General features: G+C 68.3%; 42 protein-coding genes (2 of these 42 cut by a window edge). 23 read left to right on the top strand and 19 right to left on the bottom strand.

The genetic code is table 11. From position 1 onward, the window contains the following. The 11 genes from I4U41_RS01410 to I4U41_RS01360 all read left to right on the top strand — a co-directional run. Window positions 1–245 carry the 3' portion of a YciI family protein gene (locus tag I4U41_RS01410; protein WP_206859055.1) on the top strand. 55 nt of this gene lie to the left of the window's left edge, so 245 of the gene's 300 nt are visible here — the last part of the coding sequence; the start codon falls outside the window, past its left edge; it ends in the stop codon at window positions 243–245. Between the two features lie 2 nt (window positions 246–247). Beyond that, window positions 248–532 (top strand): BolA family protein, encoded by a 285-nt coding sequence (locus I4U41_RS01405; protein WP_242524957.1) that lies wholly within the window; start codon window positions 248–250, stop codon window positions 530–532. Window positions 533–685: 153 nt separating this feature from the next. Next, a complete protein-coding gene (locus I4U41_RS01400; protein ID WP_320415124.1) occupies window positions 686–1,723 on the top strand; it encodes a LacI family DNA-binding transcriptional regulator in 1,038 nt (345 codons plus the stop codon). A 91-nt stretch (window positions 1,724–1,814) separates the two neighbouring features. Further along, window positions 1,815–4,787 (top strand): TonB-dependent receptor, encoded by a 2,973-nt coding sequence (locus I4U41_RS01395; protein WP_206859047.1) that lies wholly within the window; start codon window positions 1,815–1,817, stop codon window positions 4,785–4,787. Window positions 4,788–4,893: 106 nt separating this feature from the next. After that, window positions 4,894–6,531, top strand: a complete 1,638-nt coding sequence (locus tag I4U41_RS01390; RefSeq protein WP_206859045.1) for a glucoamylase family protein — start codon at window positions 4,894–4,896, stop codon at window positions 6,529–6,531. A gap of 107 nt (window positions 6,532–6,638) precedes the next feature. Next, entirely contained in the window at window positions 6,639–7,913 is a 1,275-nt protein-coding gene (locus tag I4U41_RS01385) for a sugar ABC transporter substrate-binding protein (protein ID WP_206859042.1), read from the top strand. Next, window positions 7,910–8,806 (top strand): carbohydrate ABC transporter permease, encoded by an 897-nt coding sequence (locus tag I4U41_RS01380; RefSeq protein WP_206859041.1) that lies wholly within the window; start codon window positions 7,910–7,912, stop codon window positions 8,804–8,806. Before I4U41_RS01385 ends, I4U41_RS01380 begins: the two co-directional genes overlap by 4 nt. Next, window positions 8,806–9,627: a carbohydrate ABC transporter permease gene (locus I4U41_RS01375; protein WP_206859039.1), complete on the top strand. Its 822-nt coding sequence runs from the start codon at window positions 8,806–8,808 to the stop codon at window positions 9,625–9,627. Before I4U41_RS01380 ends, I4U41_RS01375 begins: the two co-directional genes overlap by 1 nt. A gap of 32 nt (window positions 9,628–9,659) precedes the next feature. Continuing rightward, window positions 9,660–12,800, top strand: a complete 3,141-nt coding sequence (locus I4U41_RS01370) for a discoidin domain-containing protein (protein WP_425492452.1) — start codon at window positions 9,660–9,662, stop codon at window positions 12,798–12,800. A 223-nt stretch (window positions 12,801–13,023) separates the two neighbouring features. After that, window positions 13,024–13,986 carry a GAF domain-containing protein gene (locus I4U41_RS01365; protein WP_242524940.1) on the top strand — a complete coding sequence of 321 codons (963 nt, stop codon included), beginning with the start codon at window positions 13,024–13,026 and terminating at the stop codon, window positions 13,984–13,986. Window positions 13,987–14,065: 79 nt separating this feature from the next. Continuing rightward, window positions 14,066–14,470 (top strand): hypothetical protein, encoded by a 405-nt coding sequence (locus I4U41_RS01360; protein WP_206859035.1) that lies wholly within the window; start codon window positions 14,066–14,068, stop codon window positions 14,468–14,470. Window positions 14,471–14,573: 103 nt separating this feature from the next. Here the strand turns inward: I4U41_RS01360 and pgl are convergent, their stop codons facing one another. The 3 genes from pgl to I4U41_RS01345 all read right to left on the bottom strand — a co-directional run bounded on the left by pgl (window position 14,574) and on the right by I4U41_RS01345 (window position 18,152). Then, window positions 14,574–15,314, bottom strand: a complete 741-nt coding sequence (gene pgl / locus I4U41_RS01355) for a 6-phosphogluconolactonase (protein WP_206859033.1) — start codon at window positions 15,312–15,314, stop codon at window positions 14,574–14,576. Window positions 15,315–15,363: 49 nt separating this feature from the next. Then, window positions 15,364–16,353: a glucokinase gene (gene glk, locus I4U41_RS01350; RefSeq protein WP_206859031.1), complete on the bottom strand. Its 990-nt coding sequence runs from the start codon at window positions 16,351–16,353 to the stop codon at window positions 15,364–15,366. 413 nt (window positions 16,354–16,766) lie between these two features. Beyond that, window positions 16,767–18,152, bottom strand: coding sequence for a GH1 family beta-glucosidase (locus I4U41_RS01345; RefSeq protein WP_206859029.1), 1,386 nt, complete (start codon window positions 18,150–18,152; stop codon window positions 16,767–16,769). Between the two features lie 142 nt (window positions 18,153–18,294). On the opposite strand from I4U41_RS01345, the gene I4U41_RS01340 reads away from it, so the two are divergent. Next, the gene (locus I4U41_RS01340) at window positions 18,295–19,395 is read left to right on the top strand and encodes an ABC transporter ATP-binding protein (RefSeq protein WP_206859028.1); all 1,101 of its coding nucleotides are present in this window, start codon (window positions 18,295–18,297) and stop codon (window positions 19,393–19,395) included. A 3-nt stretch (window positions 19,396–19,398) separates the two neighbouring features. Here the strand turns inward: I4U41_RS01340 and I4U41_RS01335 are convergent, their stop codons facing one another. Continuing rightward, window positions 19,399–20,565, bottom strand: a complete 1,167-nt coding sequence (locus I4U41_RS01335; protein ID WP_206859025.1) for a mechanosensitive ion channel family protein — start codon at window positions 20,563–20,565, stop codon at window positions 19,399–19,401. Between the two features lie 253 nt (window positions 20,566–20,818). Here I4U41_RS01335 and smc point away from each other — a divergent pair, with 253 nt between their 5' ends. The 8 genes from smc to gyrA all read left to right on the top strand — a co-directional run bounded on the left by smc (window position 20,819) and on the right by gyrA (window position 34,653). Beyond that, entirely contained in the window at window positions 20,819–24,322 is a 3,504-nt protein-coding gene (gene smc / locus I4U41_RS01330; protein WP_206859022.1) for a chromosome segregation protein SMC, read from the top strand. Between the two features lie 117 nt (window positions 24,323–24,439). Then, window positions 24,440–25,180, top strand: coding sequence for a cell division protein ZipA (gene zipA / locus I4U41_RS01325; protein WP_206859015.1), 741 nt, complete (start codon window positions 24,440–24,442; stop codon window positions 25,178–25,180). A gap of 289 nt (window positions 25,181–25,469) precedes the next feature. Then, window positions 25,470–27,821: an NAD-dependent DNA ligase LigA gene (gene ligA, locus I4U41_RS01320; protein ID WP_320415123.1), complete on the top strand. Its 2,352-nt coding sequence runs from the start codon at window positions 25,470–25,472 to the stop codon at window positions 27,819–27,821. A 4-nt stretch (window positions 27,822–27,825) separates the two neighbouring features. Further along, window positions 27,826–28,797 carry an EF-P lysine aminoacylase EpmA gene (epmA, locus tag I4U41_RS01315; RefSeq protein WP_242524939.1) on the top strand — a complete coding sequence of 324 codons (972 nt, stop codon included), beginning with the start codon at window positions 27,826–27,828 and terminating at the stop codon, window positions 28,795–28,797. 86 nt (window positions 28,798–28,883) lie between these two features. Then, a complete protein-coding gene (locus tag I4U41_RS01310) occupies window positions 28,884–29,606 on the top strand; it encodes a DUF3011 domain-containing protein (protein WP_206859013.1) in 723 nt (240 codons plus the stop codon). Window positions 29,607–29,696: 90 nt separating this feature from the next. Next, on the top strand, window positions 29,697–30,461 hold the full coding sequence (locus I4U41_RS01305) for a DUF3011 domain-containing protein (RefSeq protein WP_206859012.1): 765 nt from the start codon (window positions 29,697–29,699) through the stop codon (window positions 30,459–30,461). A 116-nt stretch (window positions 30,462–30,577) separates the two neighbouring features. Further along, a complete protein-coding gene (gene mtnA, locus I4U41_RS01300; protein ID WP_206859009.1) occupies window positions 30,578–31,636 on the top strand; it encodes an S-methyl-5-thioribose-1-phosphate isomerase in 1,059 nt (352 codons plus the stop codon). Between the two features lie 338 nt (window positions 31,637–31,974). Then, window positions 31,975–34,653 (top strand): DNA gyrase subunit A, encoded by a 2,679-nt coding sequence (gene gyrA, locus I4U41_RS01295; RefSeq protein ID WP_206859008.1) that lies wholly within the window; start codon window positions 31,975–31,977, stop codon window positions 34,651–34,653. 75 nt (window positions 34,654–34,728) lie between these two features. On the opposite strand, the gene I4U41_RS01290 is transcribed toward gyrA, so the two are convergent. Then, window positions 34,729–35,523 carry an MOSC domain-containing protein gene (locus I4U41_RS01290; RefSeq protein WP_206859007.1) on the bottom strand — a complete coding sequence of 265 codons (795 nt, stop codon included), beginning with the start codon at window positions 35,521–35,523 and terminating at the stop codon, window positions 34,729–34,731. Window positions 35,524–35,750: 227 nt separating this feature from the next. Between I4U41_RS01290 and I4U41_RS01285 the strand changes: the two genes are divergently transcribed. Together I4U41_RS01285 and pbpC are read left to right on the top strand one after the other, a co-directional pair. Then, window positions 35,751–40,643 (top strand): alpha-2-macroglobulin family protein, encoded by a 4,893-nt coding sequence (locus I4U41_RS01285; RefSeq protein WP_242524956.1) that lies wholly within the window; start codon window positions 35,751–35,753, stop codon window positions 40,641–40,643. Between the two features lie 192 nt (window positions 40,644–40,835). Then, window positions 40,836–43,247, top strand: a complete 2,412-nt coding sequence (gene pbpC / locus I4U41_RS01280) for a penicillin-binding protein 1C (RefSeq protein ID WP_206859005.1) — start codon at window positions 40,836–40,838, stop codon at window positions 43,245–43,247. 137 nt (window positions 43,248–43,384) lie between these two features. Here pbpC and I4U41_RS01275 read toward each other — a convergent pair whose 3' ends face one another. Next, on the bottom strand, window positions 43,385–43,870 hold the full coding sequence (locus I4U41_RS01275; protein WP_206859002.1) for a peroxiredoxin: 486 nt from the start codon (window positions 43,868–43,870) through the stop codon (window positions 43,385–43,387). Between the two features lie 182 nt (window positions 43,871–44,052). Here I4U41_RS01275 and I4U41_RS01270 point away from each other — a divergent pair, with 182 nt between their 5' ends. Beyond that, complete coding sequence (locus I4U41_RS01270) at window positions 44,053–44,952, top strand: DnaJ C-terminal domain-containing protein (RefSeq protein WP_206859000.1); 900 nt, start codon at window positions 44,053–44,055, stop codon at window positions 44,950–44,952. Between the two features lie 501 nt (window positions 44,953–45,453). Here the strand turns inward: I4U41_RS01270 and pilH are convergent. From pilH to purB, 13 genes are all read right to left on the bottom strand, one after another. After that, complete coding sequence (pilH, locus tag I4U41_RS01265; protein ID WP_206858995.1) at window positions 45,454–45,819, bottom strand: twitching motility response regulator PilH; 366 nt, start codon at window positions 45,817–45,819, stop codon at window positions 45,454–45,456. A 90-nt stretch (window positions 45,820–45,909) separates the two neighbouring features. Then, complete coding sequence (locus I4U41_RS01260) at window positions 45,910–46,902, bottom strand: oxidoreductase (RefSeq protein WP_206858991.1); 993 nt, start codon at window positions 46,900–46,902, stop codon at window positions 45,910–45,912. A 23-nt stretch (window positions 46,903–46,925) separates the two neighbouring features. After that, window positions 46,926–47,237 carry a GIY-YIG nuclease family protein gene (locus I4U41_RS01255; RefSeq protein ID WP_206858990.1) on the bottom strand — a complete coding sequence of 104 codons (312 nt, stop codon included), beginning with the start codon at window positions 47,235–47,237 and terminating at the stop codon, window positions 46,926–46,928. 135 nt (window positions 47,238–47,372) lie between these two features. After that, on the bottom strand, window positions 47,373–47,966 hold the full coding sequence (locus I4U41_RS01250; protein ID WP_206858989.1) for an LOG family protein: 594 nt from the start codon (window positions 47,964–47,966) through the stop codon (window positions 47,373–47,375). 149 nt (window positions 47,967–48,115) lie between these two features. After that, window positions 48,116–49,558: a dihydrolipoyl dehydrogenase gene (lpdA, locus tag I4U41_RS01245; RefSeq protein WP_206858988.1), complete on the bottom strand. Its 1,443-nt coding sequence runs from the start codon at window positions 49,556–49,558 to the stop codon at window positions 48,116–48,118. A gap of 110 nt (window positions 49,559–49,668) precedes the next feature. Next, window positions 49,669–50,901 (bottom strand): dihydrolipoyllysine-residue succinyltransferase, encoded by a 1,233-nt coding sequence (gene sucB / locus I4U41_RS01240; protein ID WP_206858987.1) that lies wholly within the window; start codon window positions 50,899–50,901, stop codon window positions 49,669–49,671. Window positions 50,902–51,004: 103 nt separating this feature from the next. Further along, on the bottom strand, window positions 51,005–53,836 hold the full coding sequence (locus I4U41_RS01235) for a 2-oxoglutarate dehydrogenase E1 component (RefSeq protein ID WP_206858985.1): 2,832 nt from the start codon (window positions 53,834–53,836) through the stop codon (window positions 51,005–51,007). A 267-nt stretch (window positions 53,837–54,103) separates the two neighbouring features. Next, on the bottom strand, window positions 54,104–55,012 hold the full coding sequence (locus I4U41_RS01230) for a GNAT family N-acetyltransferase (RefSeq protein WP_206858983.1): 909 nt from the start codon (window positions 55,010–55,012) through the stop codon (window positions 54,104–54,106). Continuing rightward, window positions 55,009–56,286 (bottom strand): ribosomal protein uL16 3-hydroxylase, encoded by a 1,278-nt coding sequence (locus tag I4U41_RS01225; RefSeq protein WP_206858982.1) that lies wholly within the window; start codon window positions 56,284–56,286, stop codon window positions 55,009–55,011. The genes I4U41_RS01230 and I4U41_RS01225 overlap by 4 nt, the downstream gene beginning before the upstream one ends. Next, window positions 56,283–56,684 (bottom strand): VOC family protein, encoded by a 402-nt coding sequence (locus I4U41_RS01220; protein WP_206858981.1) that lies wholly within the window; start codon window positions 56,682–56,684, stop codon window positions 56,283–56,285. The genes I4U41_RS01225 and I4U41_RS01220 overlap by 4 nt, the downstream gene beginning before the upstream one ends. Next, the gene (locus I4U41_RS01215; protein WP_206858980.1) at window positions 56,681–57,082 is read right to left on the bottom strand and encodes a VOC family protein; all 402 of its coding nucleotides are present in this window, start codon (window positions 57,080–57,082) and stop codon (window positions 56,681–56,683) included. The genes I4U41_RS01220 and I4U41_RS01215 overlap by 4 nt, the downstream gene beginning before the upstream one ends. A 24-nt stretch (window positions 57,083–57,106) precedes the next feature. Beyond that, entirely contained in the window at window positions 57,107–57,478 is a 372-nt protein-coding gene (locus I4U41_RS01210; RefSeq protein WP_206858978.1) for a nuclear transport factor 2 family protein, read from the bottom strand. Window positions 57,479–57,566: 88 nt separating this feature from the next. Next, window positions 57,567–57,671, bottom strand: the 3' end of a protein-coding gene (purB, locus tag I4U41_RS01205) for an adenylosuccinate lyase (RefSeq protein WP_206858977.1). It continues 1,266 nt past the right edge of the window; 105 of the gene's 1,371 nt are visible here — the last part of the coding sequence; its start codon lies off the right edge, out of view; its stop codon occupies window positions 57,567–57,569.

The following is a 57,671-nucleotide window of genomic DNA, read 5'->3' as shown; positions in this document are numbered from 1 at the left end:
CGGCGCGGCCCGAACACCTCGCCCGGCTGACCGCGCTGCGCGACGCCGGACGGCTGCTGCTCGCCGGACCGTGCCCGGCGGTCGACGCCGAGGACCCCGGTCCGGCCGGTTTCAGCGGCAGCGTCGTGATCGCGGAATTCGAATCGCTGGAGGCCGCCCTTGCCTGGGCCGACGCCGATCCCTACGTGGCCGCGGGCGTCTACCAGCGCGTGGAGGTCCGGCCGTTCCGCAAGGTGCTGCCGTGAGCCTGCCGCGCGAGGCGCGCCTCGCGGCGATCCGGGCCGCGATCGGGTCCGCCCTCGCGCCGGTGTCGCTGGAGATCGAGGACGAAAGCCACCGTCACGCGGGCCACGCCGGCGCCGCCGACGGGCGAGGGCACTTCCGCGTCGACGTGGTGAGCGAGGCGTTCGCCGGGCTCGGGCCGATCGCGCGGCATCGGGCGATCTACGCGGCGCTGGGCGAGCTCATGGCGACCGACATCCATGCGCTCTCGATCCGGGCGCGCACGCCGTCGGAAGTCGCCGGAGAGTGATCGAATCGTGCCGCGCTGCAACATCCGCGCGGCGATTTGGCGGCGAGAACGCCGAAGAAGCGGGCGTTTGCGGCGTTCGGATAACGTTGCCTTTACACTCGAATTTGAAAACGTTTACAGTCCGCGCGCATTGTCCGCGGAGGCCCGGTTAGCGTGGCGAGCGTAACCATCAAAGACGTCGCGCGCGTTGCGCAGGTATCGGTCGCCACCGTATCGCGCGCGCTCAACGGCCACGGCAACGTCGCCGAAGACGTGCGCAACCGCGTCTTCGCCGCCGCGCAGGAACTGCGCTACACCCCGCACGCCGCCGCGCGCAGCCTCAGCAGCCGCCGCACCCAGACGCTCGGCGTGGTGCTGCCGGACCTGCATGGCGAATTCTTCTCCGAACTGATGCGCGGCATCGACCAGGTCGCCCGCGCGCAGCGGCTGCACCTGCTGGTGTCCAGCTATCACGGCAATCCGCAGGAGCAGGGCGCGGCCCTTCGCGCGATGCGCGGGCGCGTGGACGGCCTGCTGGTGCTGTCGCCGTTCGCCGAAATGCCGCCGCTGCTCGGCGAGCACCTGGATTCGTCGCTGCCGACGGTGCTGATCAACAGCCAGTCCGGGCTCGATGGCACCGCCGTGCTGCGGGTGGACAACCATGGCGGCGCGGTCGCGATGGTCGAGCACCTCGTTTCGTGCGGGCATCGCAAGATCGCCTTCATCGCCGGCCCGGCCGACAACTTCGATGCGCACGAGCGCCTGCGCGGCTACCGCGATGCGCTCGCCCGGCTGCTGCCCGGCGCGCCCGAGTGGGTGGTGCAGGGCGACTTCGACGAAGCATCCGGCCATCGCGCCGGGCACGAGCTGCTCGCCGCGCCGCAGCGCCCGGACGCGGTGTTCGCCGCCAACGACATGATGGCGCTGGGCTGCCTGTTCGCCTTCGCCCAGGCCGGCGTGCGCGTGCCGGGCGACATCGCCCTGGCCGGCTTCGACGACATTCCGCTGGCGCGCTACGTCCACCCCGCGCTCACGACCATCCGCGTCAACATCGCCGAACTCGGCGCACGCGCGGCGCGATTGCTCATCGCGCAGATCACGCCGGACGCGGGTGGCGAATCGCCCACCACGCCCTCCGACGGCGTGCTGGCGACCGAGCTGATCGTGCGCGAATCCAGCGGTTCGCCCCCGTCCACCCCGCGTTCCCCGTGATGCACGCGTCTGCCGGGCGTCACGGTTCCTTGTGTCTGTTCGCTGTAAACGATTCCACGTGGTTCGACATGCTTTTGGAGAGAGGAAGCATATGAATTCGAGGTTCCCCCGATACCCGACACGCCGGCTGCTCGCCTGCGCCCTGGCCAGCTGCCTGGCCGTCGCCGCCCCCGCGGCGATGGCGCAGAGCACCTCGGCCACCGTCCGTGGCCAGATCACGGTCGATTCGGCGCCCGCCGCCGACGCCCAGATCACCGCGACCAACACCGCCACCGGCCTGACCCGCAAGGTCCAGGCGGCCAACGGCACCTACAACGTCGGCGGCCTGCCGCCGGGCACGTACCGCATCGACGCGGTCGCTGGCGGGCAGACCACCACGCGCACGGTGACGTTGCAGGTGGGGCAGACGGCGACGATCAACCTGTCCGCCGGCGGCCTGCCGGAGACGGCGCCGGCGGGCGAGGCGACCACGGTCGATGCGGTCACCGTCACCAGCGAGGTCGTGGCCGAAACCAAGACCTCGGAAATCGCCACCTACGTCACCAACAAGCAGATCGAGTCGCTGCCGCAGGGCACGCGCAACTTCCTCGCCTTCGCCGACCTCGCGCCGGGCGTGGCGTTCGAAACCGGCAACGAGGGCTCCACGCGCATCAAGTCCGGCGCGCAGAACGCCAACGGCATCAACGTCTACATCGACGGCGTCGGCCAGAAGGATTACGTGCTGCGTGGCGGCATCAGCGGCCAGGATTCCAGCCGCGGCAATCCGTTCCCGCAGTCGGCGATCGGCGAGTACAAGGTCATCACGCAGAACTACAAGGCCGAGTACGACCAGCTCAGCAGCGCGGCGATCGTCGCCACCACGCGCTCGGGCACCAACAATTTCGAAGGCAGCTTCTTCTGGGATTACACCTCCACCGACTGGCGCACGCCGACGGTGTTCGAGGAGCGCGCCGACGACAAGGTGCAGACCAAGGAAGAGCAGTACGGCGCGACCTTCGGTGGTCCGATCCTGCGCGATCGGGCGCACTTCTTCCTGTCGTACGAAGCGAAGGAATACGAGTCGCCGCGCACGCTGACGCCGGGTCGCGGCTTCACCATCGACCAGCTTCCGGATTTCCTTCAGGCGGAAGCGGGCACCGGCCTGTTCAACGCGCCGTTCAAGGAAAACCTGTACTTCGGCAAGGTCGACTGGCTGATCGGCGAGAACCATTACTTCGAATTCAGCGGCAAATACCGCGACGAAGAGGAACTCACCAACACCGGCGGCCAGAACCTGCCCAGCTACGCGACCAACAAGCTCAACGAGGAAACGCGCGCGGACCTGCGCTACCAGTACACCAACGGTCCGTGGCTCAACGATTTCCACCTGACCTACGAGGACTCGAAGTTCAACCCGAGCCCGTACACCAGCGGGATCGCGTACATCCTGAGCAATCGCAGCGACAACGGCGATGCCGATTTCAACAACGTCATCGTGCGCAGCGGCGGCGGTTCGGACTTCCAGGACAAGGGCCAGAAGGGCTGGGGCATCCAGAACGACCTGACCTTTACCGGTTTCCAGGACCACACCCTGAAGATGGGTATCAAGTACAAGGATGTGGACGTCGATGCGACCGAGCGCCAGCCGTACTACCCGCAGTTCACCTACGACCTGCTGAGCAGCCTGACCCAGCCGATCCACGTGAAGTTCGGCACCGCGCTGCCCGGCGTCGGCGACGGTTCGGCATCGTCGGCGAACAAGCAGTACGGCATCTATTTCCAGGACGACTGGGAGGTCAACGACAAGCTGATCCTCAACCTCGGCCTGCGCTACGACTATGAGAAGAGCCCGACGTACCTGGATTACGTCACGCCGGCCGACGTCGCCGCCGCGCTGCGCAATTCGACCGCGATCAACAACCCGAACTCGGGCATCAACGTCGAGCGTTACATCAGCAACGGCAGCAACCGCAAGTCGTTCAAGGACGGCTGGCAGCCGCGCCTGGGCTTCTCCTACGACCTGTTCGCCGACCAGGCGCACGTGATCTACGGCGGCGCCGGCCGCGCGTACGACCGCAACCTGTTCGACTGGCTGCAGCTGGAAATCACCAAGTCGACCTTCCCGACGACCGACATCGATTTCCTCCGCGCCGACGGCACCTGCCCGCGTGCGGTGGCCGGTACGCCGTGCCAGCCGTGGGATCCGTCGTACTTCGATCCGGATGTGCTGGCGACGCTGGCCTCGCAGACCGGGTTGGGTCGCGAAGTCTTCATGCTCGACAACAACCTGCAGACGCCGTACTCCGACCAGTTCAGCCTGGGCATGCGCAACGCCGTCGGCGACTGGCTGACCGACGTGACGATCTCGCGCGTGGAGAGCCACGACGGCTTCGTGTTCCTGCTCGGCAACCGCCTGCCGGATGGCTCGTTCTTCGCGCCGGGGCTGAGCTGGGGCCCGCCGTGGGGCCAGGGCTTCGCGCCGTTCGGCAATCTCATCCTGGGAACCAACGGGCTTGAGACCAAGACCAACGCGCTGTATCTGAAGGCCGAAAAGCCCTACACGGCCGAATCGGGCTGGAGCGTCACCGTCGCCTACACCTATCTGGACGCGCGCGAGCAGCGCGAATCGCCGGAAGTGTTCTCGCTCGACTATCCGACCGTCCAGGCGCTGGGCTGGCACGACGCCGAAGTGCCGGAGCATCGCCTCGTGGCGACCGGCATCTACGACGGCCCGTGGGGCACGACGCTGTCGGCCAAGCTGACGCTGACCTCGCAGCCGCCGCGCTATTTCGTGAACTGTCGCGACGTGGACGTGGTCAACAACTGCTTCATCGACCAGTACAAGCCGGACGGAACGTATGGGTACAAGCAGTTCGACATCGCCGCGATGAAGGAATTCGACACCGGCGCGGGCTTCAAGATGTGGGCGCGCGCCGACATCCTGAACGTCTTCGACTGGGCGAACTACAACAGCTACCAGGATTATCCGGGTGGCTTCCAGTCGCCCAACCCCGAATTCGGCATCCCGCTCGCACAGGCCCTGCCGACCCGTACCTTCAAGCTTTCGCTGGGCTTCAACTTCTGACCCGCGCCGCCGGCCGCTTACCTCGTCGGAGCGGCCGGCGGTTTCGCGGTCCGGCTTTCGCGCGTGCGGGAGCCGCAAACACATTCATTCGACAGATGGCGTGGTGATGTTCGATTCGATACGACGCAGTGTGGGGACTGCATCGCTGGTGGCGGTGCTCGTGTTCATCTCGGGGTGCCGACAGGAAGGGCCTGCGTCCACGACGTACCCGATCGCCTCGGCGCCGCCGGTGCAGGTGGAGCCGCTCAAGCAGACCAAGCTGGAGCTTCCGCCGGTGTTCCGCGACATCGAGAAGCGCACGTTCCAGTTCTTCTGGGACACCACCAACGAAGTGAACGGGCTCACGCCGGACCGCTATCCGTCGCGTCCGTTCGCGTCGATCGCGTCCGTCGGTTTCGCGCTGACGGCCTATCCGATCGGCATCGAGAACGGCTGGGTCAGCCGCCGGCAGGCGGTGGATCGCACGCTCACCACGCTCAGGTTCTTCCGCGACATTCCGTCCGGCCCGCAGGCCGAAGGGAAGGGCGCCTACAACGGCTTCTACTACCACTTCCTCGACATGGACACCGGCGCGCGCTTCCAGAGCTGGGTCGAACTGTCGAGCGTGGACACCGCGCTTCTGATGATGGGCGTGCTGTTCGCACAGAGTTATTACGACCGCGACGATCCGCGCGAGAAGGAAATCCGCGAGCTCGCCGACACGCTGTACAAGCGCGTCGACTGGCCGTGGCTGCAGCGCAACGCGCCGCTGGTCTCTATGGGCTGGTTCCCCGAGAGCGGCTTCATCCAGCACGACTGGACCGGCTACAACGAAGCGATGATGTTGTACATCCTCGCGCTGGCCTCGCCGACGCATCCGATCGAACCGGAGTCCTGGCAGGTCTGGACGCGCACGTACAACGATTCCTGGGGTGTCTACCAGGGCGAGGAATACCTGTCGTTCGGCCCGCTGTTCGGGCATCAGTACAGCCACGTCTGGATCGACTTCCGCGGCATCCAGGACGACTACATGCGCGAGCGCGGCATCGACTACTTCGAGAACAGTCGCCGCGCCGCGTACGCGCACCGTGCGTACGCGATCGCCAATCCGATGAAGTGGAAGGAGTACGGCCCGGAGGTGTGGGGCCTCACCGCGAGCGACGGCCCGCAGCAGACGCTGCAGGAATTCCGCGGCGAACAGCGCCAGTTCCGCCACTACTCCGCGCGCGGCGCCGGCCTGCGCGACACGTTCGATGACGGCACCATCGCGCCGACGGCGGCGATCGCGTCGCTGCCGTTCGCGCCTGAAATCGTCATCCCGACCACCGTCGCGATGCATGAACGCTACGGCGAATTCCTGTATTCCAGCTACGGCTTCCTGGATTCGTTCAACCCGAGCTTCGACTTCGACATTCCGCTGAAGACCGGCCGCCTAGTGCCGGGCGAGGGCTGGGTCGCGAGCGACTACATCGGCATCGACCAGGGACCGATCCTGACGATGATCGCCAACTACCGGAACGACTTCGTCTGGAACGTCATGAAGCGGAACAAGTACATCCGCGACGGCCTGCAGAAGGCGGGCTTCAAGGGCGGCTGGCTCGAGCCGGTGAAGGAAGGCGAGGCCGCGCCGACGCAGCCCAGGCCGCAGACGAAGGCGGAGAAGGACGCGGCGACGGCGCGCGCGCTGGGCGAGGCGGAGTCGCGCGTGAACCGCGCCTCGCAGACGCCGCAGCCGGCACCGGCACAGGATCAGAAGAACAAGTGATGAGGCCGCGCGCATACGCTGCGCACGTCAACCGTCCCCTGTTCAGGGGGGAGGGTTGCGGAGAGGGACGAAGCCGCCAAGCGGCGAGGAAGGGCATCCGCACATACATGGCACTGCTGTTGCTCTGCCTCGTCGCGCTACTCACTTCCTGCTCCACCGACCGCGACACCCGCACCGTCGTCCGCTTCTGGGCCATGGGCTTCGAGGGCGAGATGGTCCGCCAGCTCATCCCCGATTTCGAACGCGCCAACCCCGACATCCGCGTCGAAGTGCAGCAGCTGCCGGTCACCGCCGCGCACGAGAAACTGCTGACCGCCTTCGCCGGCGACGGCCTGCCGGACGTGTGCGGCCTGGGCAACACGTGGCTGGCGGAGTTCGTCGAACTGCGCGCGGTCGCGCCGCTGGAGCCGTTCCTCGCGCGCACGCCGTCGATGCCGGCGAACGATTACTTCCAGGGTTCGTGGGACACCGGCGTCATCGACGGCCACGTCTACGCCGTGCCGTGGTACGTCGAAACGCGCCTGCCGTTCTATCGCAAGGACATCCTCGAAGACGCGGGCGTGAAGCAGGTGCCGCGCACGTGGCAGGAGTGGAACGACGCGATGGCCGCGGTGAAGCGCCACGTCGGTCCGGACCGTTTCGCCATCCACCTGCCGCTCAACGAGTACGAACCGCTGCTCAACCTCGCCATCCAGCAGCCCGATCCGCTGCTGCGCGACGACGGCCGCTACGGTAATTTCCGCAGCCCGGGCTTCAAGCGCACGCTCGCGTTCTACAACGACATCTTCCAGCGCAAGTGGGCGCCGGCCTTCGCGAACACGCAGATCGCCAACGTCTGGAACGAATTCGGCCGCGGCTTCTTCACCTTCTACGTCAACGGCCCCTGGAACATCGCCGAGTTCCGCAAGCGCCTGCCGCCGGAACTGGAAGGCAAGTGGGGCACGATGCCGCTGCCCGGTCCCGACGGTCCCGGCGCGTCGGTCGCCGGTGGCGCCAGCTTCGTCGTGTTCGAACAGGCGAAGAACAAGGACGCGGCGTGGAAGCTCGTCGCGTACCTGTCCGATCCGCAGGTGCAGGTGCGCTTCCACGCGCTCACCGGCAACCTGCCGCCGCGCCGCAGCGCGTGGGCGGGCAGCCAGGCGCTGGCGACCGATCCGTACACGCTGCCGTTCCGCGAACAGCTGGAGCGCGCCAGGCCCGCGCCGAAGGTGCCGGAGTGGGAACGCATCGCACAGGAGCTGCGCATCGTCGGCGAGCAGATGGTCGCCGGCCGCTACACCGTCGATGAAGCGGCGGCGGAACTCGACCGCCGCGCCGACGCGATCCTCGAAAAACGCCGCTGGATGATGGACCAGCACGCCGCCGCCGGAGGTGCGCGATGAACGCCACGCCACGCGTCGGCGCCTCGACCGCCGGCTGGATGTTCGCCGCGCCGGCGCTCACGGTGATCGGCGTGTTCTTCGGCCTGCCGGTGCTGGCCGCGTTCGCGCTGAGCCTCACCGACTTCGACATCTACGCGCTGGCGGACATGTCGAACCTGCGCTTCGTCGGCCTGCACAACTACTGGACGCTGCTGCAGGACCCGCTGTTCTGGAACGCGCTGGGCAACACGATGTACTTCGTGGTGGTGGGCGTGCCGCTGTCGATCGCCGTCTCGCTCGGCGCGGCGCTGCTGCTGCATTCCAGGACCGCGCGGTTCAAGCCGTTGTTCCGCACCGCGTACTTCGCGCCGGTGGTGACGACGGTGGTCGCCGTCGCGGTGATCTGGCGCTATCTCTTCCACACGCGCTACGGCCTGGTGAACTGGGGCCTGACCTCGATCGGCCTTCCTTCCATCGACTGGCTCGGCGATCCGGCCTGGGCCATGCCGACGATCATCCTGTTCGCCGTGTGGAAGAACTTCGGCTACAACATGATCATCTTCCTCGCCGGCTTGCAGTCGATTCCGGAAGACCTCTACGAAGCCGCGCGGATCGACGGCGCCACGCCCGCGCAGCAGTTCTGGAACGTCACGCTGCCGCAGCTGGGGCCGGTGCTGCTGATGGTCGGCATCCTCACGCTCTCGGGCTATTTCCAGCTGTTCGCCGAGCCGTACGTGATCACGCAGGGCGGTCCGTTGCAGAGCACGGTGAGCGTGCTGTATCTGATGTACGACGAAGGCTTCAAATGGTGGAACCTCGGCAACGCATCGGCTGTCGCGTTCCTGCTGTTCGCGCTGATGACCGTCGCCACCAGCGGCCTGCTGTGGTTCGCCCGACGTAAAGGAGCGGAGTGATGAATCCGCGTCTGGCCAAGGCCATCGTCAACGGTCTGCTGATCGCGCTCGCGGCGATCAGCCTCGCGCCGCTGCTGTGGATGCTGTCGGTGTCGTTCATGCAGCCGGGCGAGGCGAGCCATTTCCCGCCGCCGCTGCTGCCCGACGCGCCGACGCTGCACAACTACCACGAGCTGTTCGCGCGTGCCGGCATGGGGCGTTATCTGCTCAACAGCGCGATGATCGCCACCGCCGCCACGCTCATCGCGCTGCTGCTCAACACGATGGCCGGCTATGCGTTCGCCAAGCTGAAGTTCGCCGGACGCGAGCGCGTGTTCCGCCTGCTGCTGGGCGCGCTGGTGATTCCGGCGCAGGTGACGATGATGCCGCTGTTCCTGATGCTCAAGCAGATGGGGCTGGTGAACACCTATGCCGGCGCGGTGGTGCCGCTGATGGCGAGCGTGTTCGGCATCTTCCTCGTGCGCCAGTACGCGCGCTCGATTCCTGACGAACTGCTGGAAGCGGCGCGTATCGACGGCGCGAGCGAGATGCGCATCTTCTTCCAGATCGTGCTGCCGGTGCTCAAGCCGATCCTCGTCACGCTGGCGATCTTCGTGTTCCTTGGCGCGTGGAACGACTTCATGTGGCCGCTGATCGTGCTCAGCGATTCGGGGCACTTCACGCTGCCGGTCGCGCTGGCGTCGCTGTCGCGCGAGCACGTGCAGGACAACGAGATGATGATGGCCGGATCGGTGGTGACGGTGTTGCCGGTGCTGGTCCTGTTCCTGGCGCTGCAGCGGTATTACCTGCAGGGCCTGCTGGTCGGGAGCGTGAAAGGGTGAGGAAGGCAAAGCGTTTCGGGTGGGCGGTTGCGTTGGTTCCGGTGATGGCGTGGGCGCAGGGCGTCGGCGAGATCCGCGTACTGGACGACTTCGAATCGACCACGCCGTGGCAGGTGGTCACGTCCGACCAGGTGCTCGGGAAACTGCGCACGGTGCAGGGTGTGGATGGCAACGCCGTGTGCCTGGACTACGACTTCAACGGCGTGTCCGGTTACGCCGGGCTGCAGCGCGAACTCCCTGTCGACTATCCGGAGAACTACGCGTTCTCCTTCCAGCTGCGCGGCGATTCGCCAGGAAACGACCTGCAGTTCAAGGTCGTCGACGACAGCGGCGACAACGTGTGGTGGGTCAACAAGCCGCGCTACGATTTCCCGAAGGACTGGACGCCCGTGGTCTACAAGCGGCGCCACATCAGCCGCGCGTGGGGCCCCGCGCCGGATCCGACGCTGCGTCACAGCCGCAAGATCGAGTTCACGATCTACAACAGCGTCGGTGGAAAGGGCTCGGTGTGTTTCGATGCGCTGGCGTTCCGCAAGCTGGCGCCGCAGGACAACGCGCCGCTCACCGGCACCGCGAGCGCGACCGCCGAAAGCCGCAACGGCCCGGCGCGCGCCGCGATCGATGACGCTGCGGGCACTGCATGGCGTGCCGATCTCGACGCCGCGAAGCCGCCGCGGTTCACCCTCGACCTGCGCAGGCCGCGCGAGTTCGGCGGCCTCGTGCTCGACTGGTCGGCGGGCGAACACGCGAGCGACTACCGCACCGAGCTGTCCGACGACGGCACGCAGTGGCGCAACGCCCGCGAAGTCGCCGGAAGCGACGGTGGCCGCGATTACATCGCGCTGCCCGAGTCCGAGGCGCGCTTCATCCGGCTGACGCCGCTGAAGGCGCCGGCCGGGCGCATCGCGCTGGCGAATCTGCAGGTGATGCCGCTCGCATTTGCCGCGACGCCGAACGATTTCGTCCGCTCCGTCGCGAAGGACGCGCCGCGCGGCACCTGGCCGCGCGGCTTCAGCGGCGAACAACCGTACTGGACGATCCTCGGCCTCGACGGCGGCATGGAGCAGGGTTTGATCGGCGAGGACGGCGCGATCGAAGTGGACAAGGGCGCCTTCAGCATCGAACCGTTCGTGGTGAGCGACGGCAAGCTGGCGTCGTGGGCCGACGTGAAGACCACGCAGTCGCTGCAGGACGGCTACCTGCCGATTCCGTCGGTGCATTGGCAGCATGCGGATTTCGCGCTCGACACGACCGCGTTCGCGCACGGCACGCGCGACGATTCGCACCTCACTGCACGCTACGTCCTGCGCAATACGAGCGACCGACCGCGCCGCTATGTCTTTGCGCTGGCCGCACGCCCGTTGCAGGTGAATCCGCCGACGCAGTTCCTCAGCACCACCGGCGGCGTCAGCGAGATCCGTTCGATCCGCGCGGACGCGGGCACGATCGCCGTCGGAGGACGCCACACGGTGCGCGCCAGCCGATCCGACGCCGCATTCGCCACGCGCTTCGACGAAGGCGAAGTGGTGCAGCGGCTCGCGCGCGCGGACTGGGCGTCGCGGGATGTGCCCGCCGCGCTTGGCGCCATTGGGAACAACGTCGACGACGAAACCGGGCTCGCCTCGGGCGCGCTGCTGTATTCGGTCGAACTCGCGCCTGGCCAGTCGCGCGAGTTCGACTGGAGCGTACGTCTGACCGGCCGCGACGCCGCATCACCGAAGCCCATCGATGCCGCGAAAGCGCAGGACGCCACGGCCGCGCTGTGGCGCGGCAAACTCGATCGCGTGCAGCTCGACGTGCCCGAACAGGGTCAGCACGTCGTCGACACGCTGCGCACGGCGCTCGCGCACATGCTGATCAGCCGCATCGGACCGCGTCTGCAGCCGGGCACGCGGTCCTACTCGCGCGCGTGGATCCGCGACGGAGCGATGATCGGCGAAGGCCTGCTGCGCATGGGGCGCGGGGATGTCGCCGAGGAGTTCCTGCGCTGGTACGCGCCATACCAGTTCGACAACGGCAAGGTGCCGTGCTGCGTGGACGATCGCGGCAGCGATCCGGTGCCGGAGAACGACAGCCACGGCGAGCTGATCTTCACCATCGCCGAGGTGTACCGGTTCAATCGCGATCGCACGATGCTGGAGACGATGTGGCCGCATGTCGTCGGCGCGTTCGACTACATGGAAAAGCTGCGGCTGAGCGAGCGCAGCGAAGCCAATCGCGCGCGCAACCCGGCGTTCTACGGGATGATGCCGGCGTCGATCAGTCACGAAGGCTATTCGGCCAAGCCGATGCATTCGTACTGGGACAACTTCTGGGCGCTGCGCGGCTACAAGGACGCGGTGGAAGTCGCGCAGTGGCTCGGGAAGGACGCGGAAGCGAAGCGCTTCGCCGCCTCACGCGACCAGTTCCGTGACGATCTCTACGCATCGCTGCGAAGCGCCACGCAGCAGCACGGCATCGACTTCCTGCCGGGCGCGGCGGAGCTGGGCGATTTCGATGCGACGTCCACGACGATCGCACTCGCGCCGGGCGGCGAACAGGGCCGTCTGCCGCAGGACCTGTTGAACAACACCTTCGAGCGTTACTGGCGCGAGTTCGTCGCGCGTCGCGACGGCACGCGCGAATGGAAGGACTACACGCCGTACGAACTGCGCACCATCGGCACGTTCGTGCGCCTGGGCTGGCGCGATCGCGCGCACGAGGCGCTCGCGTTCTTCTTCGCCGACCAGCAGCCACGCGCCTGGAACCAGTGGGCGGAAGTCGTTTCGCGCACGCCGCGCAAGCCGTTCTTCGTGGGCGACCTGCCGCATGCGTGGGTCGGTTCGGATTACGTGCGTTCCGCGCTGGACCTGTTCGCGTATTCGCGCGATCTGGACGACGCGCTGGTGATCGCCGCGGGCGTTCCGTCGGACTGGCTGGCGGGCGAGGGCGTCCGTGTGGCGAACCTGCGCACGCAGTACGGTCCGATGGGGTACCAGCTTCGTGAATCGGACGGTGCGCTGCTGCTCGATATCGCGACGGATTCGAAGCTTCCGCCCGGTGGCATCGTGTTCACGTGGCCCTACAAGACAACGCCCGGCGAAACGACGATCGACGGTCGCAACGCCGAGTGGCGCGACGGCGAACTGCGCATCGGCCGCGCCGGCGCGAAAGTGCGGATGGCCTTGCGCTGAGGCCTTTGTAGCGCGCGTAAGCGGAGCGCACCGCGCCGCCGGGCAATTCAGTCCCGGTTGCGCCAAGCGCGCCGCAGCGCGTTGCATTGTTGAAGCGTGGCGTGGCTTTGAGCTCCCCAGGCGACCCGGTTGCGCTCCGTTCACCCCGGTACAAGGGCGCCGTTGACGTGCTCTGGACCGCGTGTGCGGCAACGTTGAAACCTCCGCAGCAAGAATGCGCGCCTTGGCCCAGACACCGCATCGCGTCATCCCTGCCAGCGAAAGCGCGCGGCAGCACGCGCTGGATCGCTACCACGTCGTCGATACGCCGAACGAATCGGTCTACGACGATCTGGTCCGCATCGCCGCGCACCTGTGCGGCACGCCGATCGCGCTGCTGTCGCTGATCGATCGCGACCGTCAATGGTTCAAGGCGCGCCTGGGCCTGGCCGAGCACGAAACCCCTCGCAACGTCGCCGTCTGCGCGCACGCGATCCTGGAGCCGGGCGAGTTGATGGAAGTGCCCGACCTCGCGCGCGATCCGCGCTTCGCGTCGCTCCCGATCGTGATCGGGGAAGTGCGCGCCCGCTTCTACGCGAGCATGCCGATCACCACCTCGGACGGGCAGGCGATCGGCACGCTGTGCGTCGTCGACCGCAAGCCGCGCATGCTCGATCCGGAGCAGCGCGACTGGCTGCAGTCGTTGGGCCGCATCGCCATGGGGCTGCTCGACGCACACGCGCGTCGCTACCAGGACGAGGTGGAGGTCGCGCTCGGCACGCGGCGCGCGCCCGAACCGGAACCCGGGCCGAAGGAGAATTACCGCATCGCCCTCCTCGAGGTGCAGCGTTACGCGGCGGTGGTGGAACGCGACGGCGAGCGCGCGGTGGAGAAGGCGTTGCTCGCCATGGAGGCGCGTTTCGAGGCCTGTTTGGCTCCCGAAGCCGGCGATCGCATCAACCGCGTGAGCGCGAGCGCGGAGTTCGTCGCGGTGCTGATGGGCGACGACGGTGAGGCGCGCCTGGACGCGTTGCGCGCCATCGCGAAGGAAGAGCCGGCGCGCACCGGTCTCTCGGTGCTGGTCGGCGGCGCCGTTTCCGAGCATGGCGACGAGGGATTGAACGCGGTGTTCCAGCGCGCCGATGCGGATCTGAGCCGGCAGAAGGACGAGGCCCAAACAGGGGAGGCGCTCCTGTCGCCCGGGTAAGCGCACCCGGGAGCGCGACCAGGCCCCGGGGCGATTCCCCGGGCTACAGTAGCGCGTTGCCCCAGGACACGACGCCCGCATGGATCGCGACGCACTTCTGCTCCAGCTCGCCCGCACCCGCATGGGATTGGTCCGCACCTACGTGCTGCACGTGGTGTGGTTCGCGACCATGTGCACGGCGACGGCGATGCAGTGGCGCCAGGACGGATTGAAGGCGACGGTGTTGCTGACGCTCGTGACCGTGCCACCGGTGCTGGTGTACACCGTGCGTGCGCATCGGCTGTGCCGCGCACTCGATCCCCGCGCGCGCACCGTCGGGTTGGTGCCGGTGCTGGTGACGACGGTGATCCTCAGCCCGTTCGAATCCGGCCTCGTGCTGCCGTTGAAGAACCTTCTGGTCGCCAACCGGTTGCTGCGCGAGGCGCGCGCGTGCGAGGACGAACGAGTGGTGGATCGCGGGAGCACGGTAGAGGCGCAGCGTTGATTCAGCCCGCTCGTCTTTTCTTCGTCCCCGTGCACGTGCTCTTGAAGCGGGCCGTCAGTTGCTGCTGCAAGGCGCGGGTCGAGCGACTCTCCCAGATGTCGCCTCAAACGCACCAGTGCACATCCAGCGCCGTCGCGTGGCGACTTTCGAGCAGCACCAGCACCGGCCATCGGTGCGGATCGCCCGAGGCGAGCGCCTGTTCGAACACCGCGCGCTTGCGTTCGCCCTGGATCAGCAGCAGGCGGTGCGGAATGCGCGCGATCCCGTTCGGGGTGAGGCTGATGCGGCGTGGCCATTGCCGCGCACCCGGACACCCCTTCGCGTCGATGGCGACGTAGTCGCGCGGGCTGGCGAGGATGCGGTCGAGTCCGTCCATGCCGGGGAACAGCGACGCCGTGTGGCCGTCCTCGCCCATGCCGAACACGGCGACGGCGGCCTGACGGCGCGCGTGGGCGTTCGCCGTCGCCACCGCGCCCTCGATGTTGCGGCCGGGTTGCGTCATCGGTTCGAAGCGCGCGGTGGCGGCGTGGTCGCGCAGGAATTCGCGATGCACCAGCCACGCGTTGCTGTCGGGATCGTCCGGCAGGAGCCAGCGTTCGTCGACGAGGCCGACGTCCACGCGATCCCAGTCCAGCGGCGCCTGCGACAGCGCCCGGTACACCGGCCCCGGCGTGCCGCCGCCCGACAACAGCAGACGCGCGCGTGGGTGCTGGATCAGTTCACGGCGCAGTTCCGCGGCGATGGACACCGCCGCCGCCCAGGTCCAGACCTCGCCGTTGGCGTGCGCGTGGAACGCGTACGGCGCGGCGGCGCCGGTCGTCGGCAGGGGCGTGCGGTCGGCCATGGGCCGATCCTCGCACAGCCCGCTTGAAGACCTTGTTCGGGGCGGCGGGCTAGGCGACGTCCTGCGCCAGCGCGGCGGCGCCGAGCAGGCCCGGCTGCGGATGCACCACCGCCAGCGTCGGAATGCGCGCCATCACCGGGGAGAACCGGCCCTTGTACTCGAAGCGCTGGCGGAAGGCGGAATGGGCGATCGACGGCAGCATCTTCGGCACCAGCCCACCGGTGAGGAACACGCCGTCCCATGCGCCCAGGGTCAGGACCAGATCGCCCGCCGCCGCGCCGAACACCGCGCAGAACACGTCGATCGTGCGCAGGCTGCGCTCGTCGCCGTCTTTCGCGCGCGCGGTGATGTCGGCCGGCTTCAGCGGGCCGGGGTCCTCGCCGGCGATGTTGCTCAGCGCGCGATGCAGGTTCACCAGGCCCTGGCCGCTGACCAGCCGTTCGTTCGACACGCGGCCGAACTCGGCGGACATCTGCTGGAGGATCTCGATTTCCTCCGGCGAATTCGGGGCGAAGCTGACGTGGCCGCCTTCGGTCTGCAGCGGGAAATAACGACCGCCGCGACGCAGCAGCCCGCCCACGCCCAGGCCCGTGCCGGCGCCGATGATCGCGAAGGTGCGGTCGAGCGCGTCGTGGCCGTTCCAGCCGATGCCGCCCACCGGCACCACGTCCTGCGGTCGCAGCAGGGAAGCGCCCATCGCCTGCGCGGCGAAATCGTTCACCAGCCGCAGCGAGCGCAGGCCCAGCGATTCGCCGGTGCGCGCGGCGGAAATCACCCAGGGATGGTTGGTGATGCGCGCCTCGTCGCCGTCCACGCGACCGGCCACGGCGAACACGCCGGTGGTCGCGATCGCGCCGGTGGTGTCGAGGTAATGGCGCGCGGCGTCGGCGAGCGAGGGGAAATCGGCCACGGCGAATTCGCGCACGCTTTCCATCAGCAACGGCTCGGCCGAATCGTGACGCGCGAGCGCGAAGCGCGCGTTGGTGCCGCCGATGTCGGCGAGCAGGGCGTGGGTGTCGGGCTGGGAGGTCTCGCTCAAGGGATCACCACGGCGTGCGTTGCGCAGATGGGTCCGCAGCGTAATGGACCGGGGCGCGGCTGTCTGCGGTGTGGGGCCGCGTGGGCGGTGTTGCGTGGGCTGAATACGAAATCAGCGGTTGTGACGTTGATTCCTGGGAGTTGAACCCCTCTCCCCCGGGAGAGGGGATGGGGTGAGGGACACCGAAGGCGCGACGCCGAACAGCCGGTGCGGCGATGCGCTGCGAGTTGAAGCGTTCACGCTCCGTGCCCCCTCATCCAGCCTTCGGGCACCTTCTCCCGTGGGGAGAGGGGAACGTCATCGCCGGCGGAGCAAAACAGAACGGCGGGACCCGCTGCCAATGGGAGGGAGGATGCAGCGGATCCCGGCCGCGAAAAACGCCAGCTGGAACGTCAGCCTGGAACGTCCGCGCCTCAGTAGGGCAGCGGCTCGGCCAGCGAGCGGCCGTGGCTGGCGATCACCTTCGAATACCAGTGCGCGCTGTCCTTCGGCGTGCGTTCCTGCGTCACGTAGTTCACGTGCACCATGCCGAAACGCTTCGAATAACCCAGCGACCATTCCAGGTTGTCGAGCAGCGACCACAGCATGTAGCCGCGCACGTCGACGCCCGCGTCGATCGCGTCGTGAATCGCGCGCAGGTGCTTGCGCAGGTAGTCCGTGCGCAGCGGATCCTTGATGCGGCGGTTGCCCTCGTCGTCCACCATCGCGGCCGGCGGATCGAAGAACGCCGCGCCGTTCTCGGTGATGTACACCGGCAGGTCGCCGTAGGTCTGCTTGAACCACACCAGCAGGTCGGTCAGGCCCTGCGGGAAGACCTCCCAGCCGGTTTCGGTGTAGGTGCCCAGCGGCTGCTTCACTACGCCGGTGTTGAGCGGGTAGCTCTCGGCGGCCCTGGTGACGCTGCGCGTGTAGTAGTTGATGCCGACGAAGTCGAGCTTCTGCTTGATCAGCTCGTAGTCTTCCGGCGCCCATTCCGGCCACGCGTCGCCGAAGATCTCCTTCAGCTCCGGCGGGTAGTGGCCGAGCAGGGCGGGGTGCAGGTACTGCTCGTTCATGTATGCATGCGCGCGGCGCACGGCGGCGGCGTCCTCGGCGGATCCGGTGGCCGGGTACTTCGGCTCGATGTTCACCACCAGGCCGATCTCGTGCTTGCCCAGTTCGCGATACGCCTTCACCGCGGCGCCATGCGCGCGCATCAGGTTGTGCGAGGCGATCGGCGCTTCGTACTTGCTGCGATGGCCCGGCGCCAGCGCGCCGTGCAGGTAGCCGCCGTCGGTGACGACCCACGGCTCGTTCAGCGTCACCCACTTCTTCACGCGGCCGTCGAGTTCGCGGTACATCACGCCTGCGTACTCGGCGAACCAGTCGGCGATGTCGCGGTTGAGCCAGCCGCCGCGATCGTCGAGCGCCGCCGGCAGGTCCCAGTGGTACAGCGTGAGCAGCGGCTCGATGCCGTTGTTCAGCAGTTCGTCGACCAGCCGCGAATAGAAATCCAGGCCCTTGCGGTTCACGCGGCCCGTGCCCTCGGGCAGGATGCGCGACCACGACACGCTGAAGCGATACGCCTGCAGCCCCAGCTCGCGCATCAGCTTCACGTCGTCGCGCCAGCGGTTGTAGTGGTCGCACGCGACATCGCCGGTGTCGCCGTTGAGCATCATTCCCGGCGTGTGCGCGAAACGCGTCCAGATGCTCGGGCCGGCGCCATCGGCCAGCGGCGAGCCTTCGATCTGGTGGGCGGCGGTGGCGGCGCCCCACAAAAAGCCCTTGGGGAATGCGAACTGCTCGGACGGCTGACTCATCGGTGCGGTGGCCTGCGAGGGGTGGATAGGCATGAAAACGGTTACATGGCAGGATAGCGGACGCCGGCGATATTTGCATCGCCGGCCGGACAAAAATGCGGGCCCGGTCCCGCACGGCGCAGGGGCTCACCCGAGGAACTCAATGGCGAAGGTCACGCTGGATCGTCTGCGCAAGGTCTATCCCAACGGTTACGTGGGCGTGGACGATGCGACCTTCGCGATCGGCGACGGCGAACTGCTCGTCCTGGTCGGGCCGTCGGGCTGCGGCAAGTCGACGCTGCTGCGGATGATCGCCGGCCTCGAGACCATCACCAGCGGCGAATTGCGCATCGGCGATCGCGTCGTGAACGACGTGGCGCCGAAGGATCGCGACATCGCGATGGTGTTCCAGAGCTACGCGCTCTATCCGCACATGACGGTTGCCGAGAACCTCGGCTTCGGCCTGAAGCTGCGCGGCGCGTCGAAGGACGAGATCAACCGCCGCGTGCGCGAATCGGCGCAGATGCTCGAACTGGAATCGCTGCTGGATCGCAAGCCCGCCGCGCTTTCCGGCGGACAGCGCCAGCGCGTCGCGCTCGGCCGCGCGCTGGTGCGCCAGCCGCAGGTGTTCCTGCTCGACGAACCGCTGTCGAACCTCGACGCCAAGCTGCGCGCATCCACGCGCGTGGAGATCGCGCGCCTGCATCGCAAGCTCGGCACGACGATGATCTACGTCACGCACGACCAGGTCGAAGCGATGACGCTCGGCCAGCGCATCGTCGTGCTCGACAAGGGCCGCATCCAGCAGATCGACACGCCGATGGCGCTGTACAACCGCCCGGCGAACCTGTTCGTGGCGACGTTCCTGGGCAGCCCGAAGATGAACCTGCTCGAGGGCGAGGTCGTGCAGCGCGGCGACGATCTCGCCTTGCGCCTCGCCGACGGCGTCGAACTTCCGCTGCAGCCGGAAGCCGGACTGCGCGACGTCCTGCGTGGTTTTGCCGGCAAGCGGCTCACCGTCGGCCTGCGCCCGGAAGATCTCTCGCTCGCCGCACCCGGCGCGGGACACCTGCAGGCACGTGTGGAAACCGTCGAACCCATCGGCAACGAAGCCTTCTTGAACCTTGCCTGCGGCGGCGGCGAACTCGTCGTCCGCCTGTCGCCGCGAAACCTTCCGAACGCCGGCGACACCGTGCATCTGGTCCACAACCCCGAGCACATGCATTACTTCGATCCGGACACCGGCCGCAGCCTGCGCGCGTAGGCCTTACTCGGGCTGCGTGGCTGCGCGCGCGACGTCGGCCGCGTTGACGTCTTCCGCACCGGGGGAGGTCGTCTGCTCGCCGATTTCGCGCGGCCCTGCCTGCCGCGATTCCGAATCCCCCGCCGCGCGGATCGCCCGCGCCACGCGCACGCGCGGCAGCGCATACGGATGCGAGGCGTTGAGGAATTCGATCATGCGTTCACGCACCGCGCAGCGCAGGTCGAACAGGTCGCCGGAGTTGCGCGCGCTCACCAGCAATCGCACCTGCAGGGTCGAACGGTCCGAATCGGTGATCTGCGCGACGCAGACGCGACCGTCCCAGCGTTCGTCGGTCTCGCAGATGTGCTGCAGTGCCTTGCGCACCTCGGCCATCGGCGTGCGGTAGTCGAGCCACAGGAACGCGGTGCCGAGCAGCTGCGCCGTCGTGCGCGTCCAGTTCTCGAACGGGTTCTCGATGAACCATTGCAGCGGCACCACCAGGCGCCGCTCGTCCCAGATGCGCACGACCACGTAGGTGCTGTCGATCTCCTCGATGCGGCCCCATTCGCCCTGCACGATGACCACGTCGTCCAGGCGGATCGGCTGGGTCATGGCGATCTGCAGGCCGGCGATCAGGTTTCCGAACACCGGCTTGGCGGCGATGCCCGCGACCAGGCCGATGATGCCCGCCGAGGCGAGCAGGGTCGTGCCGAACTGGCGGATCGCGGGGAAGGTCATCAGCGCGATCGAGACGCCGGCGAGGATCGCGCCGCCCTGGGCGATCCGGCTGAGCACGCGGGTCTGGGTCTGGATGCGCCGCGCATCGAGGTTGTCGGCGACTTCCACCGGATGCCGGCGCAGGATCCGCCGCTCGACGGCGCCGATCGCGCGCACCGCCAGCCAGGTCAGGCACAGCAGCCCGCCGACGCCCAGCCAGTGTTGGATGCGCACCAGCCAGTCTTCCGGCAGCGGGGTGGCGCGGATCGCCACGCTCAGGAAGAACAGCGGCAGAGCGACCGCAGCCGGAGTGGCGATGACCTGCACGACCCGCGCCCGCGTCCGCGTGGCGGCGTGGGCGTCGGCCCGGCGGGAGAGGGCCAGCAGCGCGCGATGGACCAGCAGGCCCAGCACGAGCGCGATCGTCAGGGGCCACGCGATCGCGCCGGCCTGTCGCCAGAAACCCGGATCCATGGACCCAGCCTCGCAGCGGGGCCGTAAATGCCGCGTCGACCGGCCGGATCGGCCTGAATCCGTGCCCCACGGTCGCCTTCCCGCACGATCCGGCCCGCAGCGGCCGGCCAGCCTCGCTATACTCTTTCGACTTTCGGCTGAAAGGCCGAACCTTCGCTATACCGATCAAGCAGTTAGCGTCGAAAAGTCATCCACAAGACTAGGATGCGCGCGCGGTCAGGCGACACGCATCGAGCCGAGAACCCATCGCCGCATGCGTCTGTCCACGATCAAGCTGTCCGGTTTCAAATCCTTCGTCGATCCGACCACGCTGCATTTGCCGACCAACATGACCGGCATCGTCGGTCCGAACGGCTGCGGCAAGTCCAACATCATCGACGCCGTGCGCTGGGTCATGGGCGAAAGCTCGGCCAGCCGCCTGCGCGGCGATTCGCTGACCGACGTCATCTTCGCCGGCTCCTCGGCCCGCAAGCCCGTGTCGCAGGCGATGGTCGAGCTGATCTTCGACAACTCCGACCACACCATCACCGGCGAATACGCGGCGTTTAACGAGATCTCGGTCAAGCGCACCGTCAGCCGCGACGGCAGCAACCAGTACTACCTCAACGGCGCCAAGTGTCGCCGTCGCGACATCACCGACCTGTTCCTCGGCACCGGCCTGGGCCCGCGCAGCTACTCGATCATCGAGCAGGGCATGATCTCGCAGGTCATCGAGGCCAAGCCCGAGGAACTGCGCGTCTACCTGGAAGAGGCTGCCGGCATCTCCAAGTACAAGGAACGCCGCAAGGAAACCGAAACGCGCATCCGCCACACGCGCGAGAACCTGGACCGCCTGAACGACCTGCGCGAGGAAGTCGGCAAGCAGCTCGAACACCTCAAGCGCCAGGCGCGACAGGCCGAGCAGTACCAGGCGATCCAGGCCGAACGGAAGGTCAAGGACGCCGAGTGGAAGGCGCTGGAACACCGCGCGCTCGACCAGAAGCTGCAGGGCCAGCGCGAGAAGCTCGCCCAGCAGGAAACCCGCCTGCAGCAGCTCATCGCCGAACAGCGCGAGGCCGAGCGCGAGATCGAAACCGGCCGCGTGAAGCGCGAGGAAGCCGCCGAGGCGCTCAACAAGGCGCAGGCCGCCAGCTATGAAGTCAGCGGCACGCTGGCGCGCATCGAACAGCAGATCCAGCACCAGCGCGAAATGGCCAACCGCCTGCAGAAGGCGCGCGACGAGGCCATGGCCGCGCTGGCCGAACTGGGCCAGCACATCGGCAGCGACCAGTCCAAGCTCGACGTCCTGCGCGCCGCCGTGGCCGAGGCCGAACCGCGCCTGGCGCAGCTGCGCGACGAGGACGGCATGCGCCAGGACACCCTGCGCGAGGCCGAAGCCGCCCTCACCGACTGGCAGCAGCGCTGGGACGCGCACAGCCGCGCGCAGGCCGAGGCCTCGCGTGCCGCGGACGTCGAACGCACCCGCATCGAACACCTCGACCGCCAGGTCCTGGACGCCGATCGCCGTCGCGAAGCGCTGAACAGCGAACGCGCCGGCCTCGACCTGACCGCGCTGTCGGATTCGTTCGCCGAGCTTCAGGAAAAGCACGAAACCCAGAAGTTCTCCATCGACAGCCTCAGCGAGGAGCTGGAGACGCGCAAGGGTGCGCTGGGCGAACTGCAGGAGCAGCAGCGCGCCACGCAGTCCGAACTGGCCGAAGTGCGCAAGCAGGCGCAGGCCGCGCGCGGCCGGCTGTCGTCGCTGGAAACCCTGCAGCACGCCGCGCTTGGCCAGGAGCAGGGCGCCGCGCTGGGCTGGCTGAAGGCGCGCGGGCTCGATTCGGCCACGCGCGTGGGCGAAGCGCTCGACGTCGACGCCGGCTGGGAAAACGCGGTGGAAAGCGCGCTCGGCCAGATGATCGAAGGCGTGCTGGTCGAATCGCCGGAGACGCTGGTGGAAGCCATCGGCGAACTCGGCGAAGGCCGCCTCGCGCTGGTCGATCCGCAGAACGATTCCGCGCAGTTCGCGCCGACGTCGCTCGCTTCGAAGGTGCGCGGGCCGATCGCGATCCGCCGCATCCTCGCGCGCCTGCATGCCGCCGAAGACCTGACCGAAGCGCGCACGCTGCTGCCGCGCCTGGGCGAAGGCGAATCCGTCATCACCCGCACCGGCGAGCGCATCGGCGCCGGCTGGGTGCGCGTGCTGCGTTCCGGCGCCGCCCAGCAGGGCGCGCTGCTGCGCGAACGCGAAATCCAGACGCTGCGCGGCGAGATCGAAACGCTGCTCTCGCGCGAGAAGGAACTCGAATCGCTGCTGGTGCAGCTGCGCGACCGCACGCTCGCCGCCGAGCAGCAGCGCGAGGACGCCCAGCGCACGCTGTACATGGCGCATCGCAGCGTGTCCGAACTCGCCGGCCAGTTGCAGAGCCAGCAGGGTCGCCTCGACAACGCGCGTTCGCGCATCGAGAAGATCGACGCGGAACTGGCCCAGCTCGCGCAGAACCTCGAATCGGCGCAGGACCAGGCTCGCGAGGCGCGCATGCGCCAGGAAGAGGCGGTCATGCGCATGACCGAACTCGAGGACACCCGCCAGGCGCTGGAAAGCGAGCGCCGCAACCTCGGCGAGGCGCGCGATCAGGCCCGCAACATCGCCCGCGAATCGCGCGATACCGCGCATGCGCTGGCGCTCACGCTGGAATCGCAGCGCACGCAGATCGCCGCGCTGGAGCAGGCGCTGTCGCGCATGGGCGGCCAGCGCGGCCAGCTCGACACGCGGCTGGAAGAACTCTCGCTGCAGCTGGCCGAAGGCGACGATCCGGTGTCGACGCTGGAAGAGCAGCGCCAGGTCGCGCTCGAACAGCGCGTGCTCACCGAACAGAACCTCACCGCCGCGCGCACGATGCTCGATGGCATCGACAACGACCTGCGCCGCTTCGAGCAGATCCGCCACCAGCGCGACGACCAGGCGATCCAGCAGCGCGAGGCCATCGGCCAGCGCCGCCTGGAGCAGCAGGCGCTCGTGCTCAAGGCCGAGCAGCTGGCGGCGGCGGTGGCCGAAGCGGGCTTCGTGCTGGAGGACGTGGTCAACACGCTCACCGACGACATGGACCCGCAGGTGTGGGAGCGCACGGTGTCCGAACTGGACGGCAAGCTGCGCCGCCTGGAGCCGGTGAACCTCGCCGCCATCGCCGAACACGCCGAGGCCGAGCAGCGCAAGGAATACCTCGACGCGCAGAACACCGACCTCACCACCGCGCTGGAAACGCTGGAAGAGGCGATCCGCAAGATCGACCGCGAAACCCGCGGCCGCTTCAAGGACACCTTCGACCGGGTCAACAGCGGCGTGCAGGAGCTGTATCCGCGCCTGTTCGGCGGCGGCCACGCGTACCTGGAACTCACCGGCGAGGACCTGCTCGACACCGGCGTGTCGATCATGGCGCGCCCGCCGGGCAAGCGCGTGTCGAACATCTCGCTGCTGTCCGGCGGCGAGAAGGCGATGACCGCCGTGGCGCTGGTGTTCGCGATCTTCCGCCTCAATCCCGCGCCGTTCTGCCTGCTCGACGAGGTCGACGCGCCGCTGGACGAAGCCAACGTCGGCCGCCTCGCGCAGATGGTCAGCGAGATGAGCGAGGCGGTACAGTTCCTCTTCGTCACCCACAACAAGGCGACGATGGAAGCCGCGCACCAGCTCTCCGGCGTGACCATGCGCGAGCCGGGCGTCAGCCGCCTGGTGTCGGTGGACCTGGCGGAAGCCTCGCGCCTGGCAGGCGTTGCGTGACAACATCCGTGATTCGTGATTCGGCATTCGTGATTGGCAAGTGCAAACGCCGGCGCCGCGCTCTTTCCCGAATCACACATCACGAATCACGAATCACGGCCTCCTAGGAGCAAACCAATGTCCGACGTGACCCTGCTGCGGATCGGCATCCTGATCGCCGGCCTGATCCTGATCGCCGCGATCGTGTTCTTCGGCCGTCCGCGCAAGCCGGGACAGGGCAAGCGCGTGCCGCGCGAACCCGCGTCGAGCGCCGGCGCGCCGCGCCAGGAACCGACGTTGGGCGAGCAGATCGAACGCGATGCCGCGCAGGGCGCAGCCGGGTCGACCGCGCAGGCCGAGCTGGAGCTGTTCGACCGCACGCTGGAAGGCGGCGCCAACAGCGAGCTGGGCCGTCGCGTCACCGAGGAGTTCGACAAGATCGTCACTCTCTACCTGGCCGCGCGCGCCGGGCAGAAGCTGCACGGACCGGACATCGTCGTCGCCGCCGAGAAGGCCGGCCTGGTGTACGGTCACATGGGCGTGTTCCACCGCCTGGTCGAGAACCACCCCGAGCGCGGCCCGGTGTTCAGCGTCGCCAACATCATGAAGCCGGGCAGTTTCGACATGGCCTCGATCCAGTCGATGGAAACCCCGGCCATCGCCTTCTTCCTCACGCTGCCCGCGCCGGTGAACGCGCTGGACGCGTGGGAAACCATGCTGCCCACCGCGCAACGCATGGCCGAACTGCTCGACGGTGTGGTCCTGGACGAACAGCGCAACGCGCTGGGCCGCCAGCGCATCGCGCACATCCGCGACGAACTGCGCGCCTACGACCGCCAGCGCGAAGCGCCGCCGCTGACGAAGCCGGCGCGGTGGTGATGTCGCCTTGAGCCCCTCTCCCCGCGGGAGAGGGGTGGGGTGAGGGGCGGGACATGCGAGTCCGCTCGCGCTTGCGATGCACTCATGCGTGCATGCCGAAAGCAAGAATGAGCTTCAGGCACGTGCGGATGTCGTGCAGCCTGGATCCCGGCCTTCGCCGGGATGACGGCGTCGAGGAATGAGCCCGTCGATGCACTCACCGCTACAGCAACGGTGAAGGCTTCCGCCATCACCTCCACACCGCCAAACTATCCGCGTTCCCGCCGGACGACGGCCCAAGGACCGCCACGTGGCCAAGCCTTCCACCCCCGCCGACCGCATCGCCGAACTGCGCCAGCGCATCGACGACGCCAACTACCGCTACTACGTCCTCGACGATCCCTCGATCCCGGACGCCGAATTCGACCGCCTCCTGCGCGAGCTGCAAGCGCTGGAGGCCGAACACCCCGACCTCGTCACGCCCGATTCGCCCACGCAGCGCGTCGGCATCGCGCCGACCGGCACCTTCGCCGAGGTGCGCCACGCGATCCCGATGCTGTCGCTCGGCAACGCCTTCACCGACGAGGAAGTCGCCGACTTCGAGCGCCGCATCGAGGAAAAGCTCGGCCGTCGCGCGCCGAAGTTCTCGGTCGAACCCAAGCTCGACGGCCTGGCCATCAGCCTGCGTTACGAGAACGGCCGCTTCGTGCAGGGCGCCACGCGCGGCGACGGTGCCACCGGCGAGGACGTCACCGCGAACCTGCGCACGATCAAGGCGATCCCGCTGCAGATGCGCGGCAGCGACTGGCCCGCGGTGCTGGAAGTGCGCGGCGAGGTGTACATGCCGCTGGCCGCGTTCAAGGCCTACAACGAACGTGCGGTGAAGGAGGGCGGAAAGGTGCTCGCGAACCCGCGCAACGGCGCCGCCGGTTCGCTGCGGCAGCTCGATCCGCGCGTGACCGCGCAGCGACCGCTCGCGTTCTACGCCTACGCGGTGGGCATCGTCGAAGGCGGCGAACTGCCGCCGACGCATTCGCAGACGCTGGCGAAGCTGCGCGACTGGGGTTTCCCGGTCAGTGCGCTCAACGACGTGGTCGCGGGCGCGGAAGGACTGCTCGGGTACTACAGCGGTATCGGCAAGCAGCGCGAATCGCTGCCGTTCGACATCGACGGTGTCGTCTACAAGCTCGACGACTACGAAGGCCAGCGCGAAATGGGCTTCGTCTCGCGCGCGCCGCGCTGGGCGATCGCGCACAAGTTCCCGGCGCAGGAACAATCGACGGTGCTGGAAGGCATCGACATCCAGATCGGCCGCACCGGCGCGGCGACTCCCGTTGCGCGCCTGAAACCGGTGCAGGTCGCGGGCGTGGTCGTGACCAACGCGACACTGCACAACGCCGACCAGATCGCGCGACTGGACGTGCGCATCGGCGACACGGTGATCGTGCGTCGCGCCGGCGACGTGATTCCCGAAATCGTCCGCGTCGTGCCCGAGTACCGTGACCCGCACGCACCGCAATGGCAGATGCCGACGCAGTGCCCGGTGTGCGGTTCGGAAATCGTGCGCGAGGAAGGCGAAGCCGTGTGGCGCTGCTCGGGCGAGCTGACCTGCGCGGCGCAGCGCAAGGAAGCGATCCGCCACTTCGCTTCACGTCGCGCGATGGACATCGAAGGCCTCGGCGAGCGTTTCATCGAGGATCTTTCGGACCTGGGTTATCTGCAATCCGTCGCCGATCTCTATCGACTAGAACTCGACGACCTGCTCGAAATGAAGCGGCGCGTCGACGAACGCGACGGGACGACGCCGGAGACGGTGAAGTCCGGCAAGGTCGCGACGAAGTGGGCCGAGAACCTCATCGCCGCGATCGACCATAGCCGCAACACCACGCTGGAACGCTTTCTGTACGCGCTCGGCATCCAGCACGTCGGCGAAAGCACGGCGAAGGCGCTGGCGAACTGGTTCGGCGACATCGCGCTGATCCGCCGCCTGCCGTGGCCGCTGTTCAAGCGCGTGCCCGACGTCGGCGGCGAAGTGGCGCGCGCGATCGGGCATTTCTTCGATCAGCCCGGCAACCAGCAGGTGATCGACGACCTGCTCGCGCGCGGCGTGACGATCACCGACACCCACGCGCCCAGCGCGAAGCTGCGCGACGGCCTGGATTTCGCGACGCTGCTGGTCGACCTGGAAATCCCGAAAGTGACGAAGGTGCGCGCGGAGCAACTCGCGACCGCGTTCCCGGACACGCAGGCGCTGCTGGATGCGCCGCAGCACAACTTCGTCACCGCCGGCCTGCCGAACGACACGGCGCAATCGCTCGCCGACTGGCTGGAAGACGAGGAGCACGCGCGGCTGCTCGGTCGCGCGGGCGAATCGCTGGCGCTGCTCGATTCGCTGACGCCGGCAGGCGAATCCGCAGCGACGGGTCCGCTCGACGGCCAGACCGCAGTGCTCACCGGCACGCTGAAGGCGATGGGCCGCGACGAGGCCAAGGCGAAGCTGGAAGCGCTCGGCGCGAAGGTCGCCGGCAGCGTGTCGAAGAAGACCAGCTTCGTCGTCGCCGGCGAAGCGGCGGGTTCCAAACTCGACAAGGCGACCGAACTGGGCGTCGAGATCTGGGACGAAGCGCGGCTGCTCGCGTTCCTCGCGCAGCATGGAGGCTGACCGCATGGGCGACTGGCAACCGTCGGCATCGTTCGATGCCCTGCGCCTGCGCGCACGGCTCAACGCGACCGTGCGCGCATTCTTCGCGCAGCGCGACGTGGTCGAGGTGGAAACGCCGGTGATGTCGATGGCCGGCAACACCGATCCGAACATCGCCTCGTTCCACCTGGAATTCAGTGGCCGGACCGACGGCGCGCCGCGTACGCGCTGGCTGCGCACGTCGCCGGAGTATCCGTTGAAGCGGCTGCTCGCGGCGGGCTTGGGCGACTGCTACGAACTCGGTCGCGTGTTCCGCGATGGCGAAGCGGGCGGTCGCCACAATCCCGAGTTCACGATGCTGGAGTGGTACCGCCTGGGCTGGGATCACACGCGGCTGATCGAGGAAACCGCCGCGCTGGTGCAGGCGGCGCTCGCACTGGTCGGACGCACGGCGACGCTGTCGCGCATCGCGTATCACGATCTGTATCGCGAACGCCTTGGCATCGATCCGGCCACCGCCAGCGACGACGCGCTGCGCGCCGCGCTCGGCGAGGTCGTCATCGATCCGGCGGGCCTGACCCGCGACGACTGGCTCGACCTGTTGATGACGCACCGCCTGCAGCCCTCATTCGGAGCGGACGAACTGCTGGCCGTGTACGACTACCCGGCCTCGCAATGCGCGCTGGCGCGGATCCGCGAGGGCGAGCCGCCGGTCGCCGAGCGGTTCGAGCTCTACCTGGGCCCGCTGGAACTGGCCAACGGCTACCACGAACTCGCCGACGCGGCGGAGCAGGGGGCGCGGTTCGACCGCGACCGGGAGGTCCGGCGCGGACGCGGCGACATCGAACCGCCGCGCGACGAACGCCTGCTAAAGGCGCTGGCCGCCGGCTTCCCTGCCTGCGCGGGCGTCGCGCTCGGCATGGACCGCCTGATGATGGCGATGCTGGGAACCGGTCGCATCGCCGACGTGCTGGCCTTCGACTTTTCGCGTGCCTGATGTCCCGGATTCGCACACCCGCCGACTCTTGATGCCCGTTTACGCATGGACCCTTTACAGTGGCGGTTGGAAGACAGGGGTGCGTGATGCGCGGCTTGGCAGTTTCGGCGTTGCTTGCGGCATGGGCGGTGGTCGTACCCGAGGCGTGGGCGCAGGAAGAAGGCGGGCGTTTCTACGGCGATCGCATCCTGCGCTGCGAGTCCAAGGACGGCGAGGACAACGTCTGCCCGGCCGACGTCCGCGGCGGCGTGCGCCTGCTGCGCACGCTGTCGCGCACCGACTGCGACGAGAACGAGACCTGGGGCGTCGGCGCCGCCGGCGTCTGGGTCAAGGACGGCTGCCGCGCCGACTTCGTCCTCGGGTATGGCGGAAGCGTCGGCAGCGGCTACGGCTCGCGCGTGTTCCGCTGCGAATCCAGGGGCAACCGCTGGACGCACTGCCCGGCCGAAACCCGCGCCGGCGTCGAGCTGATCCGCCAGCTGTCGAAGAACCCCTGCATGCGCGGCCAGAACTGGGGCGCCGACACGCGTGGCGTGTGGGTGTCCGGCGGCTGCCGCGCCGAGTTCCGCATGATGGTCGACGTCGCCAGCGAAACGCCGCGCGAGATCGTGCGCTGCGATTCGGTCGACAAGCGCCCGCGCCATTGCCCGATCGACACCAAGGGCGGCGTGCGGATGTTCCGCCAGCTTTCGCGCGCGGCCTGCATCGAGGGCCGCAGCTGGGGCGTGGACGACAACGGCATCTGGGTCGAGGACGGCTGCCGGGCGGAGTTCGAGATCCACCAGAAGCAGCAGCAATCCGGCGGCTGAACCGCCGTGGGCGGGGCCGCTGCGGTGCGGCGCCCGTTAAGCCTTCCCCATTACGCTGAGACCAATTCTCATCGCACGCAGGGGGCTTCGATGATCGCGAATTCGCTCAGGTGGGTCGGACTGCTGGTCGTGGTCGCGGCCGGCGCGTTGTGGGCGCAGCCCGTGCGGGCGCAGGTCGACGCGAAGCGTTACGGTGCGCGGCAGATGGTGCGCTGCGATTCCAACGACAGCCGCCACCGCTACTGCGCCGCCGACACGCGCGGCGGCGTGCGGCTGGTGCGCCAGTACTCGAAGGCGTCCTGCGTCGAAGGCCGCAGCTGGGGCTACGACCGCGGCGGCATCTGGGTCGATCACGGCTGCCGCGCGGAATTCGTCTCCGGCCGCGGCGGCGGCTGGGCCGGCGGCCGCCAGGGCCGCACCGTGCGCTGCGATTCCAACGACAACCGCTATCGGCAGTGCGCCATTGACGGCCGCGACGCGACGCTGGTTCGCCAGTACTCGAAGTCGGCGTGCATCGAAGGGCGCACGTGGGGCGTCGGGCGCGGCTTCGTATGGGTGAACGACGGCTGCCGCGCCGAGTTCGCCACCGGCGGATATGGCGGTGGCTGGGGCGGCGGCAACGGCGGCGGACACGGCGGCGGCTGGAACAACCCCGGCTGGGGCGGTCCCGCGCAGACGCTCTACTGCGGTTCCGACGAGCACCGCCAGCGCCGCTGCAACGTCACCGTCCGCCGCGACGCGCGCCTGGTGCGGCAGGCGTCGAAGGCCGCGTGCATCGAAGGGCGCAGCTGGGGCTGGGATCGCAACGGCATCTGGGTGAGCAACGGGTGCCGGGGGGATTTCCAGGTGCAGTAGGCGCGCGCGGGAACGAGAAACGGGAAGGGCGTGCTGACGCACTCGTTCCTCCTTCACTCGTTCCCCGCTTCCTCCCTCGTCCCTCGTTCGAAACATCGGCGCTGTAAACTCGCCGGATGAACACCAACGCCATCGATTTCGACCGCTACGACCGCATCCGTCCGATCCGCTGGACCGGGCAGGCCCTGGAACTGCTCGACCAGCGCAAGCTGCCGTTCGTGGTCGAGTACGTCACCTGCGCCGACAGCGACGCCGTCGCCGAGGCGATCCACGCGCTGACCGTGCGCGGCGCGCCTGCCATCGGCATCGCCGCGGCATGGGGCGTGGTGCTTGCCTCGCGCACGATCGAAGCGAACGATGGACGCGACGCGGTCGCGAAGCTCGAACCGGCGATGCAGCGCCTTAATGCCGCGCGTCCGACCGCGGTGAACCTCGCCTGGGCGCTGGCGCGCATGCGCCGCGTCCTCGCCGCCGCCGGCGCGGACTGGCGCGAAGTGCTCGAACGCGAGGCGCAGGCCATCGCCGACGAGGACCTCGCCGCGAATCGCCGCATGGGCGCGCTGGGCGCCGCGCTGATTCCGCCGGGCAGCGGCGTGCTCACGCATTGCAACACCGGCTCGCTCGCCACCGCCGGTTTCGGCACCGCGCTCGGCGTGATCCGCGCCGGCGTCGCCGAAGGCCGCATCGACAAGGTGTTCGCCGGCGAAACCCGCCCGTGGCTGCAGGGCGCGCGCCTGACCGTGTGGGAACTCCAGCAGGACGGCATCTCGCCCACGCTGATCGCCGACGCCGCCGCCTCGCACCTGATGAAGTCCGGCGACGTGCAGTGGGTGGTCGTCGGCGCGGATCGCATCTGCGCCAACGGCGACACCGCCAACAAGATCGGCACCTACCAGCTCGCCATCGCCGCACGCCACCACGGCCTGAAGTTCATGGTCGTCGCGCCGTCCTCCACGGTCGACATGGAAACGCCGTCCGGCGATGCAATCCACATCGAGGAGCGCGACCCCGGCGAGCTGTTCGCCGTCGGCGGCATGCGCACGGCGGCGGAGGAAATCGGCGCGTGGAATCCGGTCTTCGACGTGACGCCGCATGAGCTGATCGACGCCATCGTGACCGAGCGCGGCGTAATCGAGCGGCCGGACGAAGCGGCGATGAGGGCGGCTTTCGGCTGATCCCCGCAGAACCCCTCTCCCGACGGGAGAGGGGCTGGGGCCAGGGCAACGGGGCCCGGGGCGTACCGATCGCAATGCGCGGCAATCCGCATTGCCGCCCCGCACCTCGCAAGCCGCCAGCGCACCCGGAAAACGCACGTAATTTTCCCGCAAGTCCTTGTTTCTGGTCAGGAATCGGCGGGACTCGGAACCCCATTCCGTGCTATCATTTCCTGTCGATCCGACACCGCCCGCAGCGGACTGGAACGCCAGCCCGCAAGGGGTGTTTTGCGGCTGAAACATCGCGCTGAGTGAACCGCCGGTTCAGCCGCGCGCAAACCACCAAACACGGAAACCCGATGGCCGAACTCGCCAAGGAAATCATCCCGGTCAACCTCGAAGACGAGATGCGCCGCAGCTACCTCGATTACGCGATGAGCGTGATCGTCGGACGCGCGCTCCCGGACGCGCGCGACGGCCTCAAGCCGGTGCACCGCCGCGTGCTGTACGCGATGAATGAACTGGGCGCGCACAGCAACAAGCCGTATTACAAGTCGGCGCGTATCGTCGGTGACGTCATCGGTAAGTACCACCCGCACGGCGACACGGCCGTGTACGACACGCTGGTACGCATGGCGCAGCCGTTCTCGCTGCGCTACATGCTGGTGGACGGGCAGGGCAACTTCGGTTCGATCGACGGCGACAACGCCGCGGCCATGCGATACACCGAGGCGCGCATGTCGCGCATCGCGCATGAGCTGATGGCCGACATCGACAAGGAAACCGTCGATTTCCAGCCCAACTACGACGAAAAGGAACTCGAGCCCACCGTCATGCCGACGCGTGTGCCGAACCTGCTGGTCAACGGTTCGGCCGGCATCGCGGTCGGCATGGCGACGAACATCCCGCCGCACAATCTTTCCGAAGTGATCGACGCGACGATCGCGCTGATCGACGAGCCGACGATCGACGTCGACGGCCTGCTGCAGTACATCCCGGGCCCGGATTTCCCGACCGCCGGCATCATCAACGGCACCGCCGGCATCACCGCCGCGTACCGCACCGGTCGCGGTCGCGTGCGCATGCGTGCGCGCGCGGAAGTCGAAGTGGCCGACAACGGCCGCGAGGCGATCGTCGTCACCGAAATTCCCTACCAGGTCAACAAGGCGCGTCTGATCGAGAAAATCGCCGAGCTGGTCAAGGAAAAGAAGCTCGAAGGCATCAGCGAGCTGCGCGACGAGTCCGACAAGGACGGCATGCGCATCTACATCGAGGTCAAGCGCGGCGAATCGGCGGAGGTCGTGCTCAACAACCTCTACCAGCAGACGCAGATGGAGTCGGTGTTCGGCATCAACATGGTCGCCATCGTCGATGGCCGGCCGAAGCTGCTGAACCTGAAGGAGATGCTGGAAGTCTTCGTCAAGCATCGCCGCGAAGTCGTCACCCGCCGCACCATCTTCGAACTGCGCAAGGCGCGTCAGCGCGCGCATGTTTTGGAAGGTTTGACGGTCGCGCTCGCGAACATCGACGAGATGATCGAGCTGATCAAGACCTCGGCGAATCCGAACGAAGCGCGCGACCGCATGCTCTCGCGTACGTGGGAGCCGGGCCTGGTCGGCGCGCTGCTGGCCGCGGCCGGCAGCGATGCGTCGCGTCCGGAAGACCTGCCGCAGGGCGTGGGTCTCATCGACGGCCGCTACCAGCTGACCGAAACGCAGGCGCAGCAGATCCTGGAAATGCGCCTGCACCGCCTGACCGGACTGGAGCAGGACAAGCTCACCGACGAATACAAGCAACTGCTGGAAACCATCCGCGGGCTGATCGAGATCCTCGAGGATCCGAACGTGCTGCTGGAGGTGATCCGCACCGAGCTTCGCAACGTCAAGGAAGAATTCGGCGACGCGCGCCGCAGCGAGATCCGCGCCAGCGAGGAAGACCTCGACATCCTCGACCTCATCGCGCCGGAAGACGTGGTGGTCACGCTGTCGCATTCGGGTTACGCCAAGCGCCAGCCGGTCAGCACATATCGTGCGCAGAAGCGCGGCGGCAAGGGGCGCAACGCGGCCTCGACGAAGGACGAGGATTTCATCGACCACCTGTGGCTGGTGAACACGCACGACACGCTGCTGACCTTCACCAGCGCCGGTCGCGTGTTCTGGCTGCCGGTGCACCAGCTGCCCGACGCCGGCCCGAACGCGCGCGGCCGTCCGATCATCAACTGGATCCCGCTGGAGAACGGCGAGCAGGTGCAGGCCGTGCTGCCGGTGCGCGAGTACGCCGAGAACTGCTTCGTGTTCTTCGCCACGCGCAACGGCACGGTCAAGAAGACGCCGCTCACCGAGTTCGCCTTCCGCCTGCAGCGCGGCAAGATCGCGATCAACCTCGATGACGGCGACGCGCTGGTGGACGTCGCGATGACCGACGGCCAGCGCGACATCATGCTGTTCGCGAGCAACGGCAAGGCCGTGCGCTTCTCGGAGGACGCGGTGCGTTCGATGGGCCGCACCGCCACCGGCGTGCGCGGCATCCGCCTGGCCGAAGGCGAGGAGGGCGATGATGGCGACGACAACGGTGGCAAGAACACCAGCGGCGCTTACGTCGTCAGCCTGATCGTCGTCGAAGGCGATGGCGACATCCTCACCGCCAGCGAACGCGGCTACGGCAAGCGCACGGCGCTGGAGGAATACCCGCGCAAGGGTCGCGGCGGCCAGGGCGTGATCGCGCTCAAGACCACCGAGCGCAACGGCAAGCTGATCGGCGCCGTGCAGCTGTCGGATCACCACGACGTGCTGCTGATTTCCGACGGCGGTACGCTGGTGCGTACGCGCGCGGCGGAGATCTCGCAGGTCGGCCGCAACACGCAGGGCGTCACCTTGATGCGCCTGTCGCCGGAGGAAAGCCTGCAGACGATCGAACGCGTGGACGCGTCGCTCGACGAGGACGAGGAGAACGGCGGCGAATCGCCGGTCGATACCGGTCCGGTCGACGGCGCATCGGATGAGGCTTCGACGGAAGCGGATTCGCCCGTCGCGGGCTGACCGGAGTCGTTCCGCTGAACGAAAACGCCGCCTTCGGGCGGCGTTTTCGTTTGGATTCCAGGCAGTTGCGGGCGATCAGGCCAGCACCCGCACCGCATCCCCGCGCCGGACCACGCCCGGCGAGCGCGGAATCAGATGGCGCCCGAACGTCACGCCGACGTCGAACCGCCGATAGCCGGTCAGCGTCTTCAACGGCTGTCCCTCGTCCGACTTGCGCCCGGTCAAGGGATCGACGTTGACGAAGTTGCAGCGCGTGCAGGGCTTGGCGACGTCGAACTCCACCTCGCCGATCGCGATGCGCGTCCACGCGTCCTCGGCGTGCGGTGCATCGACATCGACCACCAGGTTCGGACGGAAACGCAGCATCGACACGGGCGTTTCGAGCTTCGAATTGAGGAGCGCCAGCGAGCCGCGGCCCAGCAGCATCACCGGGAAACTGTCCGCGAACCCGACGACGTCGCCTTCGCGCGCGAACGCCGGATCGACCTGTCGCCGCACCGACTCGTCCATGTACACCAGCCGCGCGACGATGCCCAGGTAACGGCCCAGCCATTGCGCCGCCTCGGTGGATGCGTGCACGGCATCGACGGGCTTCTTCCAGATCTCGACCGTCGCGTGCTCCATGGACGACGGGATCGCCACGTGCAGCGAGGGCATGCCCGGCGCATCGAGCGTCAGCCCGCCCGCGACCGGCTGCGCGCGGATGAGCGTGAGTTCGGGGAACTGGCGCCCGGTGATGAAGCGTCCGTCGCCATCGACGATCATCCAGCGCCGGTCTCCGGCGAGCCCGCGCGCTTCGACCCGTGCCTCGTCCAGCGCCACCGGCGCGCAGGACTTGACCGGATACAGGTACAGATCGCTCAGCTTCATGGCGGTACGGAGTGGGAAGAAGCCTCATCGTGACCGCACCGCGTGTCGTGGTAAAGGAGACGATTGCCGGGGGAGCCGTGGCCCTGCCGGTTGGCGTGCCGCACCGTCCTGCCGACGTCGCGCTTCGCTTCTATACTCGCGGCCAAACCTGGGGAGATCGCATGAAGCGCGCAGCGGAGGGATTCGTTCGAGCGGGCCGGAACCGTGTCCTGTGGACGCGCTGGTTCATGTTCGCCGGGCTCGCATTGATGACGCTGGCCGGCTGCAGGCGCGACGCCGACGGCCAGCTTCCGGCGCCTAGCGGCGAGGCGATCCAGGCGAAGGCCGAAGCGGTGAAGGGCTTCGTCCTCGTCGCCGCGTACCCGGACCAGAAGGGCGACGAGCAGCTCGCCATCGCGCTGGAATTCAGCAAGCCGCTGGTGGGCACCCAGTCGTTCGACGAACTGATCGCGGTGACCGACAACAACGGCGCCGTCGTCAAGGGCAGCTGGGTGCTGTCGGACGACGCGAAGCTGCTGCGCTTCCCGCACGTGGATGCCAGCCGCGAGTACGCGGTGGCCATCAAGGCGGGGCTGACCGCCGCCTCGGGCGAGCGGCTCGCCGGTCCCGTCAGCAGACAGGTCTACACCGGGCCGCTGGATCCCGTCGTCGGCTTCGCCTCGCAGGGCAGCGTCCTGCCGGCGCGCGAGAGTCGCGGCCTGCCGGTGGTGTCGGTCAACGTGCCGGAAGTGGACGTCGAATTCCTGCGCGTGCGCGAGAAGGAACTGCCGAAGTTCTTCGCCGAATACCAGCGCGGCGGCCGTCGCGGCAGCTGGGAACTGGGCAGCGAATACAGCGACAAGACGCCGCTGGACCGCCTCGCCGATCCGGTCTACGTGAACCGCTTCGTGCTCGGCGGCAAGCGCAACGAACGCGTGCTCACCTACCTGCCGGTGCAGGACATCAAGGAACTGCAGGAACCCGGCCTGTACTTCGCGGTGATGAAGCGCGCCGGCCAGTTCCAGGACCAGTACGAGACCGCGTTCTTCACCGTGAGCGACCTCGGCCTGCACGTGCGCGCCTACCAGGACTCGCTGTTCGTGCATGCCGCGTCGTTGCAGTCCGGCGCGGCGGTGTCCGGCGTGGAACTGCGCATCCTGGATTCGCGCGGCGAGCCGGTGCTGAAGGCCGAAACCGACGGCAACGGCAACGCGCTGGTGAAGTACCGGCTCGACGCGACCTACGTGCTGGTGGCGAGCAAGGGCCGCGACGTGTCGATGCTGCCGTTCAACCAGCCGGCGCTGGACCTGTCGGAGTTCGCGGTCAACGGGCGCGAACAGGCGTGGTTCGACGTGTTCGCCTGGTCCGGGCGGGATCTGTACCGCCCGGGCGAAACGGTGCGCGTCTCGGCGCTCCTGCGCGACCAGGACGGCCAGCCCGTCGCGAAGGCCGGCAAGCCGACGCAGCCGGTGTTCCTGCGCTACGTGCAGCCCGACGGCAAGACGTTCCTGGAAACACGCCTGCAACCCGATGTGCAGGGCTACGTGCGTCATGCGCAGGTGATTCCGGCGGACGCGGCGACCGGCCGCTGGCGCGTGGAATTCCGTACCGATCCGGGCAGCAAGGACGCGGTGCAGGGCATGACCCTGCGGGTGGAGGAATTCCTGCCCGAACGCCTCAAGCTCGACCTCGACGCGCAAGCCGTCCTCAAGCCAGGCGAACCGCTGAAGCTGCGCGTGGACGGCGCCTATCTCTACGGCGCGCCCGCGGCGGGCAACCGCTTCACGGCGAAGCTCGCGGTGGCGGTCGAACAGCATCCGCTCGAACAACTGCCCGGCTGGTTCTTCGGCGATCCCACGCTGACCTTGCCGAAGGAAGCGGCCGACGTCGTGGACGCCACACTCGACGCGCAGGGGCGGCTCGCGCAGGACATTGCTTTGCCGGCCGAAGCCACGCCGACCAGCACCATCGCCGCGATCCTCACCGGCAGCGTGTACGAAACCGGCGGGCGCAGCGTCAATCGCAGCCTCAAGCGCGTGCTGTGGCCGGCCGACGCGCTGGTCGGCGTGCGCCCGCTGTTCGACGACAAGGAAGGCAGCAATGCGAACGCGACGGCCGGTTTCGAAATCGGCCGCTACGGCAGCGACGCCCGGCCGCGTCCGGCGAAGGCGCTGCGCGTGACGCTGGTGCGCGAGCATCGCGACTACCACTGGAACCACGGCGACGACGGCTGGGATTACGACTTCACCCGCCGTTACGAGGACATCGAAACGCGCACCGTCGACGTCGGCGGTTCCGCGACGCGGGTCGATTTCCCGGTGGAATGGGGCGATTACCGCCTCGATGTGTTCGATCCGGCGACCAGGCTCACCACGCGTTATCCGTTCACCGCCGGCTGGAGCTGGAGCGACGACAACCGCGGCCTCGATGCGCGTCCGGACAAGGTCAAGCTCGCGCTCGACAAGACGTCCTACCGCGCCGGCGACACGCTCAAGGTCACGTTGACGCCGCCGCATGCGGGCAAGGGCCTGCTGATGGTCGAGACCGACCGCATGCTCTACGTGCAGGACATCGACGCCAAGGCGGGCAGCACGTTCGAGGTTCCCGTTACGAAGGACTGGGAGCGCCACGACGTGTACGTCACCGCGCTGGTGTTCCGTGGCGGCAGTGCGCCGAGCAGGATCACGCCGGCGCGTGCGGTGGGCGTGGCGTTCGTGCCGATGGACCGTCGCGATCGCAAGATCGCCGTGGGCCTGTCCGTACCGAAACAGATGCAGCCCGAACGCGAACTGCCGGTCACGGTGAGCGCGCCGCAGCTCGCCGGGCAAGACGCGTTCGTCACCGTGTCGGCGGTGGACGTGGGCATCCTCAACATCACGCGTTTCCCGGTGCCCGACGCCGCATCGCATTTCTTCGCGCAGCGCCGCCTCGGCGTGGACGCCTACGACGTCTACGGCCGCGTGATCGAAAGCTTCGAAGGCGACATGGCCAGGATCCGCTTCGGCGGCGACATGGCGCTGGCCGCGTTGCCGCAGGCGCGGCGTCCGACCGCGAAGGTGCAGACGGTCGATCTGTTCGCGGGGCCCGTGAAGCTCGATGCGAAGGGCAACGCGCGCGTGCGGCTGACGGTGCCGGACTTCAACGGCACGTTGCGCGTGTCGGCGATGGTCTATTCGGCCGACAAGTACGGCAGCCGCGCGGCGGAAACCATCGTGCGCGCGCCGGTGCTGGCCGAAGCGAGCCTGCCGCGCGTGCTCGCGCCGGGCGACAGGAGCAACGTCACGCTCGACGTGCAGAACTTCACCGGCCGCGCCGGCACGTTCAAGGTGCAGGTGACGGGCGAGGGCCCGATCGCCGTCGCCGATGGCACGCGCACCGCGCAGCTCGCTGCGGAAGCGAAGACCACCTACACCTTCCCCTTGCAGGCGCGCGCCGGCATGACCGTCGCGCGGGTCCGCGTACGCGTGGACGGCAACGGCGTGAAGGTGGATCGCCGCTACGACCTGCCGGTGAGGCCGGCGTGGCCATCGGTGGTGCGCGCACGCACGAAGGTGCTGGATTCGCTCGGCGCGATCGCGCTCGATGAGGCGCTCGCCGACGGCCTCATGCCCGAATCCGTCAACGCGCGCCTGTCGGTCAGCGCCTTGCCGCCGATCCCGTTCGCCACCGCGTTGCAGGGCGCGCTGGAATATCCGTACGGCTGCGCGGAGCAGACCACGAGCAAGGGCTTCGCCGCGCTGGAACTCGACGATGCCACGGCGAAGATGCTCGGCACGACGGGCCTCGATGCGGCGAAGCGTCGCGCACGCATGGAAGGCGCGTTCGGCCGGCTGGCGGCGATGCAGATCGGCTCGGGCCATTTCTCGATGTGGGGCGATGGGGATTACGTCAACCCGCTGATCACGCCGTATGTCGTGGAGTTCCTGCTCGACGCGCGCCAAGCCGGCTTCGCCGTGCCCGACGCGATGCTGCAGAAGGCGCTGAAGGTGCTCAACGAGGACCTGCTGTCCGGCGGTTCGCCGTTCTTCGGCTACGACCGGCGCCAACACCTCAAGTTCGCCTACCAGGCCTACGCCGGCTACGCGCTCGCGCGCGTCAACCGCGCGCCGCTGGGCACGCTGCGCGCGCTGTACGACAACGAGCGCAAGCAGAGCCTCACCGGCCTGCCGCTGGTGCACCTGGGCATCGCGCTGTCGTTGCAGGGCGACAAGGCGCGCGGTGCGAAGGCGATCGCCGAAGGCTTCGCACACGATGCAGCGGATCGTCCCGAGTACCTCGGCGATTACGGCAGCCGCCTGCGTGACGATGCGCTGATGATCGCGCTGGTGCACGAGCACAAGCTGGCGAAGCCGGAATTCGACGCGCGCGCGGTGGATCTCGGCCGCGAACTGGACGCGCGCCGCAATCGCGGCTGGCTGTGGCTGAGCACGCAGGAACAGGTCGCCATCGCGCGCCTGGGCAAGGCGCTGACGGCGGAGCAGGGCAGGCAGGTGTCGGGCGAATGGAAGGTCGGCGATGCGTCCAGCGACGCGGGTCCGGCGCGGCTGATCGGCCGCCTGTTCGACGCCGCCGCCGTCGCGCGCGGCGTGAGCTTCACGCCGAAGGGCGAGCCGCCGTTGTATGCGAGTTTCGAAGTCGCCGGCGTGCCCCGCACGGCACCGGCGCCGGAGAACTCCGTCATCGACGTCGTCCGCAAGTACTACGCCGCCGACGGCACGCCGTGGGCCGGCGGCGCGCTGGCCGAAGGCGACGCGCTGATCGTGCAGGTCAACGTGCGCGCGAGCCGGCCGATGCCCGACGCGCTGCTCACCGACCTGCTGCCGGCGGGGCTGGAGATCGAGAACTTCAATCTCGGCGACGGCAAGCAGTGGGCCGGCGTGGTCATCGACGGCATCGAGCTGAGCGATCGCGACGATGCCGCAGAAGTGCGCCACGAGGAATTCCGCGACGACCGCTACGTGGCCGCGCTGAAGCTCGACGTGGGCGACACGGCGCGCGTGTTCTACCTGGTGCGCGCGGTGACGCCGGGCACGTACACGGTGCCGCCGTCGCTGGTGGAGGACATGTACCGGCCGGAGCTGCGCGGCGTCGGCAAGGTCGCGCCGGCGACGCTGACGGTGGTGCAGCCGGGAGGGAAGTGAGGTTCGAAGTGAAGTTGCAGCGGATGCCGATGGATCGCGGGCTGCGCGAGTGCAGCCCGCATCGCCCATGTCCCGTCATCCCGGCGAAGGCCGGGATCCAGGCCGGACGTGCATCCGCTCGCGAACGCCCGCTCTTCTTCGGCCGTGACAGCCTGGAGCCCGGCCTGCGCCGGGATGACGGTGGCTAGGGCCATGGCCACGCCGACACCCCACGACGTTTCGGCTGCCGTGCATGCATCGAAACATCGCCGCCCCGGCCTGAAGGCGCTTCTTGCCGCGCTGGTGCTGCTCATCGCGGCGATGCTGGCGGACCTCGCATTCCCGCTTCCGCTCCCGGACGAACGCGACCGGGGCGCCGTCGTCACCGCCGCCGACGGCACGCCGCTGCGCGCCTTCGCCGATAGCGGCGGCATCTGGCGCTATTCCGTCGAGCCGGAGCAGGTCTCGCCGCTGTACGTGCAGGCGTTGCTCACCTACGAGGACCGCTGGTTCTGGCGGCATCCCGGCATCAATCCGGTGGCGATGCTGCGTGCGGCCGGGCAGTGGGCGCGCAGCGGGCGGGTAGTGTCGGGCGGCTCGACGTTGACGATGCAGGTCGCGCGCATCCTCGACACGAAGCAGGACGGCGCGAGGACCGGCACCACGCGCACGCCCGCGCGCAAGCTGCGGCAGATGCTGCGTGCGTTGCAGCTGGAAGTGCGCCTGTCCAAGCGCGAGATCCTCTCGCTGTATCTCAACCACGCACCGTTCGGCGGCACGGTCGAGGGCGTGGAGGCGGCGAGCTGGGCGTATCTGGGGAAACCCTCGTCGCGGCTGTCGCACGCCGAGGCCGCACTGCTCGCCGTGCTGCCGCAATCGCCCAGCCGCCTGCGTCCCGATCGCGAGCCCGACCGCGCCCGCGTCGCGCGCGACAAGGTGCTCGCGCGCATGCGGCAGATGCGCGTGTGGACGGCCGCGCAAGTGGCCGATGCGCGCGTCGAGCCGGTGGTCGCGCGCTCGCTGCAGCCGCCGCGTTACGCGCCGCTGCTGGCGCAACGCCTGCGCTTCGAGCGGCCCGAGGCAGTGCGTGTCGTGTCCACGCTCGACCTCGACCTGCAGCGCACGCTCGAGGACCGCGTCGCCGCCTACTTCTCGCAACTGCCCGAACGCACCTCCGCCGCGCTGCTGGTGGTCGACAACGCCACGCTGGAGGCACGCGCCTACGTCGGCTCGCTGGCCTTCGCCGACGCCGCGCGCCTGGGCCACGTCGACATGGTGAAGGCGTGGCGCTCGCCGGGTTCGACGCTCAAGCCGTTCCTGTACGGGCTGGCGCTGGACGACGGGCTGATCCATTCGGAAAGCCTGCTCGTCGATGCGCCGCAGGCGTTCGGCGACTATCGACCGGGCAATTTCGATGCCGCGTTCAACGGGCCGGTCGGTGCGGCGCAGGCGCTGCGGCTCTCACTCAACGTGCCGGCGGTGGATCTGCTCGACCGGGTGGGGCCGTCGCGCTTCTCGGCGCGCTTGGCGCACGGCGGCATCCGCCTGCAATGGCCGCGCGGGGCGACGCCCAATCTTTCGATGATTCTCGGCGGCACCGGCGCGCGGCTGGAGGATCTGGTCGGCGCATACGCCGCACTCAACCGCGATGGCGTCGCCGGTCGCGTCCGCCTCACCCGCGATGCGCCGCGCGTGGATCGGCGCCTGCTGTCGCCCGGTGCGGCGTGGATCGTGCGCGAGATGCTCGAGGCCAATCCGCGACCGGGCAGCGCCGCGGACACGTTCGATCCGCGCGGCCGTCCGCGCGTCGCATGGAAGACCGGCACCAGTTATGGATTTCGCGATGCCTGGGCGCTGGGCGGCACGCGCCGCTACACGGTGGGCGTGTGGGTCGGGCGTCCGGACGGCACTCCGCTGCCCGGCCAGTACGGCGCCATCACCGCGCTGCCGCTCATGTTCGAGGTGATCGACAGCCTGCCGCGACAGCGCGCCGATGCGGCGCCGCGTCCGCCGCCGGTGGGCGTCGCCAAACTCGACATCTGCTGGCCGCTCGGCCTGCCGCCGGACCCGGCATCGCCGCAGTTGTGCCGCCAGCGGCGCGAAGCGTGGACGCTCGACGGTTCGGTTCCGCCGACCTTCGCCGAACGCGATGCGCGCCTGTGGAGCGCGGGCGTGGAGCGGTTCGACTTCGATGCGCGCACCGGCCTGCGCCTGTCGGCGGACTGCACCACCACGCATGTGCGCGAAACACGCGAGATCGCGCGCTGGCCCGCGCTCGCATCGCCATGGCTGTCGAGTGCCGCGCGTGCCGCCGCGCGCCTGCCCGCGCTGTCGCCCGACTGCGCCGCCGACGGACGCGATGCCGTGCAGGAGCTGCGCATCGAAGGGCTGGACGATCGCGCCACGCTCGCACCGGCGCCGGGCGGCACCAGGACGGTGCGTTTGTCGTTGCGCGCGCTGGGCGGCGATGCGCGCGTGCGCTGGCTGCTCGACGGCCGCTTGATCGGCGAATCGGCGGGCGAGGGCGCCTTCGTCCACGAGTTCGACGAAGCCGGCGCGCACACGCTGACGGCGCTGGCCGAGGGTGGAGCGTGGTCGCGCGTGGGTTTCTTTCTGGAAAAGTGAGCGAGGCTGTCGCTCACTCCTCACTCCTGCGTACTCACTACTGCTTCTTCAGCCTTTGCCCGGATGAGCGAAGCGCACCCGGGAGCTGTCACGCCTGAACCCGGGTGCGCTTCGCTTACCCGGGCTACAAGTGCGGATCACAGGTGCTTGAGCTGCTCAAGCACATGCTCGGCGGAAGACACGCGGAACTCGCCCGGGGCTTCGACGTTGAGCAGCTTCACCACGCCGTCGTCGGCGTACAGCGCGAAGCGTTTGGCGCGCCGGCCCATGCCGTAGGCGCTCGCGTCGAGTTCCAGACCGAGCGCCCGGGTGAAATCGCCGTTGCCATCGGCGAGCATCATCAGGCCTTCGGGCACGTTCTGGCTCTGTCCCCAGGCCTGCATCACGAACGGATCGTTGACCGCCATGCACGCGACCTCGATGCCGTGGCTGCGGAACTCATCGAAATGTTCGACGAAGCCCGGCAGGTGTTTTTCCGAACAGGTCGGCGTGAATGCGCCGGGCACCGCGAACAGCACGATGCGGCGACCATCGAACAGCGCGTTGGTGTCCACCGTCTCCACGCCCTCGCGGATGCGCTGCAGCGGAACTTCGGGGATGCGTTCGCCGATCTGGATGGTCATGGCCGTTCCTGTGCGGGTGGTCGAAAGTCGCATCGATTCTAGACCCTGCGCCGGGGAATCCCGCGTCAACGACGCTGCATTTCCCACGTGGAGCAAAATGACGACCTCGGCTTCGCCGCGATTGCGCTAACCTCCCGGCCTGCGCGCGACACCGCGAACCAGCCTTTCGGGACGGACCATCGATGCAGTTCAAGGATTACTACGAGACCCTGGGCGTCGAGCCCAGCGCCGGCGAGGCCGAGATCAAGACGGCGTATCGCCGCCTGGCCCGCAAATACCATCCGGACGTCAGCAAGGAAGCCGGCGCCGAGGAAAAGTTCAAGGCCGTCAACGAGGCCTACGAAGCATTGCGCGATCCACAGAAGCGCGCGGCCTACGACCAGCTGCGCGCGCGCGGCTATCGCCCGGGTGATGAAGTGCAGCCGCCGCCGGGCGGCTTCGGCGGGGGCGGGTATGGCGGCGGCGTGGACTTCGAGGAGATCTTCGCCGGCGGTGGCGCGGGCGGCGGGTTCTCCGACTTCTTCGAGAGCCTGTTCGGCCGTGGCGGCGTCGGCCAGCGGCCTGGACCGCAGCCGCGCGGCGACTCGCGCGCCAAGCTCGCCGTCTCGCTGGAGACGGTGTACGAAGGCGGCACGGTGCGCATTTCGGTCAACAACAAGACGCTCGACGTGCGCGTGCCCAAGGGCATCCGGCCGGGACAGGTGATCCGCCTGGCCGGGCAGGGTGCGCAGGGCGACCTGCTGCTGGAGATCGAATACGCCGCGCACCCGCAGTTCGAAGTGGACGGGCGCAACGTGATCCACGCGCTGCCGATCGCCCCGTGGGAAGCGGCGCTGGGTGCGACGGTGAGCGTGCCGACGCTGGGCGGCGCGGTCGAACTGAAGATCCCGGCGAATTCCGAAGCCGGCCGCAAGCTGCGCCTGCGCGGACGCGGCCTGCCGAACGACCCGACCGGCAAGCAGCCGCCAGGGGACCAGATCGTGGAGCTCGAAGTGCTGGCGCCGCGCCCGAACACGGATGCGGAGCGTGAGGCTTACGAGCGGCTGCGGGATGCCTTTGGGGATGATTGGCGGCGGGCGTAGGTGGCGGTTTGCGCGTCAGATGAGCACGAGCGCGTCGTCTTTCCTTTGTGCGGATGACGCAAGGCGGCGCGCTCGTTCCCTTCCCTGCATGCAGGGAAGGGTTGGGGAGGGGTGAAGTGGCGCACTGTGGCGCCTGGTTCACGCGTGACAGCCCCCGGGTGCGCTTCGCTTGCCCGGGCTACAAGAGCCGACGTGGCAGAGGCAAACAGCGATCGACACGCAACGGCTCCCTCCCTGCTTGCAGGGGTGAGGAGGGACGCTCGCGCGCCACTGGCGCGCGTCCCGACGAACGCCATCGGGGTATGTCCGCTGGCCGCGAGGTCGGGGAGGGGGGAAGTGACGCACGGTGGCGCCTGGTTCACGCGTGACCCCCAGGTGCGCTTCGCTTACCCGGGCTACAAGAGCTGACGTGGCGGAGGCAATGCCGCGATCGACGCGCACCTGCTCCCGTGCAAGCAGCAAGGGAGAATGCGGTCGTGCTCCGGAGCTCTCGCGCCTCGCTCAGCGCTTCATCACCTGTCCGATCACATCCGACAGGTCGCTCTCGCTGAAAGGCTTCGTCAGGTAGGCCTTCGCGCCCTGGCGCATGCCCCAGACGCGATCGGTGTCCTGGTCCTTGGTGGTGACCAGCACGACCGGGATGTGCGAGGTCGTCGGATCGCGCGTGATCGAGCGCGTCGCCTGGAAACCGTTGAGGTTCGGCATCACGACGTCCATGAGGATCATGTCGGGCAGTTCGCGCTTGGCGGCCTCGACGCCGGCCGCGCCGTCCTCGGCCGTCAGCGCTTCGTGGCCGAGCTTCTCGACAATGCGCCGGATGCCCATGAGCTGGGACGGCGAGTCGTCGACGATGAGAATGCGCGCCATAGTGTTCCCCCTGAACCTGTGGGGATTGTAGCCAGCGCCATGGCCCTCGCAACAGCGGGCGGCGGGGGTTCCGCGCGCCCAATCCGTGCGTCAGATCACGACCAGCGTACGTCCCAGCGAACCGCCGGCCAACATCGTGGGGAATACCTCCGGCAACTGCTGCAGGCCGACCTCGCGCATGCAGATCCGATCCAGGTGACGGGGCTTCCAGTCGTCGGCCAAACGCTGCCAGACCTGTTCGCGGATGCCGCGCGCGGTGCCGGCCGACGCCACACCCAGCAGCGATACCCCGCGGATGATGAAGGGCATGACGGTCGTATCGAGATCGGCGGTCGCGGCGAGCCCGGCGCTGGCGACGTTGCCGTACGGCGTGGTCTGCGCGAGCAGGCTGGCGAGCATCGGTCCGCCGACGTTGTCGAGCCCGCCGCCGAAACGCGCCGATTCCATCGGCCGCGTGGTCGCCAGCGCATCGCGGCCGAGCACCTGAGTGGCGCCGATTTCCTTGAGGTAATCGGCGTGTTCGGGCTTGCCGCTGATCGCGTGCACTTCGAAGCCGGCGCGGCTGAAGATGTCCACCGCGAGCGACCCTACGCCTCCGGTCGCGCCGGTCACCGCGAGTGGGCCGAGGTCGGGTGTCTGGCGGTTCTCGGTCATGCGCAGCAGCGCGAGCGCCGCGGTGAAGCCGGCGGTGCCCAGGATCATGCTCTCGCGCAGGCTGAGGCCGGTCGGCAACGGGATGACCCACTTCGACTCCAGGCGTGCATATTCGCCGTAACCGCCGTCGCGGGTTTCGCTGAGTCCGCAGCCGGTGACGAGGACGGCGTCGGCTTCCTTGAACTTCGCATCGGTGGACGCGACGACATGCCCGGCGACGTCGATGCCGCCCACCAGCGGGAAACGCCGCAGGATCTTGCCTTCGCCGGTGCCGGCGAGCGCGTCCTTGAAGTTGATGGAGGAGAAGGCGGTCTTGATGACGACTTCGCCGGGCGCGAGGTCGTCCAGCGCGATCTGCTCCAGGCCGCTGCGATAGCCGTCGGCGTCGTTGTGGATGCGGAAGGCGGTGAAGGTGGTGGGGATGGTCATGAGTCACCCGTAATGAAGCGATATCAAAGGATATCGGGATACAGATCGCGCCACTGTGGATTTGTCGCATCGATCAACCGGATCTTCCACAAGCGTCTCCAGGCTTTCAGCGAAGTCTCGCGTGAGATGGCGGATTCGATCGTTTCGTGGGCTTCGTACCAGACGAGCTCGTGCACTCGATAACGATGTGTGAACCCACTGCCCTGTGCGCGCCGGTGTTGCCAAACCCGCCTCACCAGATCCGCGGTCAGGCCGATGTAGAGCGTTCCGCGAGCGCGGCTTGCGAGGATGTATGCGCATGGATTCCTCGCCAGTCGCACCTTCTTCCACGTCATTCCAGCGAAAGCTGGAACCCATCTTGCTCCGCGGGTGTGGCGCGGAAAAAGCAGAAAATGGGGTCCAGCTTTCGCTGGAATGACGGATTTTCGGGTCAGTAAATCCTTACGGGCCTGAGGTGAACCGCGCGCCCCTCACCGCATCGCCTTCCGCCGCTTCTCATCCATCCACTTGTCCGCCTGCGCCGGCGTGTACGCGCGCATCCACGTCAGCATCGCGTCCATGTCGTCGCCATGCCACAGGTCGTCGCGCTGGTCGGGATGCAGGAAACGCTCGGCGACCATGCGGTCGAGCATGCCCATCAGCGGCGTGTAGAAGCCGTCCACGTCGAAGAACGCGCACGGCTTGTCGCCGATGCCGAGCTGGCGCCAGGTGAGCATCTCGAACATCTCGTCCAGCGTGCCGAAGCCGCCGGGCAGGGCGACGAAGCCGTCGGAGAGGTCGAACATGCGCGCCTTGCGTTCGTGCATGGAGCCGACGACTTCCAGGCGCGTGACGCCCTTGTGCGCGACTTCCCAGTTGACCAGCTGCTCGGGAATGACGCCGATCACTTCGCCGCCCGCGTCGAGCACGGCGTCGGCGACCACGCCCATCAGGCCGACGTTGCCGCCGCCATAGACCAGCGCGATGCCGTCCTTCGCCAGGCGCGTGCCCAGCGCCATCGCGCGTTCGGTGTAGATGGGTTTGGAGCCGGAGTTGGAGCCGCAGTAGACGCAGAGGGATTTCATGGGCAGCCGGGATTCGGGAGAGGGGATTGCGGATTCGGAAAAAGCAAACGCCGGGCATAGGCCCGGCGTCGGCATGGCGAGGGATGCAATCCGGGCGTCGGCGTGTTCGCTTTCACGAATCCCCAATCCCGGATCACGAATCCCGGCGATCAGTTCGCCTTGTGGATCGCGCGCTTGGACACCGCCATGGCGGCGTCGTGGATCGCCTCCGACAGGGTCGGGTGGGCGTGGCAGATGCGGGCGAGGTCGTCGGCCGAACCCTTGAATTCCATCGCCAGCACGCCTTCGTGCACGAGTTCGGACACGCCGACGCCCACCAGGTGCATGCCGAGGATCAGATCGGTTTCCTCGTGCGCGATGACCTTCACGAAGCCGGCCGGCTCGCCCATGGCGACGGCGCGCGCGATCGCGGCGAACGGGAAGGTGCCAACCTTGTACGGCGTGCCTTCGGCCTTGAGCTGCTGCTCGGTCTTGCCCACCCAGGCGATTTCCGGCTCGGTGTAGATGACCCACGGGATCGTGTCGAGGTTGACGTGGCCCGGCAGGCCGGCGATCAGCTCGGCCACGGCGATGCCTTCCTCGAAGCCCTTGTGCGCCAGCATCGGGCCGCGCACGCAGTCGCCCACGGCCCAGACGCCGTCGACGCCGGTGTGGCAGTGCTCATCGACTTCGATCATGCCGCGCTGGTCCAGCTTCACGCCGGTGCCTTCGGCCAGCAGGCCGCGCGTGGCGGCGCGGCGGCCGACCGACACGAGCAGCTTGTCGACGGTGAGCGTCTTCTCGCCTTCGGTGTCGGTGTAGGTGACGACGACTTCCTTCGTCTTGCCCTTGCCGGAAATTTCGGTGTTGCTGACCTTCGCGCCGAGCTTGATGTCCAGGCCCTGCTTCTTGAACTCCTTCGCGGCGGCCTTGGCCACTTCGGCGTCGGCGGCGGCGAGGAAATCCGGCAGCGCTTCGAGGATGGTGACCTCGGCGCCCAGGCGCTTCCACACGCTGCCCAGTTCCAGGCCGATCACGCCGGCGCCGATCACGCCCAGGCGCTTGGGCACGGCGGTGAAGTCCAGCGCGCCGACGTTGTCGACGATGTACTCGCCGTCGAACTTGGCGAACGGCAGTTCGATCGAATCCGAACCGGCGGCCAAGATCACGTTGGTGCCCTTGAGCTCGACGGTGCTGCCGTCGTGCTGCTTGACCGTGACCACGTTGCCCGGCTGCAGCTGGCCGAAGCCATAGAACGGCGTGATCTTGTTCGCCTTGAACAGCATCGCGATGCCGCCGGTGAACTGCTTCACGATCTTGTCCTTGCGACCGATCATCGTGGCGACGTCGATCTTCGCGTCCTTCGCCGTGATGCCGTGTTCGCCGAACAGGTGGCCCAGGTTGTAGAACTGGCGCGAGCTGTCCAGCAGCGCCTTCGACGGCACGCAGCCCACGCGCAGGCAGGTGCCGCCCAGCGCCGGCTTGCCGTCCTTGCCGAGCGCGGCGTCGATGCACGCGGTCTTCAGGCCCAGCTGTGCGGCGCGGATGGCCGCGTGGTAGCCGGCCGGGCCGGCGCCGATGACGATGACGTCGAAGGTTTGCTGTTCGCTCATTTCTTTCGCTCGTGATTCGTGATTGGTGATTCGTGATTCGTTGAAGAGCAGGTCGCCTTTTCGCTTTTGCGAATCACGGATCCCGAATCACGAATCACGGCTTCCCGGGATTACATCCCGAGCAGCATGCGGTGCGGGTTCTCGAGCTGGTTCTTGATGTCGACCAGGAACAGCACCGCGTCCTTGCCGTCGATGATGCGGTGGTCGTAGGACAGCGCGATGTACATCATCGGCGCGGCGACGACCTGGCCGTTCTCGACGATCGCGCGCTCCTTGATCGCGTGCATGCCGAGGATCGCGCTCTGCGGCGGGTTGACGATCGGCGTGGACATCAGCGAACCGAACGTGCCGCCGTTGGTGATGGTGAAGGTGCCGCCCTGCAGGTCGTCCAGGCCCAGCTTGCCGTCGCGTGCCTTCTTGGCGTACTCGGCGATGCCCTTCTCGATGTCGGCGAAGCCCATGCGCTCGACGTTGCGCAGCACCGGCGTGACCAGGCCCTTGTCGGTCGACACGGCGATCGAGATGTCGGCGTAGCCGTGGTAGATGATGTCGTTGCCGTCGACCGAGGCGTTGACCACCGGGTGCTTCTGCAGCGCGTTCGCGGCGGCCTTGGCGAAGAAGCTCATGAAGCCGAGCTTGATGCCGTTGGCCTTCTCGAACTGCTCGCCCAGCTCCTTGCGCATGGCCATGACCTTGCCCAGGTTGACCTCGTTGAACGAGGTGAGCATGGCGATGGAGTTCTTCGACTGCATCAGGCGCTCGGCGATGCGCGCACGGATGCGGGTCATCGGCACGCGCTCTTCCGGACGCGCGCCACCGGCGACGCCGCCGGTCTTGCCCGAAGCGTAGTTGACCAGGTCGGCCTTGGTCACCGCGCCGCGACGGCCGGTGCCTTCCACCTGCGACGGATCGATGCCCTGGGTGACGGCGGTGAAGCGCGCGCCCGGCGGCAGCTGGTCCACGCCACCGGCGGCCTGGGTGGCCTGCGTCGCGGCGGCCTTCGGCGTCACCGGCTGGGCTTCAGCGGTGGTGGCGGCGACGTTCTTGGCGTCCATCGCGGCGGCCTTGTCGGCCTTGGCCTCCGGCCCCGGAGCGGCCGCCGCCGCGCCTTCCTCGACCACGGCGATCAGCTGCTGGCTGGTCACCGTATCGCCTTCCTTGAACTTGATTTCCTTGATGACGCCATCGACGGGCGAGGGCACCTCGAGCACGACCTTGTCGGTCTCCAGGTCGACGATGTTCTCGTCGCGCTTGACGGCGTCGCCGACCTTCTTGTGCCAGGTCGCGATGGTGGCGTCGGAGACGGATTCGGGCAGAACGGGGACTTTGATCTCGGTGCTCATGGGGCGCGCATCCTGGATGACGTAATCGGTGTGTCGTGTGTGAGGTTCGACGTTCGGCGGTTAGCGGGCCGTGTTCAACGGCCCGCCATGGGTCATGCCTGCGTCATTCGGCGGTGATCTCGCCGCGCAACGGGTTCTTCAGTGCATCGGCGACCAGCGCGGCCTGCTCGGCGACGTGGTCGGCGAGGTGGCCGGCGGCCGGCGAGGGCGAACGCGCGCGACCGGCGTAGTGCAGCGTCTGGCCGGACTGCAGGCAGGCCGCCAGGTGGTGACGGATCTGGTACCACGCGCCCTGGTTCTGCGGCTCTTCCTGGCACCACACCACATCGGTGGCGTTCTTGAAGCGCGCAAGTTCCGCCTGCAGCAGCGCACGGGGGAACGGATACAGCTGCTCGACGCGCAGGATCGCGACGTCCTCGATGCCCTGCTTCTGCTGTTCTTCCAGCAGGTCGTAGTAGACCTTGCCGCCGCAGACCACGACGCGCTTGACCTTCTTCACGTCCGCCGAGGCGTCCGGGATCAGGTGCTGGAACTCGCCCTTGGCCAGTTCGTCCAGCGTCGACACCGCCAGCTTGTGGCGCAGCAGCGACTTGGGCGTCATCACCACCAGCGGCTTGCGCGTGGTCATGCGCATCTGGCGGCGGATCATGTGATACGCCTGCGCCGGGGTGGTCGGCGTGCAGACGATCATGTTCTCCAGCGCGCACAGCTGCAGGAAGCGTTCGAGGCGCGCGGAGCTGTGCTCCGGACCCTGGCCTTCGTAGCCGTGCGGCAGGAATAGCGCCAGGCCGCACAGGCGGCCCCACTTGGCCTCGCCCGACGAAAGGAACTGGTCGATCACCACCTGGGCGCCGTTGGCGAAGTCGCCGAACTGCGCTTCCCAGATGTCCAGCGTCATGGGATCGGCCGTGGCATAGCCGTATTCGAAGCCCATCACCGCTTCCTCGCTGAGCAGCGAGTCGATGATGGTCACGTCCGCCGGGTTCTTCACCAGGCGGCGCAGCGGCAGGACGTACTCGTCGTTGCTCTGCTCGTGCAGGATCGCGTGGCGGTGGAAGAACGTGCCGCGACCGCAGTCCTGGCCGACCAGGCGCAGCTTGTAGCCTTCGTCCAGCAGCGTGGCGTAGGCGAGGTTCTCGGCGAAGCCCCAGTCGCCCGGCTGCTCGCCGGCGGACATCTTGCGGCGGTCCTCGTAGATCTTCGCCACGCGCGGGTGCAGCTTGAGGTCGGCCGGCACGTCGTTGATGGTGACGGCGAGCTTGTCGAGCTTCTTGCGGTCGAACGTGGTGTCCACCGCGTCGGTGAGCTTGCCCGACAGGTACTTCGACCAGTCGATGGTGAACTCGTCCGGCTTCACTTCGACCACTTCGGTGGTGACCACGCCGTCGTCGAGCTTCTGGCGGTAGCCGTCGACCAGCGCCTGCGCCTCGTCGGCGGTGAGCGTGCCTTCGGCGACCAGCTGCTGCGCGTAGAGTTCGCGCGGCGTCTTGTGCTTGCGGATGACCTGGTACATCACCGGCTGCGTCGCCGCCGGCTCGTCGGCCTCGTTGTGGCCGTGGCGGCGGTAGCAGACCAGGTCGATGACCACGTCCTTGCCGAACGTGTTGCGGAAGTCCAGCGCCAGCTCGGCGCAGAACACGACGGCTTCCGGGTTGTCGCCGTTCACGTGCAGCACCGGCGCGCCGACCATCTTGGCGACGTCGGTGCAGTACAGCGTCGAACGGGCGTCCTGCATCGCGCTGGTGGTGAAGCCCACCTGGTTGTTGATGACGATGTGCACCGTGCCGCCGACGCGGAAACCGCGCGCCTGCGACATCTGGAACAGCTCCATCACCACGCCCTGGCCGGCGAACGCGGCATCGCCGTGGATCAGGATCGGCAGCACCTGCTGCGCGCCCTTCTCGCCGCGGCGCGACTGCCGCGAACGCACGGAGCCGGCGACGACCGGGTCGACGATCTCCAGGTGCGACGGGTTGAACGCGAGCGCCAGGTGCACCGGGCCGCCCGGCGTGGCGACGTCGGCCGAGAAGCCCATGTGGTACTTCACGTCGCCCTGGTGGGCGAGGTCGCTGTGGACGTGCTCGAACTTGCCTTCGAACTCGTCGAACAGGTGGCGCGGCGGCTTGCCGAGCGTGTTGATCAACACGTTCAGGCGGCCGCGGTGGGCCATGCCGATGACGACGTCCTTGGCGCCCTGTTCGCCGGCGCGGCGGATGGTGGTGTCCATCAGCGGGATCAGCGCGTCGCCGCCTTCCAGCGAGAAGCGCTTCTGGCCGACGTACTTCGTGCCCAGGTAGCGCTCCAGGCCGTCGGCAGCCGTCAGGCGCTCCAGGATGCGCTTCTTGTCCTCGGCGGTGCGGCCGAACCTGCCGCCGGCCTTTTCCAGGCGCTCGTAGATCCAGCGACGCTGTTCGGCGTCGGAGATGTGCATGAACTCCGCGCCGATCGGGCCGGTGTAGGTGGCCTTGAGCAGGGCGAACAGGTCGCCCAGCTTCATGCGGTCGTTGCCGCCCACGCCGCCGGTGCTGAACTCGGCGTTGAGGTCGTTGCCGGTGAGCTGGTGGAACGCCAGGTCGAGATCCGGCGCTTCCGGCTTCTGCCACAGGCCCAGCGGGTCGATGTTGGCGCCCAGGTGGCCGCGCGAGCGGTAGGCCGTGATCAGGCGGCCGACGTGGCGCTCGCGCTCGTCACCGGCGCCGGCAGCGACCGACACCACGCCGCGGGCGGCCTGGCGGCCGGCTTCGGCGATCTGCTCGATCACCGCCGAGTGCGGGATGTCGCCGGCTTCACGGCCCTTGAAGCCGTCGAAATACGCCTTCCATTTGGGGTCGACACTGTCGGGTGCAACCAGGTACTGCTCGTACAGGTCTTCGACGAAAGCGGCGTTTGCGCCGAGTTGGGAGGACTGGGAGAACTGCTTCAGGAGACTGTCCACGATGGCGATCGGGAAACTCGGTGGGAGAAGGCGGAGTGAGCCTGGATTGCACGAGCTCGGCTATTCAGGCGCCAAGATTCGGAATTATAGCCCCTGCCCGCCGACAAACGGCTAACACCAACGTCGAATCGGGCATGTGGGCGGATCGCGAAAAGCGGACGCGCCGCGGGCGCGACAGGGCTTCCGGACGGCCCGGGAATAGCGTTTGGGCGCGGGGCGCGGGTTCAAGGGCAGGGCGGATCGGTGCGGATGTGAAGGCGGGCCGCCTCAGATCCCCAGCGCCCGGTATTCCGTGCACGGCCGGGCCCGTTCCCAGACCGGCGCGAAATGCGCGCGCAGCTGCCGGGCGCGGGCTTCGTCGTCCAGGCGGGTTTCGCCTTCGAACCGGTGGCCGAGCGCGCGGAAGTACCAGCCGCCGCCGTCGTTGGCGACGTAGGCGGACGGATAGTCGCGGTCCACCGGCTCCTCGATGGCGCGGAACGCGAACGCGCTGGGCAGCCGCTGCGAGAGCCCGATCAGCGGGGCGAGCGCGCGCCGCGGGGCCTCGGGGTCGTGCAGCAGCGCCCGCACCTCGCCGCCGCCCACGGCGAAACGGCGCAGCGCGGCCATCGCCTCGGGGGTGTCGAGCAGGCCGGGGTCGAGGTCGCGGCTGTAGACCAGCAACTGCCGCCGCGCCCCTTCGATCACGCCCAGCACCGCGGCCAGGCCGGCATCGCGGCGCAGCACCGGATTGACCGCGCCGAGCACGAGCCGCATCGACTGGTGATCGAGCCCGGCTTCGACGAAACGCTCCCCAAAGGGAAGGAAACCCTGCCGCGCGTAGAACGCCATCGCCGGCACCTGCGCGTGCAGCGTCACTTCGTTCCAGCGCAGCTCGCGCGCCTGCTCCAGCAGCGCCTTCAGCAGCGCCTCGCCGACGCGGCGATTCCGCCATTCCGGCAGCACCGCCATGCGCCCGATGCGGCGGTCGGGCGTGAGCCGGCCGGTGCCGATCGGCCGCCCCTGGGCGTCGCGTGCGAGGACGTGCCGGCTCAGCGGGTCGAGCGCGTCGCGTTCGATTTCCACCGGTACGCCCTGTTCCTGCACGAAGACCACGTCGCGGACGGCGTGCAGGTCGGCGGTGGCCTGTTCGAAGCCGACCGCCTCGACGCGGAAGAGGGCGTCAGGGCCGCTCATTCCTCTTCGTCCGGAACGGCGAGCGCGTAGTGGCCGGACCGGACCAGGCCCTGCACGAGGTCGCGGCCCGCATCCGACAACGCGGCGTAGGCGGCGCCGTCGAGCTGCGCCGCGTCGGCGATCAGCGCCGCGTCTTCGGCCGGCAGCGGATAATCCTGCCCGCTGACGTACAGCCGCGCCGGCTCGCCCTTGCGGTGCGCGCGGCGCCAGGCCATGCGCGACCACGGATGGCGATGCAGCGCCGCGCCGTGCTCCAGGTCCCATTCGATCTCGATGCGCGAACGCGTTTCGCCGCCGTGCACTTCGCCGGCCGCGCGATACACGGTGATGAAGCGGCCGAACCAGTCGCCGAGGCGGTCCGGATCGTTCATCCGCAACAGGTTCAGCGCTTCGACCGCGCGGTTCATCGCGGCCACGTCGATCTCGTTCGGATCGGCCGCCGGTGCGAGGTCCGGGTCGGTGTAGCGCAACGCGTCGTCGGCATCGGCCGCGAGCGTGTCGACGAAATCGCCCAGCAGTTCCGCCGCCGATGGCGCGCGCATGCCGACCGAGAAGGTCAGGCACGCATCCTCGGCCACGCCGTTGTGCGGCACGCCGGGCGGGAGGTACAGCATGTCGCCCGGGCCGAGCACCCAGTCGTGGGTCGCGGTGAATTCGCGCAGCAGCTTGAGTTCGACGTCGGGGCGGAAATCCAGCGGCGGATTCGCGCCGGCGTCGATCTGCCAGCGCCGATGCCCGTACGCCTGCAACAGGAACACGTCGTACTGGTCCACGTGCGCGCCGACCGAGCCGCCCGGCGCGGCGAAGGAAATCATCACGTCGTCGATGCGCCAGCGCGGCAGGAAGCGGAAATGCTCCAGCAGCGCGGCGACGTCGGCGTCCCACTTGTCGACGTCCTGCACCAGCAGCGTCCAGTCCTGGTGCGGCATGCCGGGAAATTCGTCTTCCTCGAACGGGCCGTGGCGCAGCGTCCAGCGATCGTTCGCGCGATCGTGCATGACGATGCGCGACAGCGCCGTTTCCTCGCAGGCGAGGCCGGCGAGGTCTTCGGGCTGCACCGGCGTTTCGAAATCGGGGAAGGCGTTGCGGATCAGCAGCGGGCGCTTCTGCCAGTAATCGCGCAGGAAGCGTTGCGGGGTCATGCCCAGCGGCGGAAGCGCGCGGGCGTCGATCTCGATGGGCAGCCCGCTTGACGTGGGCGCGGCCTTCGCTGCGCTCTTCCTGGAGGCGACCTTCGTGATCGGGGATTTCTTCGATGCGGTCTTGCGGGTCATGTCGTGGCGATCTCGTCGTAGCCGCGGCCGAGGAACTGCAGCAGGCACCAGCCATGGCCGAACGGATCGGCAATGGCGACGATGCGGCCCCAGTCGGCTTCGCGGAGGGAACCTTCCTGCGTGGCGCCAGCGGCGAGGGCGCGCGCGAGTGCGGCATCGAGGTCGTCGACGACCACGTCGCAATGCACCGGCGTCCAATGGCGCGCGTACTGGCGGGCCGATGCGCCGGCGCCGATGGAACCTGCGTCCTTGCGCAGCAGGTAAAGCGGGGATTCGAAACCCAGCAGCTCCACGCTGTCGTCGCCGAAACGGCGCGCCGGCGTCAATCCGAAGGCTGCGACGTAGAAGGCTTCGGCCTTGCGTACGTCGGGCACGTCGATGTTGACCAGGAGCTTCATGGCGTCGATGCGATGGGGTGCCGGGCGATCGGTTGTGAAAAGCGGATGTCCAGCCCGTTCGGATCGCGCACCACGAACTCGCGCAGGCCGTAGGGGCGATCGCCGGGCGGGTGCACGATGGTAACGCCCCGCGCTCGCAGCCGGTCGTGCAACGCGTCGACCTCGTCCGTCATGAGCCGCAGGCTGATCCAGCGGTGCATCGTCGGGGCGTCGTCCGCCTGTGCGACGAACAGGCGCTGGCCTTCGCGTTGCAGCACGGCGAAACCACCGCTGCGCCGCGCGATTTCGAAGCCGATGGCGCCATAGAACGCCAGCATGGCGTCGAGGTCCGGGCCGACCACTTCGATCACGCCCTGCGCGTAATCGCATAGGCCGCTGGCGGGGGCGTCTCCGTGCATTCGTGCTCCGTGGTTCCCGCCGGCTCAGTCGTCGAGCGGCGTCTGCTGGTGGCTGAGCAGACGCCAGTCGGTGCCGACGGCGAGGTACACGCTCGAAACGAGCGCGCGATAGGGTTCGGGCGAATCCGCGCGCGTGGCGCGGACGCGATAGGCGAGCACGGCGATGAAGGTCGCGGGCTCGGAGAACGCGATGTCCTCGATCTCGAACCCGCTCCACGGCGCGGCGCCCGCGACCGAGGACAGCACGGCTTCCTTGTCCAGCGGGCGCGGAATGCCGGGCAGCAGCATCAGGCCGTCGTCGAAGAAGTGCGTGCGGTAGTACTCGACGTCGCCCGCGGCGTTCCAGAAGCCGCGTTCGATCTCCAGCACTTCGGTCATCGGGTTCCGGACGGTCACGGCGCGGCTCCGCTGGGGACGTGTCCGCCAGTCTCGGCGATGCGCCGTGACGCGCCGGTCAGAACGCGGCGAAGGCGGTCGCGATGGATCAGATGTCGCGCGCCAGCTTCTCGGCCAGGCCGACGTAACTGCCGGGCGTCATGTCGAGCAGGCGCTGCTTGTCGGCGGCCGGAAGCTCCAGCGTGCCGATGAA

It is taken from the genome of Lysobacter changpingensis (assembly GCF_017308985.1).
Lineage (GTDB): Bacteria > Pseudomonadota > Gammaproteobacteria > Xanthomonadales > Xanthomonadaceae > Lysobacter_J > Lysobacter_J changpingensis.
This window is presented reverse-complemented; position numbering and strand designations above follow the sequence as displayed.

Excerpts from the sequence above, each read along its gene's own strand:
- I4U41_RS01395 (WP_206859047.1), top strand. The coding sequence starts at position 1,815 with ATGAATTCGAGGTTCCCCCGATACCCGACACGCCGGCTGCTCGCCTGC.
- I4U41_RS01390 (WP_206859045.1), top strand. The coding sequence starts at position 4,894 with ATGTTCGATTCGATACGACGCAGTGTGGGGACTGCATCGCTGGTGGCG.
- I4U41_RS01385 (WP_206859042.1), top strand. The coding sequence starts at position 6,639 with ATGGCACTGCTGTTGCTCTGCCTCGTCGCGCTACTCACTTCCTGCTCC.
- I4U41_RS01380 (WP_206859041.1), top strand. The coding sequence starts at position 7,910 with ATGAACGCCACGCCACGCGTCGGCGCCTCGACCGCCGGCTGGATGTTC.
- I4U41_RS01375 (WP_206859039.1), top strand. The coding sequence starts at position 8,806 with ATGAATCCGCGTCTGGCCAAGGCCATCGTCAACGGTCTGCTGATCGCG.
- I4U41_RS01360 (WP_206859035.1), top strand. The coding sequence starts at position 14,066 with ATGGATCGCGACGCACTTCTGCTCCAGCTCGCCCGCACCCGCATGGGA.
- pgl (WP_206859033.1), bottom strand. The coding sequence starts at position 15,314 with ATGGCCGACCGCACGCCCCTGCCGACGACCGGCGCCGCCGCGCCGTAC.
- I4U41_RS01345 (WP_206859029.1), bottom strand. The coding sequence starts at position 18,152 with ATGAGTCAGCCGTCCGAGCAGTTCGCATTCCCCAAGGGCTTTTTGTGG.
- I4U41_RS01340 (WP_206859028.1), top strand. The coding sequence starts at position 18,295 with ATGGCGAAGGTCACGCTGGATCGTCTGCGCAAGGTCTATCCCAACGGT.
- I4U41_RS01335 (WP_206859025.1), bottom strand. The coding sequence starts at position 20,565 with ATGGATCCGGGTTTCTGGCGACAGGCCGGCGCGATCGCGTGGCCCCTG.
- smc (WP_206859022.1), top strand. The coding sequence starts at position 20,819 with ATGCGTCTGTCCACGATCAAGCTGTCCGGTTTCAAATCCTTCGTCGAT.
- zipA (WP_206859015.1), top strand. The coding sequence starts at position 24,440 with ATGTCCGACGTGACCCTGCTGCGGATCGGCATCCTGATCGCCGGCCTG.
- epmA (WP_242524939.1), top strand. The coding sequence starts at position 27,826 with ATGGGCGACTGGCAACCGTCGGCATCGTTCGATGCCCTGCGCCTGCGC.
- I4U41_RS01310 (WP_206859013.1), top strand. The coding sequence starts at position 28,884 with ATGCGCGGCTTGGCAGTTTCGGCGTTGCTTGCGGCATGGGCGGTGGTC.
- I4U41_RS01305 (WP_206859012.1), top strand. The coding sequence starts at position 29,697 with ATGATCGCGAATTCGCTCAGGTGGGTCGGACTGCTGGTCGTGGTCGCG.
- mtnA (WP_206859009.1), top strand. The coding sequence starts at position 30,578 with ATGAACACCAACGCCATCGATTTCGACCGCTACGACCGCATCCGTCCG.
- gyrA (WP_206859008.1), top strand. The coding sequence starts at position 31,975 with ATGGCCGAACTCGCCAAGGAAATCATCCCGGTCAACCTCGAAGACGAG.
- I4U41_RS01290 (WP_206859007.1), bottom strand. The coding sequence starts at position 35,523 with ATGAAGCTGAGCGATCTGTACCTGTATCCGGTCAAGTCCTGCGCGCCG.
- I4U41_RS01285 (WP_242524956.1), top strand. The coding sequence starts at position 35,751 with ATGTTCGCCGGGCTCGCATTGATGACGCTGGCCGGCTGCAGGCGCGAC.
- pbpC (WP_206859005.1), top strand. The coding sequence starts at position 40,836 with ATGGCCACGCCGACACCCCACGACGTTTCGGCTGCCGTGCATGCATCG.
- I4U41_RS01275 (WP_206859002.1), bottom strand. The coding sequence starts at position 43,870 with ATGACCATCCAGATCGGCGAACGCATCCCCGAAGTTCCGCTGCAGCGC.
- I4U41_RS01270 (WP_206859000.1), top strand. The coding sequence starts at position 44,053 with ATGCAGTTCAAGGATTACTACGAGACCCTGGGCGTCGAGCCCAGCGCC.
- pilH (WP_206858995.1), bottom strand. The coding sequence starts at position 45,819 with ATGGCGCGCATTCTCATCGTCGACGACTCGCCGTCCCAGCTCATGGGC.
- I4U41_RS01260 (WP_206858991.1), bottom strand. The coding sequence starts at position 46,902 with ATGACCATCCCCACCACCTTCACCGCCTTCCGCATCCACAACGACGCC.
- I4U41_RS01255 (WP_206858990.1), bottom strand. The coding sequence starts at position 47,237 with ATGACGTGGAAGAAGGTGCGACTGGCGAGGAATCCATGCGCATACATC.
- I4U41_RS01250 (WP_206858989.1), bottom strand. The coding sequence starts at position 47,966 with ATGAAATCCCTCTGCGTCTACTGCGGCTCCAACTCCGGCTCCAAACCC.
- lpdA (WP_206858988.1), bottom strand. The coding sequence starts at position 49,558 with ATGAGCGAACAGCAAACCTTCGACGTCATCGTCATCGGCGCCGGCCCG.
- sucB (WP_206858987.1), bottom strand. The coding sequence starts at position 50,901 with ATGAGCACCGAGATCAAAGTCCCCGTTCTGCCCGAATCCGTCTCCGAC.
- I4U41_RS01230 (WP_206858983.1), bottom strand. The coding sequence starts at position 55,012 with ATGAGCGGCCCTGACGCCCTCTTCCGCGTCGAGGCGGTCGGCTTCGAA.
- I4U41_RS01225 (WP_206858982.1), bottom strand. The coding sequence starts at position 56,286 with ATGACCCGCAAGACCGCATCGAAGAAATCCCCGATCACGAAGGTCGCC.
- I4U41_RS01220 (WP_206858981.1), bottom strand. The coding sequence starts at position 56,684 with ATGAAGCTCCTGGTCAACATCGACGTGCCCGACGTACGCAAGGCCGAA.
- I4U41_RS01215 (WP_206858980.1), bottom strand. The coding sequence starts at position 57,082 with ATGCACGGAGACGCCCCCGCCAGCGGCCTATGCGATTACGCGCAGGGC.